50 protein-coding genes and 1 pseudogene (1 of these 51 cut by a window edge) are annotated in these 56,905 nt (G+C 72.2%); 37 read left to right on the top strand and 14 right to left on the bottom strand.

Annotated features, from left to right (window positions below; translation table 11 throughout):
• Positions 1–904: the 5' portion of a class I SAM-dependent DNA methyltransferase gene (locus I5731_RS06235; RefSeq protein WP_197310511.1), read on the bottom strand. It extends 86 nt beyond the left edge of the window; 904 of the gene's 990 nt are visible here — the first part of the coding sequence; it begins with the start codon at positions 902–904; its stop codon lies beyond the left edge, outside the window.
• A 209-nt stretch (positions 905–1,113) separates the two neighbouring features.
• Here I5731_RS06235 and I5731_RS06230 point away from each other — a divergent pair, with 209 nt between their 5' ends.
• Together I5731_RS06230 and I5731_RS06225 are read left to right on the top strand one after the other, a co-directional pair.
• Positions 1,114–1,644, top strand: a complete 531-nt coding sequence (locus tag I5731_RS06230) for a hypothetical protein (RefSeq protein ID WP_197310510.1) — start codon at positions 1,114–1,116, stop codon at positions 1,642–1,644.
• 133 nt (positions 1,645–1,777) lie between these two features.
• On the top strand, positions 1,778–2,857 hold the full coding sequence (locus I5731_RS06225) for a ligase-associated DNA damage response exonuclease (RefSeq protein WP_197310509.1): 1,080 nt from the start codon (positions 1,778–1,780) through the stop codon (positions 2,855–2,857).
• Between the two features lie 8 nt (positions 2,858–2,865).
• Here the strand turns inward: I5731_RS06225 and I5731_RS06220 are convergent, their stop codons facing one another.
• Positions 2,866–3,258, bottom strand: coding sequence for an acyl-CoA thioesterase (locus I5731_RS06220; protein WP_197310508.1), 393 nt, complete (start codon positions 3,256–3,258; stop codon positions 2,866–2,868).
• Between the two features lie 146 nt (positions 3,259–3,404).
• Here I5731_RS06220 and I5731_RS06215 point away from each other — a divergent pair, with 146 nt between their 5' ends.
• The 3 genes from I5731_RS06215 (at position 3,405) to I5731_RS06205 (ending at position 6,151) form a co-directional block, all read left to right on the top strand.
• A complete protein-coding gene (locus tag I5731_RS06215) occupies positions 3,405–5,057 on the top strand; it encodes a cisplatin damage response ATP-dependent DNA ligase (protein ID WP_197310507.1) in 1,653 nt (550 codons plus the stop codon).
• Between the two features lie 131 nt (positions 5,058–5,188).
• Positions 5,189–5,743, top strand: a complete 555-nt coding sequence (locus I5731_RS06210) for a hypothetical protein (protein ID WP_197310506.1) — start codon at positions 5,189–5,191, stop codon at positions 5,741–5,743.
• 135 nt (positions 5,744–5,878) lie between these two features.
• Positions 5,879–6,151, top strand: coding sequence for a DUF6460 domain-containing protein (locus I5731_RS06205; protein WP_197310505.1), 273 nt, complete (start codon positions 5,879–5,881; stop codon positions 6,149–6,151).
• Between the two features lie 31 nt (positions 6,152–6,182).
• Here I5731_RS06205 and I5731_RS06200 read toward each other — a convergent pair whose 3' ends face one another.
• Both I5731_RS06200 and I5731_RS06195 read right to left on the bottom strand, forming a co-directional pair.
• The gene (locus I5731_RS06200) at positions 6,183–7,085 is read right to left on the bottom strand and encodes a histone deacetylase family protein (RefSeq protein ID WP_197310504.1); all 903 of its coding nucleotides are present in this window, start codon (positions 7,083–7,085) and stop codon (positions 6,183–6,185) included.
• A gap of 96 nt (positions 7,086–7,181) precedes the next feature.
• A complete protein-coding gene (locus I5731_RS06195) occupies positions 7,182–8,048 on the bottom strand; it encodes a DUF6030 family protein (protein WP_197310503.1) in 867 nt (288 codons plus the stop codon).
• Positions 8,049–8,364: 316 nt separating this feature from the next.
• Here I5731_RS06195 and I5731_RS19985 point away from each other — a divergent pair, with 316 nt between their 5' ends.
• The 8 genes from I5731_RS19985 (at position 8,365) to I5731_RS06155 (ending at position 19,307) form a co-directional block, all read left to right on the top strand.
• A complete protein-coding gene (locus I5731_RS19985) occupies positions 8,365–9,084 on the top strand; it encodes a cold-shock protein (RefSeq protein WP_328838271.1) in 720 nt (239 codons plus the stop codon).
• 194 nt (positions 9,085–9,278) lie between these two features.
• Positions 9,279–10,304 carry a 16S rRNA (cytidine(1402)-2'-O)-methyltransferase gene (gene rsmI, locus I5731_RS06185; protein ID WP_197310502.1) on the top strand — a complete coding sequence of 342 codons (1,026 nt, stop codon included), beginning with the start codon at positions 9,279–9,281 and terminating at the stop codon, positions 10,302–10,304.
• Positions 10,305–10,427: 123 nt separating this feature from the next.
• On the top strand, positions 10,428–10,829 hold the full coding sequence (locus I5731_RS06180; protein ID WP_197310501.1) for a YraN family protein: 402 nt from the start codon (positions 10,428–10,430) through the stop codon (positions 10,827–10,829).
• 171 nt (positions 10,830–11,000) lie between these two features.
• Positions 11,001–11,942: a glutathione synthase gene (gene gshB / locus I5731_RS06175; protein ID WP_197310500.1), complete on the top strand. Its 942-nt coding sequence runs from the start codon at positions 11,001–11,003 to the stop codon at positions 11,940–11,942.
• 161 nt (positions 11,943–12,103) lie between these two features.
• Entirely contained in the window at positions 12,104–13,636 is a 1,533-nt protein-coding gene (locus tag I5731_RS06170; protein WP_197310499.1) for a YifB family Mg chelatase-like AAA ATPase, read from the top strand.
• A gap of 364 nt (positions 13,637–14,000) precedes the next feature.
• Positions 14,001–16,430 (top strand): PAS domain-containing hybrid sensor histidine kinase/response regulator, encoded by a 2,430-nt coding sequence (locus tag I5731_RS06165; RefSeq protein ID WP_197310498.1) that lies wholly within the window; start codon positions 14,001–14,003, stop codon positions 16,428–16,430.
• Positions 16,431–16,636: 206 nt separating this feature from the next.
• Entirely contained in the window at positions 16,637–17,770 is a 1,134-nt protein-coding gene (ribB, locus tag I5731_RS06160; protein WP_197310497.1) for a 3,4-dihydroxy-2-butanone-4-phosphate synthase, read from the top strand.
• Positions 17,771–18,047: 277 nt separating this feature from the next.
• Positions 18,048–19,307, top strand: a complete 1,260-nt coding sequence (locus I5731_RS06155; protein WP_197310496.1) for a penicillin-binding protein activator — start codon at positions 18,048–18,050, stop codon at positions 19,305–19,307.
• Positions 19,308–19,337: 30 nt separating this feature from the next.
• Here the strand turns inward: I5731_RS06155 and hemW are convergent, their stop codons facing one another.
• From hemW to rph, 3 genes are all read right to left on the bottom strand, one after another.
• Entirely contained in the window at positions 19,338–20,495 is a 1,158-nt protein-coding gene (hemW, locus tag I5731_RS06150) for a radical SAM family heme chaperone HemW (protein ID WP_197310589.1), read from the bottom strand.
• Positions 20,496–20,539: 44 nt separating this feature from the next.
• On the bottom strand, positions 20,540–21,208 hold the full coding sequence (locus tag I5731_RS06145) for a non-canonical purine NTP pyrophosphatase (protein ID WP_197310495.1): 669 nt from the start codon (positions 21,206–21,208) through the stop codon (positions 20,540–20,542).
• A 107-nt stretch (positions 21,209–21,315) separates the two neighbouring features.
• Positions 21,316–22,029 carry a ribonuclease PH gene (gene rph, locus I5731_RS06140; RefSeq protein WP_197310494.1) on the bottom strand — a complete coding sequence of 238 codons (714 nt, stop codon included), beginning with the start codon at positions 22,027–22,029 and terminating at the stop codon, positions 21,316–21,318.
• Between the two features lie 274 nt (positions 22,030–22,303).
• On the opposite strand from rph, the gene I5731_RS06135 reads away from it, so the two are divergent.
• Both I5731_RS06135 and I5731_RS06130 read left to right on the top strand, forming a co-directional pair.
• Positions 22,304–22,948: a S24 family peptidase gene (locus tag I5731_RS06135; RefSeq protein WP_197310493.1), complete on the top strand. Its 645-nt coding sequence runs from the start codon at positions 22,304–22,306 to the stop codon at positions 22,946–22,948.
• 38 nt (positions 22,949–22,986) lie between these two features.
• Positions 22,987–23,730: a thermonuclease family protein gene (locus I5731_RS06130; RefSeq protein ID WP_197310492.1), complete on the top strand. Its 744-nt coding sequence runs from the start codon at positions 22,987–22,989 to the stop codon at positions 23,728–23,730.
• A 19-nt stretch (positions 23,731–23,749) separates the two neighbouring features.
• On the opposite strand, the gene I5731_RS06125 is transcribed toward I5731_RS06130, so the two are convergent.
• The 4 genes from I5731_RS06125 to dnaK form a co-directional block, all read right to left on the bottom strand.
• A complete protein-coding gene (locus tag I5731_RS06125) occupies positions 23,750–24,355 on the bottom strand; it encodes a class I SAM-dependent methyltransferase (protein ID WP_197310491.1) in 606 nt (201 codons plus the stop codon).
• Positions 24,356–24,554: 199 nt separating this feature from the next.
• Entirely contained in the window at positions 24,555–25,688 is a 1,134-nt protein-coding gene (gene dnaJ / locus I5731_RS06120) for a molecular chaperone DnaJ (RefSeq protein WP_197310490.1), read from the bottom strand.
• A 215-nt stretch (positions 25,689–25,903) separates the two neighbouring features.
• Positions 25,904–27,007 carry an acyltransferase family protein gene (locus I5731_RS06115; protein WP_197310489.1) on the bottom strand — a complete coding sequence of 368 codons (1,104 nt, stop codon included), beginning with the start codon at positions 27,005–27,007 and terminating at the stop codon, positions 25,904–25,906.
• A 248-nt stretch (positions 27,008–27,255) separates the two neighbouring features.
• Positions 27,256–29,151 carry a molecular chaperone DnaK gene (gene dnaK / locus I5731_RS06110; protein ID WP_197310488.1) on the bottom strand — a complete coding sequence of 632 codons (1,896 nt, stop codon included), beginning with the start codon at positions 29,149–29,151 and terminating at the stop codon, positions 27,256–27,258.
• A 407-nt stretch (positions 29,152–29,558) separates the two neighbouring features.
• Here dnaK and I5731_RS06105 point away from each other — a divergent pair, with 407 nt between their 5' ends.
• Entirely contained in the window at positions 29,559–29,891 is a 333-nt protein-coding gene (locus I5731_RS06105; protein ID WP_197310487.1) for a hypothetical protein, read from the top strand.
• 37 nt (positions 29,892–29,928) lie between these two features.
• Here I5731_RS06105 and grpE read toward each other — a convergent pair.
• Positions 29,929–30,555, bottom strand: a pseudogene (gene grpE / locus I5731_RS06100) (nucleotide exchange factor GrpE); the annotation flags it as partial.
• A 91-nt stretch (positions 30,556–30,646) separates the two neighbouring features.
• Positions 30,647–31,693: a heat-inducible transcriptional repressor HrcA gene (gene hrcA, locus I5731_RS06095; protein ID WP_197310588.1), complete on the bottom strand. Its 1,047-nt coding sequence runs from the start codon at positions 31,691–31,693 to the stop codon at positions 30,647–30,649.
• Positions 31,694–31,934: 241 nt separating this feature from the next.
• On the opposite strand from hrcA, the gene I5731_RS06090 reads away from it, so the two are divergent.
• The 12 genes from I5731_RS06090 to I5731_RS06035 all read left to right on the top strand — a co-directional run bounded on the left by I5731_RS06090 (position 31,935) and on the right by I5731_RS06035 (position 46,638).
• Entirely contained in the window at positions 31,935–32,306 is a 372-nt protein-coding gene (locus tag I5731_RS06090; protein ID WP_197310485.1) for a DUF952 domain-containing protein, read from the top strand.
• Positions 32,303–33,394: a quinone-dependent dihydroorotate dehydrogenase gene (locus I5731_RS06085; RefSeq protein WP_197310484.1), complete on the top strand. Its 1,092-nt coding sequence runs from the start codon at positions 32,303–32,305 to the stop codon at positions 33,392–33,394. The genes I5731_RS06090 and I5731_RS06085 overlap by 4 nt, the downstream gene beginning before the upstream one ends.
• A gap of 114 nt (positions 33,395–33,508) precedes the next feature.
• Positions 33,509–34,588 carry a GlxA family transcriptional regulator gene (locus I5731_RS06080; RefSeq protein ID WP_328838263.1) on the top strand — a complete coding sequence of 360 codons (1,080 nt, stop codon included), beginning with the start codon at positions 33,509–33,511 and terminating at the stop codon, positions 34,586–34,588.
• Positions 34,589–34,754: 166 nt separating this feature from the next.
• A complete protein-coding gene (locus I5731_RS06075; RefSeq protein WP_197310483.1) occupies positions 34,755–36,020 on the top strand; it encodes an aromatic ring-hydroxylating oxygenase subunit alpha in 1,266 nt (421 codons plus the stop codon).
• A 13-nt stretch (positions 36,021–36,033) separates the two neighbouring features.
• Positions 36,034–37,170: an FAD-binding oxidoreductase gene (locus I5731_RS06070; protein WP_407941824.1), complete on the top strand. Its 1,137-nt coding sequence runs from the start codon at positions 36,034–36,036 to the stop codon at positions 37,168–37,170.
• A gap of 252 nt (positions 37,171–37,422) precedes the next feature.
• Positions 37,423–37,635, top strand: coding sequence for a hypothetical protein (locus I5731_RS06065; protein ID WP_197310481.1), 213 nt, complete (start codon positions 37,423–37,425; stop codon positions 37,633–37,635).
• A gap of 42 nt (positions 37,636–37,677) precedes the next feature.
• Positions 37,678–39,717, top strand: coding sequence for an NADH:flavin oxidoreductase (locus tag I5731_RS06060; protein WP_197310480.1), 2,040 nt, complete (start codon positions 37,678–37,680; stop codon positions 39,715–39,717).
• A gap of 257 nt (positions 39,718–39,974) precedes the next feature.
• Positions 39,975–41,933, top strand: coding sequence for a DUF3483 domain-containing protein (locus tag I5731_RS06055; protein ID WP_197310479.1), 1,959 nt, complete (start codon positions 39,975–39,977; stop codon positions 41,931–41,933).
• Entirely contained in the window at positions 41,930–43,210 is a 1,281-nt protein-coding gene (locus tag I5731_RS06050; RefSeq protein WP_197310478.1) for an electron transfer flavoprotein subunit alpha/FixB family protein, read from the top strand. The genes I5731_RS06055 and I5731_RS06050 overlap by 4 nt, the downstream gene beginning before the upstream one ends.
• The gene (locus tag I5731_RS06045; RefSeq protein WP_197310477.1) at positions 43,207–43,971 is read left to right on the top strand and encodes an adenine nucleotide alpha hydrolase family protein; all 765 of its coding nucleotides are present in this window, start codon (positions 43,207–43,209) and stop codon (positions 43,969–43,971) included. Before I5731_RS06050 ends, I5731_RS06045 begins: the two co-directional genes overlap by 4 nt.
• 1,191 nt (positions 43,972–45,162) lie before the next feature.
• A complete protein-coding gene (locus I5731_RS06040; protein ID WP_197310476.1) occupies positions 45,163–46,023 on the top strand; it encodes a DMT family transporter in 861 nt (286 codons plus the stop codon).
• Between the two features lie 78 nt (positions 46,024–46,101).
• Complete coding sequence (locus tag I5731_RS06035) at positions 46,102–46,638, top strand: DinB family protein (protein ID WP_197310475.1); 537 nt, start codon at positions 46,102–46,104, stop codon at positions 46,636–46,638.
• A 147-nt stretch (positions 46,639–46,785) separates the two neighbouring features.
• Here the strand turns inward: I5731_RS06035 and I5731_RS06030 are convergent, their stop codons facing one another.
• Positions 46,786–48,174 carry an aminotransferase-like domain-containing protein gene (locus I5731_RS06030; protein WP_197310474.1) on the bottom strand — a complete coding sequence of 463 codons (1,389 nt, stop codon included), beginning with the start codon at positions 48,172–48,174 and terminating at the stop codon, positions 46,786–46,788.
• A 395-nt stretch (positions 48,175–48,569) separates the two neighbouring features.
• On the opposite strand from I5731_RS06030, the gene I5731_RS06025 reads away from it, so the two are divergent.
• The 9 genes from I5731_RS06025 to I5731_RS05985 all read left to right on the top strand — a co-directional run bounded on the left by I5731_RS06025 (position 48,570) and on the right by I5731_RS05985 (position 56,789).
• Entirely contained in the window at positions 48,570–49,052 is a 483-nt protein-coding gene (locus tag I5731_RS06025) for an MSMEG_0572/Sll0783 family nitrogen starvation response protein (protein WP_197310473.1), read from the top strand.
• A gap of 245 nt (positions 49,053–49,297) precedes the next feature.
• On the top strand, positions 49,298–50,368 hold the full coding sequence (locus I5731_RS06020; protein ID WP_197310472.1) for a Nit6803 family nitrilase: 1,071 nt from the start codon (positions 49,298–49,300) through the stop codon (positions 50,366–50,368).
• On the top strand, positions 50,313–51,413 hold the full coding sequence (locus I5731_RS06015; protein ID WP_328838306.1) for an MSMEG_0568 family radical SAM protein: 1,101 nt from the start codon (positions 50,313–50,315) through the stop codon (positions 51,411–51,413). Before I5731_RS06020 ends, I5731_RS06015 begins: the two co-directional genes overlap by 56 nt.
• Positions 51,413–51,994, top strand: coding sequence for an MSMEG_0567/Sll0786 family nitrogen starvation N-acetyltransferase (locus tag I5731_RS06010; protein ID WP_197310471.1), 582 nt, complete (start codon positions 51,413–51,415; stop codon positions 51,992–51,994). The genes I5731_RS06015 and I5731_RS06010 overlap by 1 nt, the downstream gene beginning before the upstream one ends.
• Positions 51,991–52,977, top strand: coding sequence for a sll0787 family AIR synthase-like protein (locus I5731_RS06005; protein ID WP_197310470.1), 987 nt, complete (start codon positions 51,991–51,993; stop codon positions 52,975–52,977). Before I5731_RS06010 ends, I5731_RS06005 begins: the two co-directional genes overlap by 4 nt.
• A gap of 4 nt (positions 52,978–52,981) precedes the next feature.
• Positions 52,982–54,199 (top strand): MSMEG_0565 family glycosyltransferase, encoded by a 1,218-nt coding sequence (locus I5731_RS06000; RefSeq protein ID WP_197310469.1) that lies wholly within the window; start codon positions 52,982–52,984, stop codon positions 54,197–54,199.
• Positions 54,192–54,473: an MSMEG_0570 family nitrogen starvation response protein gene (locus I5731_RS05995; protein WP_197310468.1), complete on the top strand. Its 282-nt coding sequence runs from the start codon at positions 54,192–54,194 to the stop codon at positions 54,471–54,473. The genes I5731_RS06000 and I5731_RS05995 overlap by 8 nt, the downstream gene beginning before the upstream one ends.
• Positions 54,474–54,582: 109 nt before the next feature.
• Complete coding sequence (locus I5731_RS05990) at positions 54,583–55,866, top strand: MSMEG_0569 family flavin-dependent oxidoreductase (protein ID WP_197310467.1); 1,284 nt, start codon at positions 54,583–54,585, stop codon at positions 55,864–55,866.
• On the top strand, positions 55,863–56,789 hold the full coding sequence (locus I5731_RS05985; protein ID WP_328838254.1) for a Pnap_2097 family protein: 927 nt from the start codon (positions 55,863–55,865) through the stop codon (positions 56,787–56,789). Before I5731_RS05990 ends, I5731_RS05985 begins: the two co-directional genes overlap by 4 nt.
• The last annotated feature ends 116 nt before the right edge of the window (positions 56,790–56,905 follow it).

The following is a 56,905-nucleotide window of genomic DNA, read 5'->3' as shown; positions in this document are numbered from 1 at the left end:
GCAGCGTGGCGCGCGCCTCCGACAGCGGCCGGAACCCGTGCGCCGCGGCGAGCCCGGCGAGATATGTCCGGACATGGGCATAGCGCAGGGAGGCCCCGAGACGCCAGCCCTCGCCTGCTACATCAGCACCATCGCCGTTATCGCCGTCGTCGGCGGCCTCGGCCGTGAAGGCGAACAGGGCGCCGGGGTCGAGCCGCGCGGCGACCGCGGCGAAGACCGGCGCGAGATCGCCGATATAGACGAAGACGTCGGCGGCGACGACGAGATCGAAGGCCGGGCCGGCTCGGCCAAGATCCGCAACCACGTCGCCGACGCGAAGCTCCGCGTAGAGCGCCTTGTCGGCGGCGGTAGCGACCATCGCCGGCGAGAGGTCGACGCCCTCGATCCGCCCGCCGCCCGCGACGAGACCGGCCTCGACCAGCGCCGCCGCCATCAGCCCGGTGCCGCAACCGAGGTCGTGCACATGGCCAAAGACGTTGCCCGGCCAGGACGCCGCGATCGCCTCGGCGAGCAGGGCCGGGGCGCGGTAGCCGAGGCGGTCGACCAGGGCGGTCTCGAAGCGGTCGGCGTAGTCGTCGAAAAGCTCGCGGACATAGGCCTCGGGCGCGGCATCGGGCACGGGGGCCCGGCCGAGAGCGGCGAGGCGCAGCCGGCCGCCGTAGCGGTCGTCCGGGTCGAGCTCGGCAAGCCGGGCGAAGGCGCGCGCCGCGCCGGCCGTGTCGCCGGCATCGCCGTAGGCGGCGCCGAGCGCGAACCAGCCCGCCGCCCAGCTGGGCACGAGTTCCAGCGCCTGGGCATAGAGATCGGCGGCCGCGGCATGGTCGCCGCTTTCGGCGAGCAGGCGGCCGTATTCAAAACGGCGGTCGGCAAGCAGGTTGCCGGACGAATGGCTGTCGGGGGGCATCGGGCGCGTCGCTGCGCCGGCGGGCTGCCGGCCGGGAGAGGACATGCGGCCGCGACGGGGGTTTTGGCAAGCGAGATCGGCGCCGGACAGCGCCTGTGGAGGCGGCGCGGCGGAACATTCACCCCGCCCCCGGCGTTGCCCCCGCGTCGGACGCGTGCGCAGCGCGGCCCGACACATGTCCGAACCTCAAGAAGAACGGGAAGAACGCGATGGCCATCACGCGCAGGGAAGAAGCAAGGGCGCTGGACGCCGATGAACGCGATCTGGTCGAACGCTCGCATCACCCCGTGCTGCAGACCATCACCGACCGCGACCTCGCCGACCTCGTCAAGTTGCTGCGTGAGCGCCGCGACAAGGCCTCCACCGAGGCGAACCGGCGCCGACGCGAGATGCGCGGCAAGGGCGCGCCGAAAGGTGCCCAGCCCTCCGCCGACGACAAGGGCTCGCGCCTCAAGGTCGCCGTGCTCGCGATGGCGATGCGCCGCATCAACACCGAGACCGAGCGCCGTCGCCGCATGAACGCCAGCGCCACGCTCGCCAGCAACGCCCGCAAGGCGCTCGCCATGAAGCAGGCGGCGGACGAGGCCGGCCAGCCCGACTTCAACAGCCGCCACGCCCACAAGGGCATGAAGGTGAAGGCGAACCAGCGCGCCGAAAACCTCGTCCGGCCGATGGAACTCGGCCGCCAGCGCAAAGCGGCCTCCGTCGCCCAGGCCCGCCGCGATTCGCGGCCGGGCTGAGGCCGCCGCCGCCTTGCAACGCCCCCGCGGTCGCCGCACCGCCGGGGGCGTTTTCATGTGCAGGTCGCGGGCGGACGATACGGATTTGGCGCGGCGCTTTGCCGGCGCCCCCGTCAGGCCCTAGATGGAAGCCATGCTGCTGTCCGGCGACGCCCCTCTCTTCACCCTGACCGACGCCGGGCTCTACTGCCCGGCGGGCGACTTTCATATCGACCCGGTGCGGCCGGTGCCGCGGGCGGTGGTCACGCACGGACACTCCGACCACGCCCGCTCCGGCCACGGCGCCGTGCTGGCGACGCCCGAGACGCTGGCGATCATGGCCGTGCGCTACGGCGAGGGGTTCACCGGCCAGCGCCAGCCGGCGGCGCTCGGGGTGCGCACCAACATCCGCGACGTGACGGTGACGCTGCATCCCGCCGGCCACGTGCTCGGCTCGGCACAGGTGCTGGTCGAGCATCGCGGCCGGCGCTGGGTGGTGTCGGGCGACTACAAGCGCCAGAGCGACCCGACCGCGGCGGGCTTCGAGCCGGTCGCCTGCGACGTGTTCGTCACCGAGGCGACCTTCGCACTGCCCGTGTTCCGCCATCCCCCCGCCGAGGGCGAGATCGGCAAGCTGCTCGATTCGCTGCGGCTCTTCCCCGAGCGGCCGCACATCGTCGGCGCCTATGCCCTCGGCAAGGCGCAGCGGCTGATCGCGCTGATCCGGGCGGCCGGGCACGACGCGCCGATCCTGCTGCACGGCGCGCTGATCCGGCTGTGCGACCTCTATGGTGCCTTCGGTTTCGATCTCGGCCGGCTCGAGCCGGTGGCGGGCCGGGCGAAGAAGGACCTCGCCGGGCACATCGTGCTCTGCCCGCCCTCGGCCACCGCCGACCGCTGGGCGCAGCGCTTTCCCGACCCGGTGACGGCGTTCGCCAGCGGCTGGATGCGGGTGCGCGCCCGCGCCCGCCAGCGCGGCGCCGAACTGCCGCTGATCGTCTCCGACCACGCCGACTGGGACGACCTCTGCGCCACGATCCTCGAGACCGGCGCCGAGGAGGTCTGGGTGACGCACGGGCAGGAGGACGCGCTCTGCCACTGGTGCGGCCTCGCCGGCATCCGGGCGCAGCCGCTCAACCTCATCGGCTATGGCGACGAGGACGAGGCGGACGCGCTGACGCCCGAGGGCGCGGCGGAGACGGCGCCCGCCGCCACCGGCGAGGCCGGGGCATGAGCGCGTCGTCAGCCGAACGGCTGGTCGACCGGGCGCGGACGGCCGTCGGAATCGAGGGCGACGAAGGTGAAGTCGGCGTCGGTCACCTTGGTGATGCGGTCGCTTTCGCGCGGCCGGCGCCAGGCGGAAACGTGGAACGACATCGAGGTGCGGCCGGTCTTGACCAGTTCCGCCCAGACGGTGACCTCGTCGCCGACCCGCACCGGCGAGACGAAGGTGATCGCCTCGACCGCCACGGTGGCGCAGCGGCCGCGGGCGCGGCGCGCGGCGGCGTTGCCGGCGGCAAGGTCCATCTGCGCCATCAGCCAGCCACCGAAGATGTCGCCGGCCGGATTGGTGTCGGCCGGCATGGCGATGGTGCGGATCGCCGGTTCGATGTTCGGCGGCGTATCGTCCGGCATGCAGTGTCCCCTCGTTCGGTCCCCGGCCGGAGTTTGCGTCGGGACTGGAACAATTCCAAGGGGTTCGGCTGCATGAAGTCGGGGGAAACGCGGATACGGCCGGCTCATCCCCCGATCCCGGGTGCGGCACGCGGGGGCGCCCGCCCATGAACCGCTTCGCCGAGTTGCTCGACCGCCTCGCCTACGAACCGCGGCGCAACGCCAAGATCGCCCTCGTCGCGGACTATCTCGCCCATACGCCCGACCCGGACCGCGGCTATGCGCTGGCCGCCCTCACCGGCGCGCTGTCGTTTCGCGATGCCAAGCCCGCGATGATCCGGGCGCTGATCGCCGCGCGGGCCGACCCGGTGCTGTTCGCGCTCTCCTACGACTATGTCGGCGATCTCTCCGAGACGGTCGCGCTGATGTGGCCGGTGCCGCCGGTGGCGCCGAACCGGCCGCCGCCGCATCTTGCCGAGGTGGTCGAGACGCTCGCCGCGACCCACCGCGCGGCCGTGCCCGGGCGGATCGCCGGCTGGCTCGACGGGCTCGACGAGAACGGCCGCTTCGCCCTGCTGAAGCTCGTCACCGGTTCGCTGCGCATCGGCGTTTCGGCGCGGCTGGCGCGCACCGCGCTCGCCCGCCTCGGCGGGCTGGAGGCCGATGCGGTGGAGGAGGTCTGGCACGGGCTGGTGCCGCCCTACGAGCCGCTGTTCGCGTGGGTCGAGGGGCGCGGACCGCGCCCCGACAGCATCGACCCCGCGCCGTTCCGCCCGCCGATGCTGTCGCACGCGCTGGAAGAGCGCGACATGGAGACGCTCGACCCGGCCGATTTTCGCGCCGAATGGAAGTGGGACGGCATCCGCGTGGAGGCGGCCGGGGGCGCGGCTACGAGCCGCGACGGCGAGATCCGCCGCGTCGCGCGGCTCTATTCGCGCACCGGCGACGACATCTCCGCCGCCTTCCCCGACCTCCTTGCCGCGATCTCCTTCGACGGCGCCCTCGACGGCGAACTGCTGGTGCTGATCGAGGGCCGGGTGCAGCCGTTCTCGGTGCTGCAGCAGCGGCTCAACCGCAAAACGGTGACGGCGAAGCTGCTCGCCGAGTATCCTGCGCACATCCGCGCCTACGACCTGCTCGCCGAGGGCGACGAGGACCTGCGCGCCCTGCCCTTCACTGCGCGCCGCGCCCGGCTCGAGGCCTTTGTCGCCCGCCTCGAAGAACCGCGCATCGACCTCTCGCCGCTCGTCGCCTTCCCCGACTGGGAGACGCTGACGGCGGCCCGCGCCGAGCCCGCGACGCATGGGGCGGGCGCCGACGGCGACGCGGTCGAGGGGGTGATGATCAAGCGCGCCGCAGCGCCCTATCTGCCCGGCCGGCCGAAGGGCGAGTGGTACAAGTGGAAGCGCGATCCCTTCGCCGTCGACGCGGTGCTGATGTACGCGCAGCGCGGCCACGGCAAGCGCTCGTCGTTCTATTCCGACTACACCTTCGGGGTCTGGCGTGCCGCCGAGGCGGGCGACGAGCTGGTGCCGGTCGGCAAGGCCTATTTCGGCTTCACCGACGAGGAGCTGAAGGAGATCGACCGCTTCGTTCGCAAGCACACCGTCGGTCGCTTCGGCCCGGTGCGCGAGGTGGTGCACACCGCCGAGACCGGCCTCGTCATCGAGGTCGCCTTCGAGGGTCTGAACCGCTCCACCCGGCACAAGTCCGGCCTCGCCATGCGCTTTCCGCGCGTCGCCCGGCTGCGCTGGGACAAGCGGCCCGCCGACGCCGACCGCATCGAGGTGCTGGAAGCCCTGCTTCCCGCGGGGGCCTGACCTCGTCCGCCATGCAGAATCAAGCTTTTGCCATATCGCAGGTGCAACATGACCGGCGTCGAGGAGTTGATCTCGGATAGGCGATGTCTGCAAGGCGTGGGCGTCGTGCCAACGCCATGGAGCCGCCCGCCTTGCGACGACGCACGTCCCGCGCCTGCACCGTCCTGATCGCCCTGCTGCCGCTCTCCTGCGCGTCGCCGCGCGACTATGCGCTGCTGACCGCGGCAAAACACGACCTGATCGGGCTCAGCCAGACCGACATCGAGATGTGCGCCGGCTTTGCCAGCGCCACCCGCGAGCGCGGCTCCAGCGAGATCTGGAGCTACACCTACCGCAAGAACCAGGCGGGGCTGACCATCGGCGTGCCGGCGGTCTATGGCGCGATCAACACCGCCGTCTCGATCCCCACCGGCGGCGAGTGCAAGATGCAGGTGCGTTTCGTCGAGGGCCGCGTGGTCGAGGTCGCCTATGCGGGCAGCAACGATACCGCCCAGGGGCGCGACCTGCTGTGCGCCACCCTCGTCGACGGCTGCGTCGCCTATGCCCGCGACAACCCGCGCCGCATCGGCTCCTACGCCCGCACCACCTTCGGAGCGCCGCCGCCGGGCACGGCGCCGGGGGACGGGTCCCGGGATGGGCTTCGGGACGGGGAGCGCGACGAGGACGGCGACGAACCCGGCTCCTGAGGCGCCCCGCGCCGCGACCGGATGTGCGACGTCGGCGGCCCGTCTGGCGTTCCGCCCCCCGAGTCCCGCCATGCGGCTGGACAACCACCCCCTCCGGTCCCTATCTCATCTCCGCAACTGCCATCCGGAGCCGCCATGGCCAACGACCAGCTTTCCCGCTTTCTCGGCGACAGCCCGCTGCGCGTCCTCGTGCGCCTCGTGTTCCTGTCGTTCATCGTCGGCGTCGTGATGGCCGCGCTCGGCATCGAGCCCTACGACATCGTCGATTCGATCATCCGCTTCTTCGAGCGCTTCTACGACATGGGCTTTGCCGCCATCGACAAGGCGGTGCGCTACTTCCTGCTCGGCGTCGTCGTGGTGGTGCCGGTCTGGCTGCTGGTCCGGCTCGCCCGCTCCGGCAACCGCTGACCGGCTCCCCGGCGGCGACGCCAGGGTTCCCTCACGCCAGCGCCTTCGCCGTGCGGTGCAGGATCGCGTGGCGGCGGGCAAGGCGGTCGACGTCGGCATCATAGCCGCCGCCGATGACGCCGGCGAGCGGCAGCCGCCGGCGCCGGATCGTTTCCATCACAAGCCTTTCGCGCGCGGCAAGCCCGTCGTCGCTGAGGGCGAGGCGGCCGAGGCGGTCGTCGCGGTGCGGGTCCACCCCGGCATTATAGAAGACGAGATCGGGCGAAAAGCGCGCCAGCGCCTGCCCGAGCGCCTGCTCCAGCGCCGCGAGATAGGGGGCATCCTCCAGCCCGTCGTCGAAGCCGACGTCGAGGCTCGAGGCCACCTTGCGCACCGGATAGTTACGCTCGCCATGCAGCGACAGCGTGAACACGCTCGCGTCTCCGGCGAAGATCGCCGCCGTCCCGTCGCCCTGGTGCACGTCACAATCGACGACGAGGGCGCGGCGGATCAGGCCTTCGGCCTGCAGCACCCGGATCGCCACCGCCACATCGTTGAACACGCAGAAGCCGGCGCCGCCGCTGCCGCGGGCATGATGGCTGCCGCCGGCCGTGTTGACGGCGAGGCCGCGCTCGAGCGCGAGACGGGCGGCGAGCACCGTGCCGCCTGCGGAGGCCTGGGCGCGCCGCGCCACCGAGGCGGTCACCGGCAGGCCGATCTCGCGCTCCATCGCCGCGGGCACCGCGGCCGCCAGCGCCTGGTCGACATAGGCGCGGTCGTGCGCGAGTTCGAGCCACGCGGCCGGCGCCGGCAGCGGCACGCGGAACCCTTCAGGTCCGACGACCCCCTCCTCCGCCAGCACGGCGGCGAGGCGGCCGTATTTCTGCATCGGGAAGCGATGCCCGGGGTCGAGCTCGGCCTGGTAGTCGGGATGGTGGACGATGGCGAGTGACATCGGCGGCAGGCGGCTCCGGCGTCCCCGGGGACGGGGTCCGGCGGAAGCTAGGGCACGCGGGCGTGTTCGCCCAGAGTGCGACGTGCCCGATGGGCCTCAGCGGGCGATGCGGAAGGCGTCGGCGCGCGGGCCGTCGTCGCGGCTCGGCGGGTCTATGACGAGATTGAAGCGGGGCACGTCGCCGCGCTCGCGGCTGAAGGCGACGCGCACGCCGGAGGTGCGCCGGTCATAGCGGTCGAGGTTGTCGATGGCGCGGAAAAGGCCGTCCGGCTCCGGCCAGCCGAGGGCGGCGTAGATCGCCGCCACGGTCGCCTTGAGCTCGGTCTTCGCCTGCGCCGCGGCCGCGCGGTGCTCGATGTTGAGCTTCAGCCGGATCAGGCCGATCGTGTGGCTGTCCGGACCGTGCACGGCGACGAACAGGCTGTTCGGCCGCGGCGCCTCGGTCTCCGGCTCCGCGGCGGCGACGGCGGCCTCGGGCGCGGGGCCGAGACGGATTTCCGAGATGCAGCGCCATTCGCCGTTGCTGTAGTGGCTCGCCCGCCACGGCGACATCACGTAGCCGGTAGCTTCCAGCGCGGTGCAGAGTTGCTCCGGCCGGATGCGCGCCATGCGCAGCAGCGGCGTCGCCAGCGGGGCCGCGGGGGCATAGGCGGCCGCGCGCGACTCCGGCGCGAGGTTGGCGATCGGGTCGGCCGATTTCGGGGCGAGGGCCGCGGCGGTCGGCAACGGGGCATCCGGCGGGGCGGACGGCGCCGCCGGGCCGGCGGGCGATAGCTCCGCGGGCGGCGTTTGGGCGGCTGGTGCACCGGTGACCGCGGGCGCGGGCGCCGCCGCGGCCCCGGCGTCCGGCGCCGCGACCGGCCCCGCCGACTGCGCGTGCACGGCGAGGCGGCCGGACAGCAGCCCCGCGGCGGCGCCCGCGAGCGAAAACACCAGCGCGATGGCAACGGCGAAGCGCTTCACGGCCTCAATCCTGCCCTTCGAACGGTCTCGTGCTGCATCGTCTCGTATACATTCGCACTGATTTGCCCAAACCGTCGGCACACTCAGACCATCCGACCCGGCCATGCCGAAAAAATCCGGCTTTATGACGGCATCCTCAAAAAACGGGGCTCTTTCCGGTTTCGAGATGTGTTATTGAAGGTCCCGGAGCAGTTCTGAATGACGACGAGCCTGATCACGTTCGACGGTGCGGCACACCAAGTCCGGCAGGATGGCAGCAGACGGAAGCGCTCTTTTACACTGACGACGACGTCCGTTTCTCCGGTGGGGCGTCGGCGTGGCCTCTGGATCACGGAGACGAGACTTTAGAATGGGTAAGGGTAAGGACTTCCGTCCCCCGCGGCGCCGCGGCGGATTCGACGACGACATGCCGTCTCCTTTCGAGACGCGCAGCAACGACAGGCCGCAGCGCTCCTTCGGCAGCCCGTCGTACGACTCGGCCCCCATGGCGGGGCCGACCGTTGAGGCCACCGTTTCATGGTTCAATCCCGAAAAGGGATTCGGTTTCACCGAGCTGTCGGACGGGTCTGGCGACGCCTTCCTTCATATCGGCGCCTTGCAGGCGATCGGCCGCGACAGTGTCGCGCCGGGGGCGAAGCTGAAGGTCCAGGTGGCGCAGGGCGCTAAGGGCAAGCAGGTCGTCAAGGTCATCGACGTCGACGAGAGCTCCGCGGTCGAGCAGCGCCCGCGTTCGTTCGCGCCGCGTCCGGCCGGCGGTGGCGGTGGTGATCGCGGCGGCTTCGGCAGCCCGCGTCCGCCCCGGCGCCAGGTCGACCTGTCGTCCGCCTCCCAGCTTGACGGCACCGTCAAGTGGTTCAACCCCGACAAGGGCTTCGGCTTCGTCGCGGGCGAGGACGGCGGCAAGGACGTGTTCGTGCACATTTCGGTGCTGCAGTCGGCGGGGCTTTCGCACCTCGACGACGGCCAGCGCGTCTCGATGAAGATCGTCGAGACCCCGAAGGGCCGCGAGGCCGTCGCGATCCAGCTCGAAGACTGAGCCGGTCCGCTTCGGCGACAGTCCACGACCCCCAATCAATGCCCGCCGCCGGGGAGCTTCCCCGTCGGCGGGCATTTTCTTGGCCGCCGGGCGCCGATGTCGGCGCGGCGGCGGCGGAATCAGCCCGGCGAGCGGCCGACCGGCCGGACCCGTCCCGCATGCCGCCGGAACAACGCCCAGGACCCCATCCCGACATGAAAGACGCGACGAGCGCGGCGGACCGGCACTATGCCATCGACGGCCGCGACTTCACCGCGCGGCCGATCGAGCCGGCGCTCTATCCGGTGGCGACGCCGATCGGCAATCTCGGCGATGTCGGCCTGCGCGCGCTGGAAGTCCTCGCCGCCGCGGACGTGATCGCCTGCGAGGACACCCGTGTCACTCGCGTGCTGCTTGATCGCTACGGCATCCGCCGGCCGCTGGTCGCCTATCACGAGCACAATGCCGCGCGCGAGCGGCCGCGCCTGCTGGCGACACTGGCCGAGGGCAAGGCCGTCGCGCTGGTCAGCGACGCCGGCACGCCGCTGATCTCCGATCCCGGCTACAAGCTCGTCGAGGAGGCGCTCGACCTCGGGCACAAGGTGATCCCGATCCCCGGCCCGAGCGCGCTGCTCGCCGCCATCGTCGCGGCCGGCCTGCCGACCGACTGCTTCCTGTTCGGCGGCTTCCTGCCGCCGCGCAGCGGCCAGCGCCGCACCCGGCTCGCCGGCTTCGCCGACCTGCCGGCGACGCTGGTGTTCTATGAATCACCGCATCGCGCCGCCGAGGCGCTGGCCGACATGGCCGACGTGCTCGGGCCGGACCGGCCAGGCGCGCTGGCGCGTGAGCTCACCAAGCGCTTCGAGGAGGTGCGGCGCGGCCCGCTCGCCGCCCTCGCCACAGGCGCGACGGACGACCCGCCGCGCGGCGAGATCGTGCTGCTCGCCGGCCCGGCGCCGGAGCGCGGCACCGACGCCGACGACCTCGACGCGCTGCTGATCGACGCGCTCGGTCGCATGTCCGCCGGCCGCGCCGCGGCAGAGGTCGCCGCCACCACCGGCCAGCCGCGCCGCCTCGTCTACGCCCGCGCTCAGGCGCTGAAGCCGCTCGCCCGGCCGGGCGGGGCGGCTGCGGTCGAGGCGGCCGATTCCGATATCGCGACGCGCTCGGCCGCGGCCGACGAAACGGACAAGGACGGCGGCGGCGAGTCGGGCGATCGGTCTCGGCCGGACGGCGCCTGAGCCGCAGAGCCAGTTACAGTCGACCGCGCCGCCGAAGAGCTTCGGCAGCGCATCATCGCGGCCGGAGCCACTTCGCCGGATCGCCAGACCCGATCCCCTCGCGCGTGCGGCCGGAGGTCGCCCATGCCAGACCGCAGCCGACGCCCTTCCCCCGGAACCGGAACCGCCCGGCGACGCCGGGCCGAAGGCTGGGGCAACACAGCGGAACGGATCGTCGAACTCATTCTGCGCGCCAGGGGCTGGCGCGTGCTCGCCCGCCGCTTCGAGACGCACAGCGGCGAGATCGACCTCGTCGTCCGCCGCGGTGGCACCGTCGCCTTCGTCGAGGTGAAGGCACGCGAGGACCTCGCCGGCGCGGCCGAGGCGGTCGACGTCCGCAGCCGGCGCCGGATCGTGCGCGCGGCGATGCTGTTCATGCAGAAGCACCCGGCGCTCGCCGGCTGCGATCAGCGCTTCGACGTGGCGCTGGTGCGCCGCTGGCGCTGGCCCGTCATCATCACGGACGCCTTCCGCGCCGACGACTGATGTCGCACCCGCCCCTTCGGCTGGCCAGAACGCCTCGCATCGGGCGGCTGGCCGAAGCCCACAACCCGGAACGATGACGGGACCGGCGCGTGGCAGGTTGCGCTGCGGCCCGGCGCGGGCCCATATGACCACCGCACCGCCGAACCCTTTCCCCGCCGAGGTCCGATACCGATGTCCCTCACCGTCGCCGTCCAGATGGACCACATCGCCGGCATCAAGATCGCCGGCGATTCCACCTTCGCGCTGCTGCTCGAGGCGCAGCGGCGCGGGCACCGGCTGCTGCACTACACGCCCGAGCAGCTGTCGCTGCACGGCGGGCGCCTGACCGCGCCGCTGGAGGAGCTCGCCGTGCGCGACGTCGCCGGCGATCATTTCACGCTCGGCGCGGCGGCGGTCACCGACCTTGCCACCGTCGACGTGGTGCTGTTGCGCCAGGACCCGCCGTTCGACATGGGCTATGTGACGACGACGCACATGCTGGAAACGATCCATCCGAAGACGCTGGTGGTGAACGATCCGGCGCATGTGCGCAACGCACCGGAAAAGCTCTTCGTGATGAGCTTCCCGCAATTGATGCCGGAAACGCTGATCACCCGCGACGTCGCGGAGATCCGCGCCTTCCGCAAGACCTACGGCGATATCGTCGTGAAGCCGCTCTACGGCAACGGCGGCCAGGGCGTGTTTCGCCTCCGGCCCGAGGACGAGAACTTCGGCTCGATGATGGACCTCTTCGGCGCGATGTCGCGCGAGCCCTGGGTGGTGCAGCGCTACCTGCCGGCGGTGCGCGCGGGCGACAAGCGCATCATCCTCGTCGACGGCGTTTTTGCCGGCGCGGTCAACCGCGTGCCGGCGCCCGACGACCTGCGCTCCAACATGGTGCGCGGCGGCGCGGCCGAGACCACGGCGCTCACCGAGCGCGAGCGCGAGATCTGCGAGACGATCGGGCCGGAGCTGAAGCGCCGCGGCCTGATCTTCGTCGGCATCGACGTGATCGGCGGCAATCTTACCGAGATCAACGTGACGTCCCCGACCGGCCTGCGCGCCATCCGCCGGCTCGGCGGCCCGGACATCGCGGCGCTGATCTGGGACGCGATCGAAGCCAAACGCAGCTGACACGGCCCGGCGCAGCAAGGCGACGACCCACACCCCGATCCGGACCCGTGACGCCTCGGCGATCTGGAACATAATCCCCTCTTTTGTTCCCTTCCTGTTCTTGCACGCATCGCAGGGTTGTGCAAGAGTGAATGGCGGCTGGAACATCGGGGGGTGGGCTCATGGTTTCGCGGGTGACGACGGTTGCCTTCCAGGGCGTCGACGCGGTGCGGGTCGACGTCCAGGTGCACGTGGCGCCGGGCATGCCGGCCTTCACCATCGTCGGGCTCGCCGACAAGGCGGTGGCCGAAAGCCGGGAGCGGATCCGGGCGGCGTTGACCGCATCGGGCCTCGCCCTGCCCGCCCGCCGCATCACGGTGAACCTCGCCCCTGCCGACCTCCCCAAGGAAGGCTCGCACTACGACCTGCCGATCGCGCTCGGGCTGATGGCGGCGATCGGCGCGCTGCCGGCCGATGCCCTCGAGGAGTTCCTCGTGCTCGGTGAGCTCGCGCTCGACGGCACCATCTCGCAGGTCGCCGGCGTGCTGCCGGCGGCGATCGCCGCCAACGCGCAGGGCAAGGGCCTCGTCTGCCCGCGCGATTGCGGCAGCGAGGCCGCCTGGGCCGATGCCGAGATGGCGATCCTCGCCCCGATGAGCCTGATCGCGATCGCCAACCACTTCAAGGGCACCCAGGTGCTGTCGCGCCCTGAGCCGCGCCGCGGCGACAGCCCGGCGGACCTGCCCGACCTCGCCGACGTCAAGGGCCAGGAGATGGCGAAGCGGGCGCTGGAGATCGCCGCCGCCGGCGGGCACAATCTGCTGATGGTCGGTCCGCCCGGCTCCGGCAAATCGATGCTCGCCCGGCGACTGCCGTCGATCCTGCCGGCGCTGGCGCCGCGCGAACTGCTCGAGATCTCGATGATCGCCTCGATCGCCGGGCTGATCGCCGACGGCCGGCTGTCGGACCGGCGGCCGTTTCGCGCGCCGCACCATTCCGCCTCGATGGCGGCATTGGTCGGCGGCGGGCTGCGGGCGCGGCCGGGCGAGATTTCGCTGGCGCACAATGGCGTGCTGTTCCTCGACGAGTTGCCGGAATTCAACCCCGCGGTCCTCGACAGCCTGCGCCAGCCGCTCGAGACCGGCGACGTGGTGATCGCGCGCGCCAACCACCGCGTCACCTATCCCGCCCGCTTCCAGCTGATCGCCGCGATGAACCCGTGCCGGTGCGGTCTCGCCGGAACGCCGGGCTTCACCTGCCGCCGCGGCGACCGCTGCGCCGGCGACTACCGCGCCCGGCTGTCGGGGCCGCTGATCGACCGGATCGACCTCAACGTCGAGGTGGGGGCGGTCTCCGCGGCCGACCTGCAGCGCCCGCCGCCCGCGGAGGGCTCGGCCGTGGTCGCGGCGCGGGTCGCCGCCGCGCGGGGCGTGCAGTCGGCCCGCTTCGCCGCGCTCGGCATTCCGGAGGTGCTGACCAACGCGACCGTGCCGTCGCGGGTGATCGAGGAGATCGCCCGGCCGGATCGCTCCGCCGGCCAGTTGCTGCGCGACGCGGCCGAGGCGATGCGGCTGTCGGCGCGCGGCTATCACCGCGTGCTGCGCGTCGCGCGCACGCTCGCCGATCTCGACGGGGCGGAGACGATCAACCGTCTGCACATCGCGGAGGCGCTCGCCTATCGCCCCACCGAAGAGCGGGTCGCGAACGCGGCCTGACCGGATCCGAAGGGAGGTCGCGATGCCGCGCCTGGCCGCCACCGGGAACTTCGCCACCGCGAACGGCCGGCCTGGCCGCGCGCCGGCCGGGAAACCGATTGCCGGGCGCAAGGGAATCGCAAGGGACCGCGTGCATGCTACCGCCCGAAGCGCGGCCGGCCGGCCGCCCAAGGCGGGACCACAGGCAATGGAATCTTGGCGGACGCCGCACGCCGGCGAGCCGATGACGCGGAACGGACAGGCGCCGGGCCCCGAACCGGAAGCGACCGTGGCCGGCGGGTCGGGGCAAGCGGCGTCCGCGGTGGGCCGGCGGTCCGCTGGCGCGCCGGACGGCAGCACCGCGGCCGCGCAGCAGCCATTGCCGGTGGCGGACGCCGACCACGGGGCGGTGCGGCGGATCGGATCGATCGCCCTCGGTTCCGGGCTGCTGGTGGCGGCTGTCGTCCTGATCCTCGCCCCGTGGCTTGCCCGCAGCAGCGGCCCCGCGCCCGTGTCCGGCCTGCTCGCCGGGGCGGTGTTCTGTGCCGTCGCCGGCGCCGTGGCGGTCTGGCTGGCGGTGCGACGGCTGGCGCGGGCGCTGGTCGCCGCGCGGCAGGCGCGGGATGCGTCGCGCGAGGCGCTCGAGCGGGTGACCGACGAACTCTGGGAGGTGCGCGACCGCGAGGCCCATCTCGCCAGCGTCGTCGCGGCATCCGGCGATGCGGTGGTGCACCGGACCCGTGCCGGCGAGATCCTCGATGCCAACGGCGCCTTTGCACAACTGTTCGGCCTCGATGCGGCCGAGGTGGCCGGCCGCTCGCTGTTCACGCTGCTCGGCGGCGAACTGGCGGAAGCCGGCGACGGCGGCGAGCGCGGCGGACGCGAGGCGGCGCGGCGCAGCCTGCCGGCCCGGGACATTCCCGTCGACACGGCGCTCGGCACGCGCTGGCTGTCGTGGACCGAGACCACGGTCGACGAGCGCGACGGCGGCGTGATCCAGAGCATCGGCCGCGACGTCACCGAGCGCAAGGCGACCGAGGCGGCGCTGTCGATCGCGCGCGACCAGGCCGAGGCGGCGAGCGACGCCAAGTCGCGCTTCCTCGCGATGGTGAGCCACGAGATCCGCACGCCGCTGAACGGCATCCTCGGGATGACCAACCTTTTGCAGCAGACGGCGCTCACCTCCGAGCAGATGACCTATGCCAAGGCGATCGAGACCTCGGGCGACGCGCTGCTGCTGCTGATCGACGACCTGCTCGACTTCTCGAAGATCGAGGCGGGACGGCTCGACCTCGTGCCGGAATCGACCGACGTCGCGGCAACCGTCGAGCAGCTCTGCGAGTTGCTGGCGCCGCGCGCCTATGCCAAGGGCATCGAGCTCGCCGCCTATGTCGACCCGAAGCTCGGCGGCGCGGTCATGCTCGATCCGGTGCGGCTGCGGCAGGTGCTGTTCAATCTGATCGGCAACGGCATCAAGTTCACCGCCGAGGGCGGCGTCGCCATCGAGGTGCTGCGCCGCGACGATTCGGCCCCGAACCGGATCCGGCTGCTGTTCCAGGTGCGCGACACCGGGATCGGGGTCGACGACGCCGACGCCGAGCGGATCTTCCGCGAGTTCGAGCAGGCCGATCCCGGCCCGGCGCGGGCCTTCGGCGGCACCGGCCTCGGCCTTGCGATCGCCCGGCGGCTGGTGCGGCTGATGGGCGGCGAGATCCGGCTCGATTCGGCCGTCGGCGCCGGTGCCTGCTTCTCCTTCGAAATCGCCGCCGACGCGGATCTCGCCGCGCTGCCGGCGCCGCCGCCCGCGGTGGTCGCGGCACCACCGATCGGCGGCGCCCGCCACGCCCAGCACCTGCTCGCCCGCGCCATCGCCGAAGGGCGCCTCGACGCGCGCGGTGACGCGCCCGGCGACGGCGGCGTCGCGGCGTTCGCGGCGATGCCGGCACCGGCGCGTCCGGCGGTGCCGGCGCTGCATCCGGAGCCGCAGCTGCTCGGCGGACGGCTGGTCGCCCTCGTCTCGCATGCATTGATCGAGGGGCCGCTGGTGCTGCGCCGGCTGTTCGACCACGGCGCGGACGTGCTGCTGCTGACGCAGCAGGAGCTGGAAGCCGGGCTGGTCGGGCGGCGCGACGTCGACGTCGTGCTGGTCGATTCGGGCGCTGGCGACCCGCTGGCGCTGATCGAGCGCGTCCGTACGGTCACGGTGGCGCCGGTCGGCATCATGATCGACCCCCGCGGCCGCTCCGAACTGCCCGGCCTGATGGAGGCGGGCTATGGGGCCTATCTCGTCAAGCCGGTGCGGACCGCCTCGCTGCTGCGCGCCGTGCGCAGCCTGCTCGGCGAGACCGATTTCGAGCCGGCCGCCGACCTCGTCGCGGCGCCGGCCTCGGCCGAGCCGATGGCGGCGCGCCGGGTGTTGCTCTGCGACGACAACGAGATCAACGCCCTGCTCGGCCGCGGCCTGATCGAGAAGCTCGGCCACCAAGTGGTCGTCGCCGGCGACGGGCGCCACGCCGTGGCCGCGGTCGAGGACGCGGCGCCGGGCGGGTTCGACATCGTGTTCATGGACCTCCACATGCCCGAGGTGGACGGTTTCGAGGCGGCGCGGCGCATCCGCGCCTTCGAGGCCGGGCACATGGGCCGGCGGACGCCGATCGTCGCGCTCACCGCCGACCTGATGGCCGAGCGCCACGCCCGCGCCGAGGCCGACCTGTTCGACGCCTGGCTCGCCAAACCGCTGCAGCCCGACGCGCTGCGCGGGGCGATGCGGACGCTGACGGCCTCGCTCGGCGAGGTGGCGCCGCCGGGGAACTAGCGGGGGCGGGTCCGGCCGCGGGGGTGGCGTGCGGCCGTCGTCTGCCGCGGCAGCGCTCGCCCGCCCCCCGACTCGCGCCGCCCGGATTGATCGCCGCGTCCCCCGGGTCTAGAAGGTCTCGTACGCCCGTCTTTCCCGTCGCCCGCTCCGCCCGGCGACCACCAGCCGGCGCATGACCGCCGCTGGACAGCCTGGATTGTCTTTCGATGCAACTTGACAAGATCGAAGCCGCGATCGATGCGATCGCCCGCGGTGAACTGGTCGTCGTGGTCGACGACACCGATCGCGAGAACGAGGGCGACCTGATCATGGCCGCCTCGCGCGCCACGGCCGAGGCGATGGCCTTCATGGTGCGCCACACCAGCGGCATCATCTGCGCGCCGATGACCGGCGACCGCGCCGACCGGCTCAACCTGCCGCCGATGGTCGCGAACAACCTCGATCCGATGCGCACGGCCTTCACCGTCAGCGTCGACTACAAGATCGGCATGACGACCGGCATCTCGGCCGACGAGCGCACCAACACGGTGCGGGCGCTCGCCAACGACAATGCGCAGGCGAACGATTTCCTCCGCCCCGGCCACGTCTTCCCGCTGATCGCGCGCGGCGGCGGCGTACTGACCCGCTCGGGCCACACGGAAGCCGCCGTCGACCTCGCCCGGCTCGCCGGGCTCGAGGCGGTCGGCGTGCTGGCCGAGGTGGTCAACGACGACGGCACCGTGAAGCGGCTGCCGGAGCTGCTGGCTTTTGCGAAAGAGCACAAGCTTAAGATCATCACGATCGAGGATCTGATCGCCTACCGGATCCGGACCGAGCGCTTCGTCACCCGCGCCGCCAGCGCCGACATGGTGATCGGCGGCATGAAGGCGCGCGTGCACGCCTACCAGACGCCGTTCGATCCGCTGCAGCACGTCGTGGCGGTGTTCGGCGACGTGCGTGGCGGCGACGACATTCCCTGCCGGATCCACCGCGAACAGCCGGCGATCGACCTGTTCGGCCGCACGTCGACCCGCAAGGACTGGGTCGAGACCGCGGTCGCGGCGATCCGCGAGCGTGGCGAAGGCCGCGGCGTGCTGATGTTCCTGCGCAATCCGATCGCCGACGAGCTGCTCGAGGACCAGGCCGGCCCGACCGGCGAAAGCGGCGACGGCAAGGACGGCGAGCACCACGGCAGCGCCAAGTCGCGCATGCAGCGCTGGCGCGAGGTCGGCGTCGGCGCGCAGATCCTGCGCGATCTCGGCATCGAATCGATCGCGCTGATCACCGCGCAGGACCGGCAGTATGTCGGGCTCGGCGGCTTCGGCATCGAGATCTGCCGCACCATCCTCATCGAGGAATGAGCGGCGACGCCGCTGCCGGCCGCGGCGCGCGGCACGGCGGCGGCGGTGCGGCGGCCGCATTGCACACGCCGCTGTTGCCATCCCGCCCGAATTGACATTGATTGAACGGGGACAGGCAGATACGCGGCCGAGGCACGCCGCGCCGATCCGCCGTCCGCCGCAATTTCGTCCCGCGGCGGCCGGCCGGCGCAGCGGGACGCGGATCGGCACGACCGGCCCCGCCTTTCGCGGCGCCGGTCGGTCGTAGGACGGCAGAGCGGCGGGAGGCCGGGCGGCGATGGTGGATCTCGACAAGGCGGCGACAGCGCGCGAGGCCGCGGCGGCCGATGCGCGGCGGACCGGTGGCGGCATCGCCGGGCTGACGCGGCGCGGCGCGCTCGGCGTGATGGCCGCCGGTCTCGCGGCCTGCGTGCCCAACCGCGGCGGCTCGCTGCCGCCGCTGGCACCGCCGCCGATCACCAGCGCCCCCCTGCCCGGCCCGGTCACCGGCAGCGGCGAGACGATCGGTTCGGGCAGCGTACGGATCGGGCTGCTGATCCCGCGCTCGGCGGGCGGCAACGCCGCCTCGATCGCGACCGCCTTGCGCAATGCCGGCCAGATGGCGTTCAACGATTTTGCGGGTGCCGACGTCACCATCCTCGTCAAGGATTCGGGCGGCACCGCCGAGGGCGCCGCGGCGGCGACGCAGCAGGCGATCGCGGAAGGGGCGGAGCTGATCCTCGGCCCGTTCTTCGCGGCCGAGGTGCGCGGGGCTGCCCCCGTGGCGCTCGCCGCCAACGTGCCGGTGATCGCCTTCTCGTCCGATCCGAGCGTCGCCGGCAACGGCGTCTACATCATGGGCTTCCTGATCGGCGACGAGGTCACCCAGATGGTGGCGCAAGCGTCCGCCATGGGGCGTCGCTCCGTCGGCGCGCTGATCAGCGACAGCGCGGCCGGCACGCTGGCCGAGGCGGCGCTGCGCCAGTCGGCGGCGCGCTACAACGTGCGCATCGTACAGGTCGAGCGCTTTTCGACGCAGCCGGCCGACATGCAGGCAAAAGCGCTGGCGCTCGCCGGCAACCGCAGCCAGATGGATGCGGTGTTCATGCCGGACGGCATCGGCATCGCGCCGGGGCTCGCCTCGGCGCTCAACACCGGGGGCGGCACGCCGCTCACCCTGCTCGGGTCGGGCCAGTGGAACGACCCGGCCCTCTTCAACGTGCCGTCGCTCGCCGGCGGGCTGTTCCCGGCGCCGGAGATCGAGCGCTTCAACGCGTTCACCGCGCGCTATCGCCAGCTCTACGGCGCGGAGCCGTTTGCGAAGGCGACGCTCGGCTATGATGCGGTGCTGCTCGCCTGCGGCCTCGTGCGCCAGGCCGGGCCGCGGCGCTTCGACCGGGCGGTGATCGCCAACCCGCAGGGCTTCATCTCGTCGATCAACGGGCTGTTCCGTTTCCGGCCCGACGGCACCAACGACCGGGGCCTGGCGATCTACGAGATGACCGGCACCGCGCCGCGCCTGGTGCAGCCGGCGCCGCGGGTGTTCACAGGCGCCTGAGGGCGCGCCCCTCCGCGGAGCAGGTGCGCCTCAGGCGGCGATGTCGGCGACGACGGCGTCGAGCACGAACCAGCCGTCGCGGGTGGCGCGCAGCCGGCCGCCGGCGATCTCCTCGACCATGCCGTGCCGCTTCAGGTCGGCGATGCGGCCGGCGTCGAGACGGCGGCCGGCGAGGCGCTCGTAGCGCGCCGGGTCGATGCCCTCGGCGAGGCGCAGGCCCATCACCAGCAGCTCGTCGCCCGCCGTCTCACCCCAGATCGCCTCCTCGAAGACGACGGCGTGGCCGCCGGCCTCGACCTTGGCGAGCCAGTCCTCGGGGCTGCGTTCGGTGACGGTGCCGGTGCGGCCGTTGCCGGCGGCGAGGCGGCCGTGCGCGCCGGGGCCGATGCCGACATATTCGCCGTAGCGCCAGTAGAGCAGGTTGTGCCGGCTTTCGGCGCCGGGCACGGCGTGGTTGGAGATCTCGTAGGCCGGCAGGCCGCGCGCGTCGCAGGTCGCCTGCGTCGCGGCGTAGAGGTCGGCGGCGAGATCCGGATCGGGCACCTCGAGCTTGCCGGCGGCGTGCAGCGCGGCGAACGCCGTGCCCGGCTCGATGGTGAGCTGGTAGAGCGACAGGTGGTCGGCGGCGAGGCCGATGGCGCGGTCGAGTTCGGCCGCCCAGGCGTCCGGCGTCTGGTGCGGCCGGGCGTAGATCAGGTCGAAGGAGAGCCGCGGGAAGGTGGCGCGGGCGATCTCGATCGCCTTCAGCGCGGTTGTCGCGTCGTGCAGGCGGCCGAGCGCCTTGAGGTCGGTATCGTTCAGCGCCTGCACGCCGAGCGACAGGCGGTTGACGCCGGCGGCGCGGTAGCCGCGGAAGCGCTCCGCCTCGACGCTGGAGGGGTTCGCCTCCATCGAGACCTCGACATCGCCCGCCACCGACCATTCGCCGGCGATCGCATCGAGGATGGTGGCGACCGTCGCCGGGTCCATCAGCGACGGCGTGCCGCCGCCGAGGAAGATGCTGGTGACGGTGCGCCCCGGGGTGCGCTCGGCGAAGTGGCGGAGTTCGCGGACGAGCGCGGCGGCAAAGCGCGGCTGGTCCGGCGGCGCGTGGCGGACGTGGCTGTTGAAGTCGCAGTAGGGGCACTTCGCGGCGCAGAACGGCCAGTGCACGTAGACGCCGAAGCCGACCTCCGGCGTGCCCGGCACGAGCAGGCCGGGCGATGCGGCGGCGAGGGTCGGCGCTACGGCGGTCACGGGCGGATGCCCTCCGGGAAGGCGGCGGCGACGAGCTTCTCCACCGAGCGGGCGCGGTGCGACAGCGGGCCGGGCGCGCCCCAGATCGAGCCGTGCTTCTCCTCGGCGTTCATCTCGCCGAAGGTGCGCGTCTCGCCCTCCGGCATGAACACCGGGTCGTAGCCATAGGCGATCGGGCCGCGGCGCGGCGGCCAGACGAGGGTGCCCTCGCGCTCGCCGAGATATTCCTGGGTGTGGCCGTCCGGCCAGGCGAGGCAGAGCAGCGAGACGAACCGAGCCCGGCGCTGCTCGGGCGCCCGGGCGCCGACCTTGAACAGCTCTTCCTCGACGAGGCGCATCGCGCGGTCCCAGTCGCGGTCCGGCCCGGCCCAGTCGGCGGTGTAGACGCCGGGGGCGCCGTCCAGCGCCTCGACGCAGAGGCCGCTGTCGTCGGAGAGCGCCACCTCGCCGGCGGCGGTCGCCGCCGCCAGCGCCTTGATGCGGGCGTTCTCGACGAAGGTGGTGCCGGTTTCCGGCGGCTCGGGCAGGCCGAGCTCGCCGGCGGTGACGAGGTCCATCTTCAGGCCGCCGAGCAGGAACTCGAGTTCCCGGATCTTGCCCTTGTTGTGGCTGGCGACGAGCAGGCGCCGGCCGTCGATCCGGCGCGCTCCGTTGGTCTCGGTCATGCTGGCGTCCCTTGTTGCGCCGTCTCTATAGCGCAACGGCGCAGGAAATTCGAAGGGGAGCCGGCGTTTTTGGTGAAGGCCTGCGCCGGGTGGCGATCAGCCCCGCCTCAGGCGACGGTCAGCTTCTGCAGGTCGACGAGCTGGGCGATGCCGCCGCGGGCGAGCGCCATCAGCGCGGCGAACTCCTCCTCGGAGAACGGCGCGCCCTCGGCGGTGCCCTGGATCTCGACGATGCCGCCGGCCCCGGTCATCACGAAGTTGGCGTCGGTCTCGGCGGTGGAATCCTCGGCATAGTCGAGGTCGAGCACCGGGGTGCCCTTGTAGATGCCGCAGGAAATGGCGGCGACGTGGTCCTTCAGCACCTTGTCGCCGATCATGTTGCGCGCGCGCATCCAGGCGAGGCATTCCGACAGCGCGACGAAGCCGCCGGTGATCGCGGCGGTGCGGGTGCCGCCGTCGGCTTGGATCACGTCGCAGTCGACGGTGATCTGGCGCTCGCCGAGGGCGACGAGGTCGACCACGGCGCGCAGCGAGCGGCCGATCAGGCGCTGGATTTCCAGGCTGCGGCCGGACTGCTTGCCGGCGGCGGCCTCGCGGCGCATGCGGTCGCCGGTGGAGCGCGGCAGCATGCCGTATTCGGCGGTGACCCAGCCCTTGCCGCCGCCGCGCAGCCACGGCGGCACGCGCTCTTCGAGGCTCGCGGTGCACAGCACGTGGGTGTCGCCGAACTTGACGAGGCAGGAGCCTTCGGCGTGTTTCGAGACGCCGCGCTCCAGCGTGACGGGGCGCAGCTCGTCGAAAGCTCGGCGGGATGGACGCATGACGGGGTCTCGCTTTTCAGGTCTCTCGGATTTCGGCGCTCTTGTAGACACAGCCGGCCGGGGCCGTAAAGCGCCACGCGCCCCGGGCGCTGGTTAGCCCGGGCGTCCGGCCGGCCGCGTCAGCGTGATCCGAGCGCCGGCCCGGTTGTCGCCGCCAGCGACTGGACAGGAATAAAGCCCCGGACTAAGTCTAGGCGATCCGATTTTATTCCTCGTGCGGCCGACCGATCCGCGTCGGCGCCGCAGGCGCGGGCCTTTCGCGGGAGTGCGTTCGATGCTGTCACACGACCAGATCTGGTTCGCGTTCGACCAGCTCGCCGCCCGGGCGGGGCTCAGCCCCTCGGCGCTCGCGCGGAAGGCCGGGCTCGATCCGACCACCTTCAACAAGTCGAAACGGGTGTCGGCCGACGGGCGGCCGCGCTGGCCCTCGACCGAATCGCTCGCAAAGGTGCTGGAGGCGACGGGGGCGGGGCTCGACGAGCTCTACGGGCTGCTCGCCGGCGAGCGCAAGGGCGCCGACATGCTGCCGCAGCAGAGCGCGGTGCCGCTGATCGGCCTCGCCCAGGCCGGCGCCGGCGGATTCTTCGACAGCGGCGGCATGCCGATCGCCGGCGCGTGGGACGCCGTCGCCTTCCCCGGCGAGCGCGGCGAGGCGGTGTTCGCGCTCGAGGTGATGGGCGATTCGATGCTGCCGCTCTACCGCGACGGCGACATGATCATCGTGTCGCCGAGCGCGCAGGTGCGGCGCGGCGACCGGGTGGTGGTGCGCACCCGCGGCGGCGAGGTGATGGCGAAGATCCTGTCGCGCCGCACCTCGCGCCTGATCGAACTCGCCTCGGCCAATCCGGCGCACCCGGAGCGAACCTTCGACGTCGCCGAGGTCGAATGGATGGCGCGCATCCTCTGGGCGAGCCAGTAGCGGTGGCGCGGCAGCGCACGCAACGGGCGGAGCGGGGCGTGCTCGCCCGGCTCGGCCGGGGCATCGCCACGCTCGCCGCCGGCCTCGCACTCACCGCCGGCCTGTTCCTCTGGGTGCATTTCACGCTGGTGCCGCCGACGGCGATCCTCCCGGATCCTGCCGCGGACGCCGCCGAGGCGGCCGCCGGGCCGGCAGGGGCGGCGCCGGCGCCCGGGCGCACCGTGGTCGCGCCGCCGCCCGTCAACCGCCGCCTCGCCGTTCCGCCCCCCTATACGCCGCCGGCCGGCAGCGCGCGCGACGTGACGCCCCTCGGCCTGACGCCGGGGCCGCGGCTGTCGGGGCCGCTGGAGCGGGTCGAGGTGCCGGCTGCCGCACGCGCGCCGACGCCGCCGCCGCGCGAGCGGTTTCGCCGCGTCATCGTCGTCGACGGCAGCCGCATCCGGGCGATCCGCGACGACAAGCCGGTGGTGATCGCGATCGAGGGGGTGGCGGTGCCGGCCTTCGGCGACAGCTGCCGCGACAAGGCGGGCACGAGTTGGCGCTGCGGCGCCGAGGCGCGCGCCGACCTCGCCCGCCTGATCGGCAGCCGCGACCTGCTCTGCACCCAGGCCGAACTCGCCGACGACGAGCGCACGCTGCTGACGGCCTGCGCGGTCGGCCGCTTCGATCTCGCGACCTGGCTCGCGGCGCGCGGCTGGGCGCGGCCCGGGCCGGCCGCGGACGAGGCGATACGGGACGCGGCCGCGGCGGCCGAGGCCGAAGGGCTCGGAATCTGGCGGTGAGACCGGCTGGCGCGGCCGCTCAGCCGGCGGCGCGATAGGTCCAGACGCGGGCGGGCGGCAGGTTGCGCAGGATCCAGTCGCTGCACTCGACCGTCCAGCGGCCATCGACGGGGGGAACCGGGGGCACGAGCGCGTAGGAAAACTGGATCAGCGGCGCGCCGGGGGCGAGCAGGCGCATCGCCTGCTCCATCAGCCGGCGGCGTTCCAGCGGCGGGCGGGTGAACAGCGGCAGGCTGGAGACGATGGCCGACACCGAGCCCGGCTCCAGCGCCGGCAGCGTCGCCTCGAGCGCATAGGCGTCGCCGACGACGATCTCGATCTCGGGAAACCGCGTGTGCAGCAGCGTCGCGAAGGTCTCGTTGTATTCGATGGCGACGATGCGGCTGGCGGCGATGCCGCGGTCGGCGAGGGCGCGGGTGACGGCGCCGGTGCCGGGGCCGAGTTCGATCACCGGGCCGGTGCCGGCCGGATCGACCTTCTCGGCCATGGCGCGGGCGAGGAAGCGCCCCGAGGGGCTGACGGCTCCGGTGGTGAGCGGCTTGCCGATCCAGGTGCGAAAGAAGCGGACTTCATCGCCGACCATGGTCCGAAAGCGCGCGACGTCGCGCCGGGTCTGGTGCCGCATGTAGCCACTCCCTTGGCGCGCCGGGCAGATCGCCTGCCCGTGCCGCCGCCCCGAATGCCGCGACGCTCGCACCCCAGTGTGGCCGGACGGCGGCGCGAACCGGCCGCGACCGATTCGCAAAGTTCAATTTAGGGCCGGGAGCGCGAATGTCGACCGCACGCGTCCCGCGTTCAGTGCTCCGGCGCGGGGCCGCGCCGCATCAGGTGCCGAAGCCGTCGAAGAAATCCCGCACGCGGGCGAAGAAGCCGGTCGATTCCGGGTGGTTGTCGGAGGAGGATTCGCGCTCGAACTCCTCCAGCAGGTCGCGCTGGCGCCGGGTGAGGTTCTGCGGCGTCTCGACGACGACGGTGATGTACATGTCGCCGGTCTGGGGGGAGCGCAGCACCGGCATGCCGCGGCCCTTGAGGCGGAACTGACGCCCGGTCTGCGAGCCTTCCGCCACCTTCACCCGCGTCTTGCCGCCGTCGACGGTCGGCACCTCGAACGAGCCGCCGAGCGCCGCCGTGGTCATCGAGATCGGCACGCGGCAATAGAGGTCGGCGCCGTCGCGCTGGAAGAACTCGTGCGGCTTCAGCGACAGGAAGATGTAGAGGTCGCCGGACGGCCCGCCGCGCAGGCCCGCTTCGCCCTCGCCGGCGAGGCGGATGCGGGTGCCGTCCTCGATGCCGGCCGGGATGTTGACCGACAGCGTGCGCTCCTGCGTGGTGCGGCCGGTGCCGCCGCAGTTGCCGCAGGGGTCGGCGATGGTCTCGCCGCGGCCCTGGCAGGTCGGGCAGGTGCGCTCGACGGTGAAGAAGCCCTGGCTGGCGCGCACCTTGCCGATGCCGCCGCAGGTGCGGCAGGTCACCGGGCTGGTGCCGGGCTTGGCGCCGCTGCCCGAGCAGACGGTACAGGTGATCGAGGTCGGCACCTCGATCTCGACGGTCTTGCCGCCGAAGGCCTCCTCGAGGGTGATCTCGAGGTTGTAGCGCAGGTCCGCGCCGCGCTCGCGGCCGCCGCGACCGCCGCCGCCGCGCCGGCCACCGCCCATGAAATCGCCGAAAATGTCGTCGAAGATATCCGCCATGGACGCGCCGAAGTCGCCCGGGCCGGGGCCGCGCCCGCCGCCGTTCTCGAAGGCGGCGTGGCCGAAGCGGTCATAGGCGGCGCGCTTCTGCGGCTCTTTCAGGATCTCGTAGGCCTCGTTGAGCTCCTTGAACTTCGCTTCGGCTTCGGCATTCCCGGGATTGCGGTCGGGGTGGAACTGCATCGCGAGCTTGCGGAACGCGCTTTTCAGCTGGGCGTCCGTCGCGGTGCGTTCGACCCCGAGGATCTCGTAAAAGTCGCGCTTCATTGAATGCCTGTGCGATGTCCATGGGTCGGGCGCCGGCGGACCGGGCCATGCCGCGAGAGATGGGCGGCGGCGGCGCGCACAACAAGCCCCGCACCGGCTGTTCGGCACCGGGCGGAGTTCATGGCTGCGCCGGCCGCGACCTCGCCGCGACGGCGACCCTGCTCTACAGCATCACGCGGAAAAGTGGAAACCGGATTTGCCGGATGCGCCCGGCGTCACGCCGCAGCGGCCGCCGGCAGGCTCTTCGACGGGGCGAAGCGGTGGTTGATCAGCCGCCGCATCGGCGCCTCGACGTAGCGCAGGCTGAGGATCGCGGCGACGACGACGCCGACCGAGACGACCGCCATGTAGACGTAGATGTTGGCGAGTTCGAGCGGCCCGACCAGCCGGCGCCAGAAGCCACCCATGAAGATCGCCCCCGCCACCGGATGCAGCATGTAGATGCCGAAGGCGGCCTGGCCGAGGATCGACACCGGGCGGAAGAGCCGCGCGCAATCGGGGTTGTTGAGCTCCGCCGAAGCGGTGAGCACCGTGGCGATCGCAAAGCCGCCGAGCACCAGATAGGGCGAGGGCGCGACGAACATGCCGACGCAGGTGGCGAGGAACACGGCGATGCCCGGCACCAGCGAGCGCACCGGCAGGCGCCAGCGCTGCACGATCACCGCGGCGATGCAGCCGAGGATGAACGAGGGCAGCGCGCGATAGGCGCCGAAGGTGGTGGTGTCGATCCAGCTCGGATCCGGGATCACCCGGGTGATGCTGAGGGTTTCGAGCAGCGCGACGGCGGCGAGCAGCGCCGCGACGAGGGCGGCGAGGCCGTAGCGCCGGAAGCCGAGCGCGAGCAGCGGGAAGGCGAGATAGGCCATCCATTCGGCGCTGATCGACCAGGAGACGTAGTTGAAGGTGAGGCTCGACGTCGTGCCCCAGGCGTTGACCAGCAGGATCTGCGCCGGCAGCGAGGCGAAATCATAGCGGTCGGGGTTGCCGAGGGTGATCACCCCCGCCGCCCCGGCGACGCCGACGACGACGAAGAAGCCGAGCGTCAGAAGGTGCAGCGGATAGATCCGCGCCAGCCGGCGCACGAGGAAATGCCGGACTTCGCCGAGGCTGCGCAGCGACGTGTCGTAATTCGTCATGATGACGAGGCCGGAGAGCAGGAAGAACAGGTCGACGACCTGCTGCAATTCCAGCGCGATCTGCGGCAGCCAGCTTTCACTCGCCGGATCATAGGTCAGGAAATGATACAGCATCACCGTCATCGCGGCGAGAAACCGCCAGGCGTCGAAGGCGTAGAGATGCTGGGTGCTGCGCTTCGGCAAGGTCGAGCGACTCCGACGGCGGGATCGAGACCGCCCATCTGGGGGCAACTTCGTAAAGAAACCCTAGTCCCGATCCTTCGGATTTGCCAATCAACGCAGCGTTCCGCCCGGCCGTCCCGGCATGAATCGAAAGTTAACCTTAAGGGGCTCGTGTCTTTGAAAAGCAAAACGGCCCGGCTTTCGCCGGGCCGTCGTCGCCTGGACGGACGCGCGACCGCGCGTCCGGTTCCTACCCTGGTGCCCGAGGATCAGGCCGACTTCTTGCGGTCGTCGTCCTTGACCTCTTCGAAGTCGGCATCGACCACGTCGTCGGTCGGCTGGGCCGGCTGCGCGCCGCCCTGGCTGTCGGCGTACATCGCCTCGCCGAGCTTCATCGACGCCTGCGACAGGGTCGCGGTGCGGGTGCGGATCGCCTCGCTGTCGTCGCCGGTGAGGCTCGACTTCAGGTCCTCCAGCGCCGTTTCGATCGCCGACTTGTCGGCGGCCGAGACCTTGGCGCCGAACTCAGCCAGCGACTTCTCGGTCGAGTGCACCATGGCCTCGCCCTGGTTGCGGGCTTCGACCAGTTCGCGGCGCTTCTTGTCGGCGGCGGCGTTGGACTCGGCGTCCTTCACCATCTTCTCGATCTCGGCGTCCGACAGGCCGCCCGAGGCCTGGATGCGGATCTGCTGCTCCTTGCCGGTGCCCTTGTCGCGCGCCGAGACGTTGACGATGCCGTTGGCGTCGATGTCGAAGGCGACCTCGACCTGCGGCACGCCGCGCGGCGCCGGCGGAATACCGACGAGATCGAACTGGCCGAGCATCTTGTTGTCGGCCGCCATCTCGCGCTCGCCCTGGAACACGCGGATCGTCACCGCGGTCTGGTTGTCCTCGGCGGTCGAGAACACCTGGCCCTTCTTGGTCGGGATCGTGGTGTTGCGGTCGATCAGGCGCGTGAACACGCCGCCGAGCGTCTCGATGCCGAGCGACAGCGGGGTGACGTCGAGCAGCAGCACGTCCTTGACGTCGCCCTGCAGCACGCCGGCCTGGATCGCGGCGCCCATGGCGACGACTTCATCCGGGTTGACGCCCTTGTGCGGGTCCTTGCCGAAGAACTGCTTCACGACTTCCTGGATCTTCGGCATGCGGGTCATGCCGCCGACGAGCACCACTTCGTCGATCTGCGAGGCCGACAGGCCGGCGTCCTTGAGGGCCGCCTTGCAGGGCTCGATCGTGCGCTGCACCAGATCGTCGACCAGCGCCTCGAACTTCGCCCGGGTGAGCTTGATCGCGAGGTGCTTCGGGCCGGAGGCGTCGGCCGTGATGAACGGCAGGTTGACCTCGGTCTGCGACGACGAGGACAGCTCGATCTTCGCCTTTTCGGCGGCTTCCTTCAGGCGCTGCAGGGCGAGCTTGTCGCCGCGCAGGTCGATGCCCTGGTCCTTCTTGAACTCGTCGGCGAGGTAGCTGACGAGGCGCATGTCGAAGTCCTCGCCGCCGAGGAAGGTGTCGCCGTTGGTCGACTTCACCTCGAACACGCCGTCGCCGATCTCGAGCACCGAGATGTCGAAGGTGCCGCCGCCGAGGTCGTAGACCGCGATCGTCTTGCCGTCGTTCTTGTCGAGGCCGTAGGCGAGCGCCGCGGCGGTCGGCTCGTTGATGATGCGCAGCACCTCGAGGCCGGCGATCTTGCCGGCGTCCTTGGTGGCCTGGCGCTGGGCGTCGTTGAAGTAGGCCGGGACGGTGATGACCGCCTGATCGACCGTGGTGCCGAGGTAGGCCTCGGCGGTTTCCTTCATCTTCTGCAGCACCATCGCCGAGATCTGCGACGGAGAATACTTCTTGCCTTCGGCCGCGACCCAGGCGTCGCCGTTGTCACCCTTCACGATGTCGTAGGGGACGAGCTTCTTGTCCTTCTCGACCATCGGATCTTCGTAGCGGCGGCCGATGAGGCGCTTCACGGCGAAGATCGTGTTGGTCGGGTTGGTGACGGCCTGGCGCTTGGCCGGCTGGCCGACGAGACGCTCGGCGCCGTCGGCGAAGGCGACGATCGACGGCGTCGTGCGGGCGCCTTCGGAGTTCTCGATCACCTTGGCCGTCTTGCCGTCCATGACGGCGACGCAGGAATTGGTGGTTCCGAGGTCGATGCCGATTACCTTGCCCATATTCATCTCTCCTTTCGGCAGACCGTCCGGACCCGCCTTCACGGCATCCGGACAAGAGCCGGACGCGCCGGCGGTCCCCATGGTCCAGTGGTGTTCATGGTCGAGTGGTGTTCATGTGACGTCCGCGATCCGGCCCGGCAAGCCCCGGGCGGCAGAAACGCGGTGCCTTGCCGGCTATATAGGCGGGGGGCATGGGGGCCGCAAGACGCGGGTTCACGGCGGCGTGAAGCCCGGCGCGGCGCGGCCGTCCCCGATCGGCAGCCCCGCCGATCACGCACCCCGCGCAATCGCTGCGGCGGCCTGAACCCGATGGTAACCGTCGCGGAGGCAAGTTGCCCGCCACGGACCCTCCGGCCAGCGCCGGCGCCCCGTCCGACCCGATTCGACCGCCGAGCGGAGCACGCGCCATGACCAGCAGCCGAGACGACCGGATGGCGCGACCGGCACCGCCGAACTGGCTGCCGGCGCTGGCGGTGGCCGGCGTCGCCGCGCTCGCGGCCGTCGGCGGCGGCGGAATTTCCGACCTCTTCGGCGACGACCCCGTGGTGATCGGCTTTGCCGCGGTCGGCGCCTTCGTCATGACGCTGGCGCTCGGCATCGTCGCGATCGAGATTGCGCACCGGGCGAAGGTCCGCCGGCACGACAGTCGCGGCGGCAGCGGCGATAGCGGCGGCTTCGGCCTCTGGGGCCACGACAGCGACTGCGGGGATTCCGGCGGAGACGGCGGTGGCGGCGACTGAGCCGCCCGCCGCCCGCCGCCCCGCACTTCCGGCGCCGTCAGGCGGTCTTGTCGACCCGCGGCGCTTCGGCCGGGGCGTCGGCCGGCGCCGGCGCCGGCGCCACCTTCGGTCCGCCGCGGGCGACGCCGACCATCGCCGGCCGCAGCACGCGGTCGCCGATGACATAGCCGTCCTGCATCACCTGCATCACCGTGCCGGCGACGACGTCGGGGTTCGGCACCTCGTAGATCGCCTGGTGGAAGTTCGGGTCGAACTTCTCGCCGGCCGGCGAGATCTTGCGCACGCCGTGCTTCTCGAGGGTGGAGATCAGGCCGCGCTCGGTCATCTCGACGCCGTCGAACAGCGCCGTCACGGCCTGGTCGGCGGCAGCGCGCGAATCCGCGGGCAGCGCGTCGAGGGCGCGGCGCAGGTTGTCGCCGACCTGCAGCATGTCGCGGGCAAAGCCCGTCACGGCATACTGCCGGGCGTCCTTGATCTCGCGCTCGGTGCGGCGGCGCAGGTTTTCCATGTCGGCGAGCGTGCGCAGCAGCTGCTCGCGAAGCTCGGCCGCCTGCGCTTCCAGCGCGGCCATGGCGTCGGCCGTGGCACTCGTCGCGGCCTCGGCCGGCGCCGGCGTGTCGGTCTCGGTTTCGTCGGTCATCGCGTCCCTCGCGGATTGATCGGTTGAGCCGGCATATCAGGGTTCGGGCGCGGAAAATCAAGCGCGGCGCTCACGCGGTCGTGATGCACCGCGCCGCGGACGGGCAGCGGGCGCGTCAGCCGATCAGCCGGCCGACCACCTTGGCGGTGTAGTCGACCATCGGCACGATGCGGGCGTAGTTGAGCCGGGTCGGGCCGATCACGCCGAGCACGCCGACGACGCGCTGTTCGGCATCGCGGTAGGGCGAGAGCACCAGCGACGAGCCGGACATCGAGAACAGCTTGTTCTCCGAGCCGATGAAGATGCGCACGCCGTCGCCGGCGTCGGCGAGGCCGAGCAACTGGATCAGGTCCTTGTTGGTCTCGAGGTCCTCGAACAGCAGCCGGACGCGCTCGAGTTCGTCGAGGGCTTTGAGGTCCTCGAGCAGGTTGGCGCGGCCGCGCACGATCAGCGTTTCGGGCCGGCCGCCGCCCGCCGCCGACCAGCTCGCGAGGCCGTCCTCGACGACGGCCTGGGTCAGCGCGTCGAGCTCGGCGCGCTGCTCGGCCATGCGCCGTTCGAGTTCGCCGCGGACATCGGCGAGGGTGCGGCCGCGGATCAGGGCATTGAGATAGTTGCCGGCTTCGACGAGGGCGGCCGGTGGCAGGCCGGCGGGCAGGTCGATCAGCCGGTTCTCGACCATGCCGTTCTCGCCGACCAGCACGACGAGGCCGCGCGTCGGCTCGATGCGGACGAACTCGATGTGCTTCAGCAGCATGTCGGTCTTCGAGGTGAGCACGACGCCCGCCCCGCGCGACAGGCCGGAGAGCAGCTGGCTCGCTTCCGTCAGCACGCTCTCGATCGACTTGCCCGAGCCGGCCGCGCGCACCTGCGCCTCGATCGAGGAGCGCTCGTCGCGGGTGAGGTCGCCAACCTCGAGCAGCGCGTCGACGAAGAAGCGCAGGCCCCGGTCGGTCGGCAGCCGGCCGGCGCTGGTGTGCGGCGAGAAGATCAGGCCGGCACGCTCGAGATCCGCCATCACGTTGCGCACCGAGGCCGGCGACAGCGCCATCGGCAGGATGCGGGCGAGATTGCGCGACCCGACCGGTTCGCCGGTGTCGAGATAGCTCTCGACGATGCGCTTGAAGATTTCGCGCGAACGCTCGTCGAGGTCGCGCAGCATGGAATTCTGAACTGGGGTCGCCACGGTCTTGCCCAACAAGGCCCTCGCGTCACATCCGGCCGATCGGGGTCGGCCGGTTCGCGACTATGGGGCATCGCGGCGCACAAGGAAACGGCGTGATGCATGATCGTGCCGCGCAGACGCCGGAACAGGGCCCCGGGACGCCGATTTCCGGTTTGCGCCGCCCGGCGGATGCTCTATTGCCGGGGCGATACAGCCATTGTCGCCGACGGGGAGCCCGATGACCGCCGCGCATCCGATCATCTACAAGATCGCCGGCGCCGCCGAATGGCGCGCCGCCGAGGCCGCCGGCTCCTTCCGCGGCGCCGCGGTCGACCTCGCCGACGGCTACATCCATTTCTCCACCGCCGAGCAGGTCGCGGAGACGGCGGCGAAGCATTTTGCCGGGCGGGACGATCTTGTGCTGGTCGCGGTCGACACCGGCCGGCTCGATCCTGCGCCGGTCTGGGAGCCGTCGCGCGGCGGGGCGCTGTTCCCGCATCTCTATGCCGCCCTCGATCTCGCCGCCGTCGCCTGGGTCAAGCCGCTGCCGCTGGGGCCCGACGGGCGGCACGTGTTCCCGCCGCTCGGCGACGCGGGAGCTGCCCGATGAGCCTCTCGGGTAAGCTGCAGCGGGCGATGATGCCCTTCGTCGAGGCGGAGACGGCGCATGGGCTCGCGATCAAGGCGCTGAAGCTCGGGCTGACGCCGCCGGTCACGCCGGTGCGCGACCCGCGCCTCGCCGTGCGGCTGCTCGGCCTTGAGTTTCCCAACCCGGTCGGCATGGCGGCGGGCTTCGACAAGAACGCCGAGGTGCCCGACGCCCTGCTCCGGCTCGGCTTCGGCTTCACCGAGGTCGGCACGCTGACGCCGCGGCCGCAGGCCGGCAACCCGCGCCCGCGCATCTTCCGCCTGCCCGAGGCCGGGGCGGTGATCAACCGGCTCGGCTTCAACAACGACGGCCACGCCGCGGGTCTCGCCCGGCTCGCCGCCCGCGCCGGCCGGCCGGGCATCGTCGGCGTCAACGTCGGCGCCAACAAGGACGCCGCCGACCGCGTCGCCGACTATGTCGCCGGCATCCGCACCTTTGCCGCCCACGCCGCCTATTTCACGGTCAACATTTCGTCCCCCAACACGCCGGGCCTGCGCGACCTGCAGGCGCGCGACGCGCTCGGCGCGCTGCTCGCCGCCGTGATCGCCGAGCGCGACGCGGTGGCGGCGGGCGGCGGGCGCCGGGTGCCGGTGCTCGTCAAGATCGCCCCCGACATGGCGGACGAAGGCCTCGCCGACGTCGCCGAAGTCGCGCTCGCCGGCCGCGCCGACGGGCTGATCGCCACCAACACGACGCTGTCGCGCGGCGGCGTCTCCGGCAAGGTCGCGGCCGAGGCCGGCGGGCTTTCCGGCACGCCGCTGTTCCTGCGCTCGACCATCGTGCTCGCCCGGCTGCGCCGCCTCGTCGGCCCGGAGCTGCCGATCATCGGCGTCGGCGGCGTCCGCACCGGCGCCGACGCGTTCGCAAAACTCGCCGCGGGGGCGAACCTCGTGCAGCTCTACACCGGCTTCGTCTACGAGGGCCCCGGCATCGCCGCCGCCATCTGCCGCGACCTCGCCGTCCTGATCGCCCGCGCCGGCGCGTCCGGCCCGGCCGAGATCACCGGGCGCGACACGGAGGCGTGGGCGGCGCGGCCGCTGCCGGGCTGAGCCGGCTTCACACGATCGCCCAAAATGGCCCGCAAATTGCGGTGATCCGTAGTACCATGGACCCTTCTCGGTGGCGCGGCGGCGCCGCGCGGCCCTGGCGTTCGGAGTAGCGGCATGCGGATCATGGAGCGGACCGAGGCGGCACGCGCGGTCGGAACGGCGGGCAAGGCGCCGGCGGCGAGCGCCGGACCGACCCTCGACGTCGGCTTCCTGCTCGCCAACCATTTCACCCTGTCGGCCTTCTCGCTGTTCATCGACCACCTGCGCCTCGCCGCCGACGACGGCGACCGTTCGCGGCCGATCCGGGCGCGCTGGCAGGTGATGTCGAGCCGGCAGGACCCGATCCGGGCGAGCTGCGGTATCGGCATCACCCCGACCGCCGGGCTCGGCGATCCGGCGAGCTTCGATTACATCGTCGTCGTCGGCGGGCTGCTGCACACCGGCGCGCCGTTCGACGAGGAGACGCTCGCCTGGCTGAAGAAGGCGGCGGCGCTCGGCGTGCCGCTGGTCGGGCTCTGCACGGGCAGTTTTGTCCTGGCCCGGGCTGGGCTGATGACCGGGCGGCGCTGCTGCGTGTCCTGGTACCACTACCAGGACTTCCGCACCGAATTTCCGCATCACGCCCCGGTCGCCGACCGGCTCTACGTCATCGACGGCAACCGCATCACCTGCGCCGGCGGCGGCGGCGTCGCCGATCTCGCCACCGCGCTGATCGAAAAGCACATCGGCCGCGCCGTCGCCCAGAAGAGCCGGCACGTGCTGCTGCTCGACCGGGCGCGTTCGGCCTCGGAGGCGCAGCCGCATCCGCCCGTCGCCGAGGGCGTCGCCGACGACCGGGTGCGCCGGGCGCTGCTCCTCATGGAGCAGAACATCGCCGTACCGCTGCCGATCGCCGACATCGCGCGCCGGGTGCGCGTCTCGACGCGCCAGCTCGAGCGGCTGTTCCATGCCGTGCTCGGCCAGCGGCCGGCGGAGTTCTATCGCCAGCTCCGGCTGCGCTACGCCCGCTTCCTGCTCGACACCACCGACCGCTCGGTGACCGCGATCGCGCTCGACGCCGGCTTTTCCGACTGCGCCCACTTTTCGCGGCAATTCAAGGCGATGCACGGGTTCACACCGTCGGATTCGCGCAGCGCCGGCCCCGCGCTCGATGCCTCGATGCCGAGTCTCGCCGGGAGCCGGGTGTTCGAGTAGGATTCGGTCTGCGAACGGCAAGAGGGCCCCGGCGCCGGATGTCGCATCGGGCGGGGGCCATGTCGCTTTCAGCAAAGTCGCGCAGCGGCCTTCGTCCCCACATTCGCTGCAGTTCGACGCCGGATAAAACCAAAAGGGGACCCGGTCGTTCGGGATGGAGATCGTCATGCTGGACAGGACCCAGACGCCGCTCGAGGCACTGATCCGCCGCCGCCGCCCCGGCTATTCGCTCGAGGCGCCGTTCTACCTCTCGCCGGAGATCTTCGCCGCCGACATGGAGGCGATCTTCCACCGGCACTGGATCTTCGTCGGCGTCGAGCCCGACGTCGCCGAGCCGGGCGACGCCATGGTGGTCGACATCGGCACCACCTCGGTGGTGATCGTGCGCGACGACGACATGAGCGTCACCGCCTTCCACAACGTCTGCCGTCACCGCGGCGCGCGGCTGGTGCACGACTACAAGACCAGCGTCGGCAACCTCGTCTGCCGCTACCACGCCTGGACCTACGGCCTCGACGGCAAGCTGCTCTATGCCGAGCACATGGGCCCCGAGTTCGACGCCGGCTGCCACGGGCTGAAGCCGGTGCACGTCCGCTCGCTCGAAGGGCTGCTGTTCGTCTGCCTCTCCGACGATCCCCCGGCCGACTTCGACGTGATGGCGGCGCAGATGGCGCCGTATCTCGCGCCGCACGAGCTGCGCAACACCAAGGTCGCGTTCGAGATGGACATCGTCGAGCCGGGAAACTGGAAGCTGACGATGGAGAACAACCGCGAGTGCTATCACTGCGCGGGCAACCATCCCGAACTCACCGTGCCGCTGTTCGCCGAGGGCTTCGGCTTCGCGCCCGAGCAGCTCGACGAGGCCGGCCGCGCCCAGGCCGAGCGCTACGCCTGCCTCGTCACCGACAACCATGGCGCCTGGGAGGCCTCGGGCTTTCCCTCGCGCTGCATCGAGCATCTCGACGACATGGTGACCGGCTTCCGCACCGAGCGCCTGCCGCTCGACGGCGACGCGGAATCGCACACGCTCGACACCAAGTCGGCCTGCCGCAAGCTGCTCGGCCGCTTCAACGACCCGAAGTCGGGCGCGCTGCACTTCTGGACGCAGCCGAACTCCTGGCACCATTTCATGGCCGACCACGCCGTGACCTTCTCGGTGCTGCCGCTCGATGCCGAGCACTCGCTGCTGCGCACCAAGTGGCTGGTGCACAAGGATGCGGTCGAGGGCGTCGACTACACGGTCGAGAACCTGAAGGCGGTCTGGGAAGCGACCAACGACCAGGATTCCACCCTCGTCGGCTATTGCCACAGCGGCGCGCGCAGCCCGGCCTACGAGCCCGGCCCCTACTCGCCGCACACCGAGGTGCTCGTCGACCGCTTCTGCAACTGGTACGTCGGCCGGATGGCGGACTACGTCGGCATCGGCCGCTGAGATGGCGGATGCCGTGACCGCGGGGACCGGCGAGGCGATCGCCGGCTTCCTCGACCCCGCGCTGCCGCTGTGGAACCCGGAGGAGGACGACGTGCTCGTCGTCCGCCAGGTCCGCCCCGAAACCCACGACGTGAAGACCTTCGTGCTGGCGCCGAAGACGCCGCGCCGCTTCGCCTACCAGCCGGGCCAGTTCCTCACCCTCGAGCTCGAGGTCGGCGGCGAGAAGCTGAACCGCTGCTACACGATCGCCTCCGCACCGACGCGGCCGGGCACGATCGCGATCACCGTGAAGCGGGTGCCGGGCGGGCCGGTGTCGAACTTCCTGCACGACACGCTGGTCGCCGGCTCCGAGATCCGCGCCGTCGGGCCGATGGGCGATTTCACCTGCCTCGCGCATCCGGCGCCGAAATACCTGTTCCTGTCGGGCGGCAGCGGCATCACCCCGCTGATGTCGATGGCGCGCAGCTTCCACGACCTCGCCGAGGCGCGCGACATCGTCTTCGTGCACGCGGCGCGCACGCCGGCCGACATCGTGTTCCGCGACGAGCTCGGCCTGATGGCGCGCAACCAGCCGTCGTTCCGCTTCGCGCCGATCTGCGAAGGCGACGCGCCGTTCGAACGCTGGTCCGGCTTCCGCGGCCGGCTGACGCCGGCGCTGCTCAAAGAGATCGCGCCCGATTTCATGCAGCGCGAGGTGTTCGTCTGCGGCCCGTCGCCGTTCATGGCGGCGGCGCGGACGATCCTGAAGGACGCCGGCTTCGACATGGCGCGGCACCACGAGGAGAGCTTCAACTTCGCCGAGCTCGCCGCCGCCGAACCCGAGGTCGCCGCCGAGGTGATCGCCGCGGAGGCGGCGATCGAGGCGGGCCCGGCGGTGGCGACGGTGCCGGTCTACAAGGTCGAGTTCGCGAAATCGAAGCGGGTGGTCGAGGTGCCCGCCGACGTCTTCGTGCTGGAGGCGGCGCGCCGGGCCGGCATGCGGCTGCCGTCGTCCTGCACCAAGGGCATGTGCGGCACCTGCAAGTCGAAGCTCGTCTCCGGCACCGTGGAGATGAAGCACGCCGGCGGCATCCGCCAGCGCGAGATCGACGCGGGGCTGGTGCTGATCTGCTGCGCGAAGCCGACGAGTGATCTGGTGATCGAGAAGTAGGGGCTGGGGCTCGGGCTTTGCCGTGGGGCTTCCCCCCTCCCTGTCCCTCCCCCGCTTCGCAGGAGAGGGGACGATGGGCGATGGGGCCTTCGGACAACGCCGGTCGCGTCGAACCGAAGCGCAGGTGAGGAAGACGCCCTCTCCTCCTGCGTCCCCTCTCCTGCGAAGCGGGGGAGGGACAGGGAGGGGGCAGCAGCCTCGCAACACGGCAGAGCCTGTCGACACCCGCAATCTGAACCCAGGACCACCGCCATGCACCCGATCACCGCCCTCCTCCTCGCCCTCACCCTCGCCGGCTGCGCCGTCGGCGGCGGGGTCGGCACGGCGACGGTGTCGTCCGCCCCGGACGGCAGTGTCGACGTGCGCAGCTCGGGCTACCGCTGCGGCGTCACGCTGCCCGGCCCGCCGCGGGCCGCCGGCTGCGCGCCGTCGGCCGGAAGCACCCTGATCCGTCCCGCGGACTGACCCGAGACCATCCGAGCAACGCCGAAAACCCCTGGGCTCCCCATGATCGCCAACGCCGACGCCCTCCTGAAACCGCTGACGATCCGCGGCCTCACCATCCGCAACCGCGTGATGTCGACGAGCCATGCGCCGGGCTACGGCAAGGACGGCAAGCCGCAGGAGCGCTACCAGCTCTACCACGAGGAAAAGGCCCGGGGCGGCATCGGGCTGACCATGTTCGGCGGCTCGTCGTCGGTCGCCGTCGACAGCCCGGCGGCGCCGTGGAACCAGATCTCCGTCGCCGACGACAGCGTGATCCCCTACTTCCAGCAGTTTGCCGACCGGGTGCACCGGCACGGCGCCAAGCTGATGATCCAGCTCACCCACATGGGCCGGCGCACCAAGTGGGACACCGAGCACTGGCTGCCGACGGTCTCCGCCTCGCCGCGGCGCGAGCCGGCCTCGCGCACCGTGCCGAAGGAACTGGAGCAGGAGGACATCGACCGCATCGTCGCGGGCTTTGCCAGCGCCGCGCGGCGTTGCCGGGAGGGCGGGCTCGACGGCTGCGAAATTTCCGCCGCGCACGGCCATCTCGTCGACCAGTTCTGGTCGCCGTCGGTGAACCGGCGCAGCGACAAGTACGGCGGCAGCCTCGAGAACCGCATGCGCTTCGGCATCGAGGTGCTCAGCGCGATGCGCGAGGCGGCCGGCGACGACTTCGTCATCGGCATCCGCATGTCGGGCGACGAGATGATCCCCGACGGGCTGCCCGCCGAGGACTGCCTGCGGATCGCCACCGAATACGCCCGGCGCGGCCTCGTCGACTTCCTCAACATCGTCGGCGGCCAGGCGCGCGACCACATCGCCCACGCGATCTCGCTGCCGAACATGTCGTTTCCGGTGGCGCCTTTCCTGTACCTGCCGAGCGCGATCAAGCGCGAGGTCGACGTCGCCGTGTTCCACGCCCAGCGCGTGACGGACCTCGCCACCGGCGCCCGCGCGGTCGCCGAGGGCCACGTCGACATGATCGCGATGACCCGCGCCCACATCGCCGACCCGCACCTCGTCAAGAAACTCTCCGAGGGCCGCGCCGACGACATCCGGCAATGCGTCGGCGCCGGCTACTGCATCGACCGCATCTACGTCGGCGGCGACGCGCTCTGCATCCAGAACGCCGCCACGGGGCGTGAGGCGACGATGCCGCACGTGATCGCCAAGGCGGAGACGGCGCGCAAGATCGTCGTGGTCGGCGCCGGGCCGGCCGGGCTGGAGGCCGCCCGCGTCGCCGCCGAGCGCGGCCACAAGGTGGTGCTGTTCGAAAAGGAAAAAACCGTCGGCGGCCAGGTCAACGTCGCCGCCAAGGCGACGTGGCGCGAGGCGCTGTCGGGCATTCCGCGCTGGCTGCACGGCCAGGTGCTGAAAAAGGGCGTCGACCTCCGCCTCGGCACCGCGGCGACGCCGGCGCTGGTTGCGGCCGAGGCGCCCGACGTGGTGATCATCGCCACCGGCGGCACCGCCTCGAAGGGCCATCTCGCCGGCACCGAGCACGTCGCGACCACGCACGACGTGCTGACCGGGGCGGTCGAGCCGACCGGCACCGTGCTCGTCTACGACGAGATCGGCGGCCACAACGCCTCGTCCACGGCCGAAGCGCTGGCAAAACGCGGCTGCCTCGTCGAGGTCGCGACGCACGACCGCATGGTGGCCGAAGAGGTCGGCACCACCAACCAGCCGATCCACCTGCGCGAGCTCTACAAGCTCGGCGTGGTGATGACGCCGAACATGGAGCTGATGGAGGTCTACCCGGAAGGCAACCGGCTGATCGCCGTGCTGCGCAACACGATGACCGACGCCGAGGAAGAGCGCGTCGTCGACCGCGTCGTGATCGACGCCGGCACGCTGCCGGTCGATGCGCTGTTCTTCGAGCTCAAAGCCGGCGCGGTCAACCGCGGTGTCACCGACTTCGACGCCATGATCGCCGGCCGGCCGCAGCCGTGGCCGGCGGGCGCGGGCTACCAGCTCTACCGCATCGGCGACGCGGTGGCGGGACGGAACATCCACGCGGCGATCTTCGATGCGCTGCGGCTGGTGAAGGACATGTGAGGGATGACGGTCGGAGGCCTTGCCGTGCGGGAACTCCCCCCCTCCCTGTCCCTCCCCCTCGAGGGGGGAGGGGACCCATGCGGCCGGCGCTCTGCTGACTGGCTACCTTCTGTCACGCGGCCTGCTCAAGCCACCCTCGCCCAGCCGGCAACCTTCGTAGTTGCCGTCCCCTCCCCCCTCGAGGGGGAGGGACAGGGAGGGGGGGACTCACCCCGCGGCCGGCGCTTGCCGCATACGCCAGACGCGATGCCGACGCCATGACCCCCGCCCCCACCCTCGCCCTCCTCGTCCTCATCCTCGCCGCCCTCGCGGTCGCGCAGGCGCTCCGCCGGGCCCGCCTCTGGCGCCGCGGCCGCCCGGCTCATGTCGACTGGCTCGCCGGTCTGAAAGCCCTCCCCCGCCGCTACCTGCACGACGTGCACGACGTCGTCGCCCGCGACCCCTATGCCGCCCGCATGCATGCGATCGCCGCCGGTGGGCTGATCACGGCGAGCGTGCTCGGCGTGTTCGGCCTCGTGCCGGCCCTCGGCCACTCCCCCGTTTACGGCGCCCTGCTCGCGCTCGCCTTCGCAGCCGCGCTCGCCGGCGGCGTGATGGTCGGGCGGCGGCGGTCGCCGGTGAAGCCGGCGCGGCTCTCGGGCGGGCGGTTCAGGCTGGTGCCGCCGGCGCTCACCGCCTATGCCGGCGGCGGGCTGCTGGTCGGGATTGCGATCCTCGCCGGCCCCGGCTTCGCCGCCCTCGGCTGGCTCGGCGTCGCGCTGGCCGCAGCGGGTGCCGCCGTGCTTGTCTATCTCCTCGGCGACGGGCCGATGCGGCATGTGTTCGCCGGCGCGCTGCATCTCGCCGCCCATCCGCGCAGCGACCGCTTCGAGGGCGGCCGCGAGACGGCGCTGCACCCGGTCGATCTCGCCGCCCCCCAAAAACTCGGCGCCGAGACGCCAGCGGATTTTGCCTGGAACCGGCTGCTCGGCTTCGACGCCTGCATCCAGTGCGGTCGCTGCGAGGTCGCTTGCCCGGCCTTTGCCGCCGGCCAGCCGCTGAACCCGAAGAAGCTGATCCAGGATCTCGTCGGCAGCCTCGCGCCCGGCGGCGCACCCTATGCGGGCAGCCCCTATCCGAACGCCCGGCCGGTTGCCGGCGTCGGCGGGCCGGAGCTGCCGATCGTCGGGCTCGGCGCGATGGTGCACCCGGACACGATCTGGTCGTGCACCACCTGCCGCGCCTGCGTCGAGGAATGCCCGATGATGATCGAGCACGTCGACGCCATCGTCGACCTCCGCCGGTTCCAGACCATGGAGCTCGGCGCAGTCCCTGAAAAGGCCGTGCAGCCGCTGCTCGATCTCCGCCAGGCCGAGGAGCCCGGCGGGCGGGCGCTCGCCGCGCGCGGCGATTTCGCCGCCGGCCTCGCGCTGCCGAAGATCCAGGACCGGCCGGCGGAGGCCAGGCCGGCCGAGGTGCTGCTCTGGCTCGGCGAGGGCGCCTACGACCTGCGCTACGGCCGCACGCTGCGCGCGCTGGTGCGGCTGCTCGGCGCGGCGCAGGTCGATTTCGCGGTGCTCGGCGCCGAGGAGCGCGACTGCGGCGACCTCGCCCGCCGGCTCGGCGACGAGGCGACGTTCCAGGATCTCGCCCGCGCCAACATCGCCACCCTGTCGCGCCACCGCTTCGGCCGCATCCTCACCGCCGACCCGCACGCGCTGCACGTGATCCGCAATGAGTACCCGGCCTTCGGCGGGCACTTGGAGGTCGTGCACCATTCGAGCTTCCTCGACGAGCTCGTCGCCGGCGGGCGGCTCGCCGTCGGCGACCTCGGCGCCGCGCTGCCGGGCGCGGTGACCTATCACGATCCCTGCTACCTCGGCCGCTACAACGGCGAGACCGAAGCGCCGCGGCGGCTGCTCGACCGGCTCGGCCTCGAGCGGCGCGAGATGGCGCGGTCCGGCAAGCGGTCGATGTGCTGCGGCGGCGGCGGTGGCGCGCCGGTCGCCGATATCGAGGGCGAGCGCCGCATCCCGGACCTCCGCATGGGCCAGGCGTCCGAGACCGGCGCCGCCATCGTCGCCGTCGCCTGCCCGACCTGCACCGCGATGCTCGAAGGCGTCACCGGCGCGCGGCCGGAGGTGCGCGACATCGCCGAACTGCTGCTCGCCGCCGTCGAGGCAGCTCCACCGGCAGCGGCTCCAGCACGGCAACGCCAGCCGGAGCCGGTGGCATGAGCGCCCCGCGACGCCTGCGGCGCGATCCGCGCGGCGAGAAAGCCGCCACGGCGGTCACTGGCGGCCGGCGGCCGCGCTTCGACCTCGGGGCCGAGGCGAGGGGCGCGGCGGCGACCGGCCCGAGCGGCCGGCCGCGGCGCGACCCGCGCGGCGAGGCCGACCGGCAGCGCATCCCGGGCGGCGCCCGGCTACGCATGGATCGCGCCCATCGCGGCGGCGCATCTGGCCCCGGCCAGGTCGTCGCCGAGGCGAGCGCGCCGGCACAGCGGCTGCGCACCATCGCCGCCCCCGCCTTCCTCGTCGGCGCCGTGATCGAGACCAGCGCCGGCCGGCCGACGCCGCACGCGCGCCAGGTGCTCGGCGCCGCGCGGCTGCTCGCCGACGGCCATCCGGAACTCGGTGAAGGCGCCGTGGTCGCGTTCACCGTCGCGGATGCCGGCGACCTCGGGCCCGTCGGCGCCGACCGGGTGCTGCCGCTCGGCGACCTCATCACCGGCGACTACGACCCCGAGGGCCTCGCGGCAGTTCTCGCGACCGCCGCGGAAACCCTCGGCCTGCGCCACCTCGTCTTCGCCGAGACCGCCGACGGCGGCGACCTCGCCCGCCGCGTCGCCGCGCGGCTCGGCGAGGGGCTGTTCGCCGGCGCCGAGAGCCTGACCGCGACCACCGTGACCCGCGCCGCCCGCGCCCGCCGCACCGAGCGCCGCGCCGCGCCGCCGCGGCTGCTGACGCTCGCCGCCGACGCCGTCGCGCCCCATGCCGGCCCGCTGCACGAGGCGCGGAGCCTCGCCGCCGCCGACGCCGGGCTTGGGCACGCGCCGGAGGTGACGCGCGGCATCCGCGCCGCCCGCCGCATCGCCGCCGACCCGGCCGCGGTGTCGCTGGCGGAGGCCGAATTCGTGGTCTCGGCCGGCAACGGCATCAGCGATTTTGCCGCGTTCCGCGACCTCGTCGCGGCGCTCGGCGCGACGCCGGGCGCGAGCCGCGTCGTCTGCGACGCCGGGCTGATGCCGCGGTCGGCGCAGGTCGGCGCATCGGGCACGGTGCTGGACGCCGCCTGCTATTTCGCGCTCGGCATCGCCGGCGCCCCGCAGCACCTGCAGGGCGTCGCCGGCTGCGAGCACGTCGTCGCCGTGAATACCGACCTGCATGCCGCGATGATCGAGCGGGCGGGGCTCGCCATCGTTGCGGACGCGCAGGCCGTGATGCCCGCGCTGCTCGCGGCGCTCGCCGCCGAACAGGCGGCGGCGGGCCGGGACCGGGAGGCCGCCGAATGAAGGTGCTGGTGCTGCTCTCCGCCGGGCGCCACCCGGCTTCGGGACGTGCCGGCCCGGTGCCGGTGGAACTCGCCGCCGTCCGGCTCGGCGCCTCGCTCGGTGGCGCGGACCTCGCCGGGCTGCACGCCGGGCCGGACGCCGACGCCGTCGCCGACGCGCTCGGCCACGGCCTCGCCCGCCTGCACCTGCAGCCGCTGGCGCCGGACGCCGATCCGCTCGGCGCGCTCGAGGCCGCCGTGCGGCGGCTCGCCCCCGACCTCGTGCTCGCCGGCAACCGCGGCCAGGGCGGCGAGGACGCCGGCCTGCTGCCCTATGCGCTGGCCGCACGGCTCGGCCGGCCGATCGTCGCCGATGCCGTCGCTCTCGCCTCGGATGGCGACGGGCTGGTCGCCGAGCAGGCGCTCGGCCGCGGCGCGCGCCGGCGCGTCGAACTCGCGCTGCCGGCGGTGGTGACGGTGCACCCCTCCGCCCCGCCGCCGCTGCCGTTCGCCTTCGGCCGCCGGCGCAGCGGCACGATCGAGCGGCTGCCGGCGTTCGCCGCCGACGCGCCCGCGCCGGCGGCGCCGTTCGAGGAGCGGCCCTACCGCAAGCGCCCGAAGCTGATCGCCAAAGCCGCCGCCGGCGCCAGCGCCGCCGACCGGCTGAAGGCCGCCACCGAAGCGGCGAGCGGCGGCGGCCGCGTGCTGGTCGCCCCCGACCCCGCCGAGGCGGCGGCGGAGATCCTCGCGCACCTGCGGGCGATCGGCGTGCTGAAGCGGTAGCGGGGCGGGCGCGGGGTCGGCGCAAGGGGAGATCGGCGCGAGGGGAGAGGCGGGCGTATGGGGAGCTCGGCGCACCACCCTGTTCCCCGGGCACCACCCCTCCCCCGCGCGCGGTCGGCGCCCCCACTGTTCTCCGGGCACCAACCCTCCCCCCGTCATTGCCGGGCTCGACCCGGCAACCCAATCCCCTCCTCGCCCACGTTAGGCTATCGTGATGATTCGTCGACGGTTTCCAGATCGTGCCTCTGTCCCGCGCTGAGAGGCGAGTGGGTCACCGGGTCAAGCCCGGTGATGACGATGGAAAGGCAATCGGTTTTTGGGAGCGCGGTCGGCGCCCCAACTGTTCACCGGCACCACCCCTCCCCCCCCCCGGGGGCACCGGGTCACGCCCGGTGATGACGATGGACAGGCACTCGATTTTTGAGAGCGCGGTCGGCGCCCCACCCTGTTCGCCGGGCACCACCCCTCCCCCGTCATTGCCGGGCTCGACCCGGCAACCCAATCCTCTGGCCGCTCACGCCGGGCTATCGTGATGATTCGTCGGCGATTTTCGATTGCGTCCCTGTTCTGCGCCGCGAGGCGAGTGGGTCACCGGGTCAAGCCCGGTGATGACGATAGAAAGGCAATCGGGTGTGGGGAGCGCGGCCGGCGCACCACCCTGTTCGCCGGGCACCACCCATCAGCGCTTCCCCCCACCCCTTCTCAGTCGTCATCCCCGCGAAAGCGGGGATCCAACCCTCCGCGAGGGCGGAGAGGCGGTAGGGCACAGCCAGCGCCGCGCGATGCACTCCGCGACACCACACCGTTCCGAGAGTTCTCCCCCGGCCGAAAGTTGGATCCCCGCTTTCGCGGGGATGACGACCGCGGAGGGGAAGGGGTGCCCTTGATGGTCCTCCCCCTGCCGAAAGTCGGATCCCCGCTTTCGCGGGATGACGACCGCGGAGGGGAAGGGGTGCCCTCGGTGGTCCTCCCCCGGCTGAAAGTCGGATCCCCGCCTTCGCGGGGATGACGCCCCCGGAGGGGACGGAGTTTCCTCGATGCCCCACCCCGGGGCCTACAGTTCCCTCCCCGCGTCGCGCATCCCGGCGGGCAGCCCTGCGTCGGGCCATCTTTGCAGCCCCTGCCCCGACGTGGTCTACAGACGCTCCGCCGCTTCGCCGGCGTCATCCATGACCCGGCGGCGGACCGTTCATGCTTCCCTTCGTCTTCGTGCTGATCTGGTCGACCGGCTTCGTCGCGGCGCGGCTGGTGGCCGATCATGCCGATCCGGCGCTGTTCCTCACCGTCCGCTTCGTGCTGGCCGCCGCGCTGTTCGCGGTGCTCGCCCGGCGGGCGGCGTGGCCGCGGGGGCCGGCGCTCGTCAAGCATCTCGTCGCGGGCGGGCTGATGACCGGCGTCTATCTCGGCGCTAGCTGGTGGGCGGTGGCGCACGGGCTCGCCGCCGGGGTGATGGCGCTGATCGGCGCGCTGCAGCCGCTGCTCACCGCGATCGCCGCGGCCGCGCTGTTCGGCCGGCGGATCGGGCCGGTGACGGCGGTCGGCCTCGCGATCGGTCTCGCCGGGGTCGCGCTGGTGCTGGCACCGCGGCTTGCCGCCGCCGAGCTGTCGCTGGTGCCGGTGCTCGCCGGGCTCGGCAGCATCGCGGCGCTGACCGCCGGCACAATGGTGCAGAAATCCTCGCTCGCCGGCGACGACCTCTTCACCGCCGGCGCCATCCAGCACCTCGGCGCGGCGCTGGTCACCTCGACCATGCTCGGCATCGGCCTCGCGGCCGGCGGCACGCCGCACTGGGACGGCTCGGCGGCGCTGTGGCTGGCGCTCGCCTGGGCGGTCGGCGTGCTGTCGCTCGGCGGCACCGGGCTGCTGATCCTGCTGGTCCGGCGCGGCGACGCGACGCGGACGACGGCGCTGATGCTGCTCGTGCCGCCGGTCGCCGCGCTGCTCGCCTTCATTCTGTTCGGCGAAGCGCTGACGCCGATCCAGTTCGCCGGCTTCGCGCTGGCGCTCGCCGGCGTGGGGCTCGTGCAGGGCCTCGGCGTCCGGCGGCGCTGATTCCCCGATTTCCGCGCGAAACGGCTTGACAGCCGGCGGGAGAGAGTCCAGCCTGACTGGAACGTAAGAAGAACAGATATGCCCCTTTGCACCCACTTCGTGGATATGGCCCGCAACAACGCGTGGTCCAACGAACGCCTGCTCACCGCTTGCCTCGGGCTTGACGAGGCGGAGTTCGCGGCGACGCGGACGAGTTTCTTTCCGTCGCTGCAGCGGACGCTCAACCACCTGCTCGCGGTCGACCGCTATTATCTCGATGCGCTCGAGGGGCACTCGGTCTTTCCGGACGGCGCGGAGGACGAGATCCTGCACGCCTCGGTCGCCGAATTGCACACGGCGCAGCGGGCGGAGGATGCGCGCCTGCTCGGCTTCTGCCGCGGCCTGTCCGACGACCGGCTCAGTGCCATCGTGGTGATCGACCGCGGCCCGGCCGGCCTCTTCCACGAAGCGGTCGGCGCGACGCTGGCGCACCTCTTCGTGCACCAGATCCACCACCGCGGCCAGGCGCACGCGATGCTCGCCGGCACCCGGGTGCCGCCGCCGCAGCTCGACGAATTCTTCCTCGCCGGCGACGCCCCGCGGCGCGCCGGGGAACTCGCCGCGCTCAGGATCTGAGCGGACGCGGACGGGCGCGGGGCCAGGGCGCCACCCGAGACCTTCGCGTCGGGTTCGGCGGCGGTAGTCGGCCTCGGATGGCACCGCATGGAACCGGCGTTCGACCGGCCGGCGCGGCCGCAGGTATCCCCTCCGCGAACGATCGCCTCAAAGAAACGCCGACGCACGCGCCGGGGCTTCGGCGAGGCCGTGCGCCATGTATTCGAGCGCCCGGCGCACCGTCGCGCGGTCGGCGGCGCCGCCGAGGCAGACGCGCACCGCTTCGGGCGGCCCCTCGAAGGTGGCGAAGGCGTCGCTCGGCACGAGGCCGATGCCGGTGCCGCCGAGGTGCGCGGCGAAGGTCGAGCGGCTCCACGCCGGTGGCAGTTCCACCCAGAGATGGAAGCCCTCGGGGTCGGCGCGGTAGCTGCCGGGCGGCAGCACTTCGGCGGCGATCTGCTGGCGCGCGACGGATTCGCTGCGGATGAAGCCGAGGATGTCGTCGGCGGTGCCGTCGTCGATCCAGCGCGTCGCGAGCGCCGTGGTGATCGGCGAGGCCATCACCGTCGCGGTGCGCAGCGCTGCCGACAGCGGCCACAGGCTGCGCGCGTCGGGGGCGACGAGATAGGCGAGGCGCAGCCCGGCGCCCATGCATTTGGCGAGCCCCGAGATGTGCGTGGTGATGTCGGGCGCGAGGGTCGCGAAGGCGGGGGGACCTGCGACCGGGACGAGGCCATAGGCGTCGTCCTCGACGATCGGCAGCCTGAAGCGGCGCGCGACGGCGATGATCGCGAGGCGGCGCCGCTCGGAGATCGTCACCGTGGTCGGGTTCAGCATGGTCGGATTGAGGTAAAGCGCCCTTGGGCCGTGCGCGGCGCAGGCCTCGGCGAGGGCGTCGGCGTCGATGCCCTCGGCGTCCATCGGCAAGCCGACGATCTTGAGGCCGAGCTGGGCGGCGAGTGAGCGGGCGCCGGGGTAGGTCAGCGCCTCGGTGCAGATCACGTCGCCGGGGCGGGTCAGCACCGAGAAGGCGGCGAGCAGCCCGGCGTGGGCGCCGGGGGTGACGAGGATGCGCTCCGTGGAGGCGTCCAGCCCGCGGCGGGCGAGCCAGCGCCGCGCCGCGTCCTTGTCCTCGGCCGAGCCGCCGAAGCCCTGGTAGCGCAGCAGCGGCAACAGCACCGGCCCGAGCTCGGCGAGGCCCTGCGCCATGCGGGCGAGCAGCGCCGGATCGGTCGGCTCGGGGGGCAGGTTCATCGAGAGGTCGACGCTGTCGCGGCGGCGCGCCAGCGCCGGGGCGAGCCGGGCCGGGGCGCCGGCGCGCACGAAGGTGCCCTGGCCGACCCGCGCCTCGATCAACCCGCGCCGCTGCGCCTCGACATAGCCGCGGGCGACCGTGGTGAAGTTGATGGCGAGCCGGTCGGCGAGCTGGCGCTGCGGCGGCAGCCGGGCGGCCGGCGGCAGCCGGCCGGTGCGGATGTCCTCGGCGATCGCATCGGCGATCGCGAGGTAGTGCGGCTTGCCGCTCGCTTCGAGGTCCGGCGTCCAGGCATCCGACACGGGTTGATCCCCTCCTCAGGTCCATGCATCGCGGTGCGCCGGCGAGTTCCGGCCGCGTCCGCAAAATTGAATGCATGCAATTTGGTGGCCAGTGGCGAAAAGCCAGCGTTGAACGGTCGCCCAGTCCACGGTCCTTGCGTAGTTGCACAGATGTCCGGCAAAGGCCGGCCCAGCAAATCGGCATCTGCATCCGATCGCGCACCGTCGATTTCGGCAGCGCGCGCCCGATTGACTACATTATTGAATGGATATTGCGTCTTTTGATGATGGATTGTGCAGATCCGGGCTTGGCACAGGGCTTGCGATGAAGTGTTGCGAGCGGTTCGGCAACCATTCGGCCGATCCGCAGCCACGACGGTGCCCAGAGGCGCCGCGCCTTCCAAGGAGACGCGTTCATGCCGGAAGTAACGAAGCCCGCGAACCAGAAGGGTGATTTCCTCGTCGACTACGAGGAGAAGGTGTTCGAGGACGTCAAGGCCGCGCCGGGAGAGAAGGCGCTGATCACCTTCCATACCGTTGCTTTCGAAGGCTCGATCGGCCTCGTCAACCTGCTGCAGGCGCTGCGCCTGCTGCGCAAGGGTTTCGAGACCTCGGTGCTGCTCTACGGCCCCGGCGTCACGCTCGGCGTGCAGCGCGGCTTCCCGACGCTCGGCGACGAAGCGTTCCCCGGCCACCAGAACTTCAACAACCAGCTGACCAAGTTCATGGCCGAGGGCGGCAAGGTCTACGCCTGCCGCTTCGCCCTGCAGGCGCTGTACGGCCATGGCGAAGGCGCGCTGATCCCCGGCATCAAGCCGATCCATCCGCTCGACGTGCTCGACGTGGTGCTGCTGCACCGCCGCGACAACGCCTTCATCCTCGACACCTGGACGCTGTGAGGCGGCGGCTCCGCGGCGCGGCTTAGGCCCGTCGCGGGGCCTTCCCCCCTCCCTGTCCCTCCCCCGCTTCGCAGGAGAGGGGACGATGGGAGCGCCGGCTTTCGCATCACGAAGGTCGCGCCGGATCGAAACGCTGATTGTGCAGTCGCCCCCACCTCCTGCGTCCCCTCTCCTGCGAAGCGGGGGAGGGACAGGGAGGGGGGAGGCAGCACGGCAAGACGCCTGACAACCAGAGGACCCGTCCGATGCCCGAGAAGATCATCGTCCGCGCCGCCGCCGTGCAGATCGCGCCGGACCTCACCGACGGGGCCGGGACGCTGGTGCGCGTGCTGAACGCGCTCGCCGAGGCGGCGGGCAAGGGCGCGCAGCTGGTGGTGTTTCCCGAGACCTTCGTGCCCTGGTACCCCTATTTCTCCTTCGTGCTGCCGCCGGTGCTGACGGGGGCCGAGCACGCCCGGCTCTACGAGCACGCCGTCGTGGTGCCGGGGCCGGTGACGGAGGCGGTGGCCGCCGCCGCGCGGCGGCTCGGCGTCGTCGTGGTGCTCGGCGTCAACGAGCGCGACCACGGCTCGCTCTACAACACCCAGCTCGTGTTCGACGCCGACGGAACCTTGAAGCTGAAGCGGCGCAAGATCACGCCGACCTTCCACGAGCGCATGATCTGGGGCCAGGGCGACGGCGCCGGCCTGAAGGTCGTCGAGACCGCCGTCGGCCGGGTCGGTGCGCTCGCCTGCTGGGAGCACTACAACCCGCTCGCCCGCTACGCGCTGATGGCGCAGCACGAGGAAATCCACGTCGCGCAGTTCCCGGGCTCGATGGTCGGCCAGATCTTCGCCGACCAGATGGAGGTGACGATCCGGCATCACGCGCTGGAATCCGGCTGCTTCGTGGTGAATGCCACCGGCTGGCTGACCGAGGAGCAGATCGCCTCGGTGACGCCGGACGAGAAGCTGCAGCGGGCGCTGCGCGGCGGCTGCTGCACGGCGATCATCTCGCCGGAGGGCGCGCACCTCGTGCCGCCGCTGAAAGAGGGCGAGGGCGTCCTCGTCGCCGACCTCGACATGAGCCTGATCGTGAAGCGCAAGCGGATGATGGATTCGGTCGGCCACTACGCCCGGCCGGAGCTGCTCTCGCTCAATCTCGACACCCGGCCGGCCGTGCCCATGCACCTCGCCGCCGCCTTCCCTGCCGCCGACCAGAACCCGCTCGACCACCTCCCGCTCGAAAGGATCCGCGATGAAGCCGCAGATGCCGACGCCGATGGCGACCGGACGCCTGATCAACGAGTTGCAGTCCTACGGGGTCCGGCTCGTTGATCCGAAGGCCGGGGCGGACAGCCGCCGCGGCGGCGCGGGTCCCTCCGACCACAAGGCGATGACCGTCGACGGCATGACGGTGATGGTGCCGGTGCACACCGCGCCCGCCTTCGAGAGCCCGTATCTCGTCGAGAAGCCCGACGCCTTCGGCCGCAGCCGCGTCTCGCGCGACGGCGTCAGCCTCGGCGAGGTGACCTTCCCGCTGCAGCCGAAGTTCTACGGGCTCAGCACCGCGGACGGCATTCCCTATTCGAAGATCGCCGTGCTGCACGGGCGCGACGTGCTGGCGACGACGGTGCTGCAGAGCTGCATCCGCTACCAGAGCCGCACCAAGACCTGCCAGTTCTGCGCCATCGGCCAGAGCCTCGCGGCAGGGCGCACCATCGAGCGCAAGACGCCGGCGCAGCTCGCCGAGGTCGCCAAGGCCGCCGTCGAGCTCGACGGGGTCAAGCACATGGTGATGACCACCGGCACGCCGCCCGGCCGCGACCGCGGCTGCGAAATCCTCGCCGAGAGCGCCGCCGCCGTGAAGGCCGCCGTCGACCTGCCGATCCAGGTGCAGTCCGAGCCGCCGGACGACGACGCGTGGTTCCAGCGCCTGAAGGACGCCGGCGCCGACGCGCTCGGCATGCACCTAGAGGCGGTGACGCCGGAGGTGCGTAGCCGGATCATGCCCGGCAAGGCGCAGGTCTCGGTCGAGCGCTACCTCGCGGCGTTCGCCGCCGCGGTGCCGGTGTTCGGCCGCGGCCAGGTCTCGACCTACATCCTCGCCGGGCTCGGCGACACGGCGGAGGCGATCCTCGCCATGTCGGAAAAGCTCGTCGCGCTCGGGGTCTATCCCTTCGTAGTGCCGTTCGTGCCGATCTCCGGCACGCCGCTCGAAAGCCACCCGACGCCGTCGCCGGCGTTCATGCACGAGATCCTCGGGCCGCTTTCGAAAATGGTGCGCGCCGGCGGGCTTTCCGCCACCGACATCAAGGCCGGCTGCGGCCGCTGCGGCGCCTGCTCGGCGCTGTCGGCCTACGAAAAGGGGGTGGCGCCGTGATGTTCGAACCGGTCCGCCCCTATCTCGCATGCGCCTATCAGGTGAAGTTCGCCACCAGCCCGTGGGAGCGCCGCGGCGCGGCGGAGCTGCGCCGCCGCGTGTTCTGCGAGGAGCAGGGCCTTTTCGGCGGCGACGACCGCGACGCGATCGACGCGGTGTCGATCCCGATCGTGGCGCTCGCCTCCCTCTCGATCGTCGACGACGAGGTCGCCGGCACGGTGCGGATCCACGAGCCGGAGCCCGGGCTCTGGTGGGGCTCGCGGCTCGCCGTCGCCCCGGCCTATCGCCGCGTCGGCGCGCTGGGCGCGGCGCTGATCCGCCTCGCCGTCTCCTCGGCGCACGCCCGCGGCTGTCACACCTTCCTCGCCCATGTGCAGGCGCAGAATGCGCCGCTGTTTCACCGGGTGCACTGGGAAACCCTGGAGGTGGTCGACCTGCACGGCCGGCCGCATCACCGGATGCGGGCGGACCTTGCGCATTACCCGCCGATCGACGACGCGGAAACAGGCTTCCTGTCGCTGCAGAGCGTGCCCGGGCGGCGGCAGCCGGCGCGGGCGCGCGGCGCGGCGGTTGCCGCATGAGCGCGCTCAGGCCCGTCATCGCCCTCGAGGCGCTGGCCGCGACGCTGAAGGCCAGCGCCGGGCTGGCCGCCAAGGCCGACATCGGCGCGGTGGCGCGCCGGCTCGGCCTCTCGGGCGCCTCGGCGATCCCGGTCGGTGACGACTGTGCCGCGATTCCGGACGGCGACGGCTTCCTGCTGCTCGCGGTCGAAGGCTTCATGAACGGCTTCGTCGCGCAGGACCCGTGGTTCGCCGGCTGGTGCGGCGTCATGGTCAACCTCTCCGACGTCGCGGCCATGGGCGGCCGGCCGATCGCGGTGGTCGATGCGATCTGGTCCGACGGCGAGGCGGGCGCAGCTCCCGTGCTCGACGGGCTCGCCGCCGCCTCCGCCCGCTTCGGCGTGCCGATCGTCGGCGGCCACGCCAACAGCCGCACCGACCGCGGCCAGCTCGCGGTCGCCGTGCTCGGCCGGGCGCAGCGGCTGCTCACTTCGTTCGACGCCCGCCCCGGCCACCGGCTGGTGGCTGCGATCGACCTGCGCGGCCGCTACCGCGAGCCGTTCGCCAACTTCGAGGCGGCGACCGATGCGCCGGCGGCGCGACTGCGCGCCGATCTCGAGCTGCTGCCGCTGATCGCCGAGGCTGGCCTCGCGCCGGCGGCGAAAGACATCAGCCAGGGCGGCATCGTCGGCACCGCCGCGATGCTGGCAGAGGCCTCCGGCGTCGGCGTCGCGATCGACGTCGCCAAGGTACCGCGCCCGGCCGGCGTGCCGCTGGAACGCTGGCTGCAGACCTTTCCGAGCTTCGGCTACATCTTCGCCGCGCCGCCCGAAAACGTCGCCGCGATCACCGCGCGCTTTGCCGCGCGCGGCATCGTCGCCGCCGATGTCGGCGCGGTCACAGCCGAGCCGCTGGTGACGATCCGCGACGGCGACGCCGTGGAGACGATCTGGGATTTTTCCCGCGCGAGCCTGATTGGCTGCGCGCCCGGCGGGAGGGCCTGACCCCGTGCCGCGCCCGCTGAAGATCGCGCTCCTCGCCCATTCCACCAACCCGCGCGGCGGGGTGGTGCACGCGCTCGAACTCGGCGACGCGCTCGCCGGGCTCGGCCACATGGTGACGGTGCACGCGCCGGACCCCGCCGGGCGCGGCTTCTTCCGCGAGACGCGCTGCCGGACCCGCTCGGTCGCCGCCACCACGCTGGCACCGGGCGCGAGCGTCACCGAGATGGTGCGCCGGCGGGCGGGCGACTATGTCGCCCACTTTGAGGACGCGGCGAACCGCGGCTTCGACGTCTACCACGCGCAGGACGGCATCTCGGCGAATGCGCTGGCGACGCTGAAGGAGCGCGGTGTGATTCCGGCCTTCGCCCGCACCGTGCACCATGTCGACGCCTTCGCCGACCCCGCCCTGCAACGTCTGCAGCTCCGGGCGATCACCGCGGCCGATGAACTCTTCGTCGTCTCCGACACCTGGCGCGACCTGCTCGCGCGCGACTTCGGCCGTGCGGCGGACAACGTCGGCAACGGCGTCGACCGGGCGCGGTTCTCAGCCCGGCCCGACGAGAGCGATCGGCCGCTGCGGGACCGGCTCGGTCTTGCCGGCGCCGCGGGTCCGGTGCTGCTCGCGATCGGCGGCATCGAGGCGCGCAAGAACACGCTGCAGATCCTCGAGGCCTTCCTGCTGGTGCGGGCCCGGCGGCCGGAGGCCCGGCTCGTCATCGCCGGCGGCGCCTCGCTGCTCGACCACGACGCCTACCGCGCTGCGTTTCTGGAGCGCCTCGCCGCCACCGGGCTGCCGGAGGGCACGGTGATCGTCACCGGGCCGCTGCGCCAGGGCGAGATGCCGGCGCTCTACCGGCTCGCCGACGTGCTGCTGTTCCCGTCCGTTAAGGAAGGCTTCGGGCTCGTCGTGCTGGAGGCGATGGCCGCCGGCGTGCCGGTGGTGACGTCGGCGATCCCGCCGTTCACCGAATATCTCGGCGAGCGCGACGTCGCCTGGTGCGACCCCGCCTGCTCCGCCTCGATCGCCGCCGCCACCATGTCGGCGCTCGCCCCCGAGATCCGCCGGGTGCTGGTCGCCGGCGGCGACGGCGTCGCCGCGCAGCACGGCTGGTGGCGCACCGCCCGCGCCCATCTCGGCGCCTATCACCGGCTCGCCGGCCTTGCGCCCTGTCCGCCGCATATCCCGCGCCTCGGCGCCGAACCGGAGCACCTCGATGCCTGAGATGCTGTTCCACGTCCGCTGGCCCGACGGCCGCCGCGAGGCCTGTTATTCGCCCTCGCTGGTGGTGAAGGAGCATCTGCAGCCCGGCGCGTCCTATCCGCTGGACGATTTCCTCGCCCGCAGCCGCACCGCGCTCACCATCGCCAGCGACCGGGTGCAGGCGAAATACGGCTTTGCCTGCTCGCGCGCTCTTGGCCAGCTCGCCCGGATCGAGGCGGCGGCCGCGGGTTTTGCGCCCGAGGCGGCAGTCGCAGTCGAGAGGTTCGAGGAATGACCCGTTCGCGCCGCGCCCTGCCCCCCTGTCCGACACCCGTCGCCCTGATGCCCGGCCTCCGCGCCGGCCCGGCCGCGGCCCCTTCCGTTTCGCCTGCGAGGATCGCGCCATGACGACAGCCCCGGCACCCCATTTCCCCGTGGTCGTCGTCGGCGGCGGCCAGGCCGGGCTCGCGATGAGCCGCGAGCTTTCGGTGCGCGGTATCGCGCATGTGGTGTTCGAGAAGCACCGCGTCGGGCATGCCTGGCGGACGCAGCGCTGGGACAGTTTCTGCCTCGTCACGCCGAACTGGCAGTGCCTGCTGCCGGGCTTTGCCTATGCCGGCGCCGACCCGCACGGCTTCATGCCGCGCGACGAGATCGTCGCCTATGTGGAAAGCTATGCCCGCCACATCGAGGCGCCGGTGCGCGAGGGCGTCGCCGTCACCCGCATCGCGCCGGCGCCCGGCGGCTTCGCGCTCGAGACCTCGGAGGGCGCCGTGACGGCCGATGCAGTGGTGCTCGCCGTTGGCGGCTATCACCGGCCGAACATCCCGCGCAGCGCCGAACGGCTGCCGACCGGGATCCTGCAGGTGCACTCCTCCGCCTATCGCAACGCGGAGAGCCTGCCCGAGGGCGCCGTCGTGGTGGTCGGGTCGGGGCAGTCCGGCTGCCAGATCGCCGAGGACCTGCACCTCGCCGGGCGTGCCGTGCACCTCGTCACCGGCTCGGCGCCGCGCTGCCCGCGCGTCTACCGCGGCCGCGACGCCGTCGACTGGCTCGCCGACCTCGGCCAGTACGAACTGCCCGTCGAGCGGCATCCGCTCGGCGCCGGCGTGCGCCGCAAGGCGAACCACTATCTCACCGGCCGCGGCGGCGGCCGCGACATCGATCTGCGCCGCTTCGCCGCCGAAGGCATGCGGCTCTACGGCCGGCTCGACGGCGTCGATCCGGGCGGCGCAATGCGCTTCCGCGCCGATCTCGCCGCCAACCTCGACGGCGCCGACGCGGTCTACAACGGCATCTGCGAGCTGATCGACCGCCACATCGCCGAGGCCGGCATCGATGCCCCGCCCGGCGGGCGCTACGCTCCCGTCTGGCAGCCCGCGGCCGACCAGCCGCAAGACCTCGACGTCGCGGCGTCGGGCGTCTCGGCGGTGGTCTGGGCGACCGGCTTCATTTCGGACTGGTCGTTCGTCGACCTGCCGCTGTTCGACGGCTCGGGCTATCCTCGGCACCAGCGCGGCGTCACCGCGGTGCCCGGGGTCTACGTGCTCGGCCTGCCGTGGCTGCACACCTGGGGCTCGGGCCGCTTCGTCGGCGTCGGGCGCGATGCCGACTATCTCGGCGACGCGGTCGCCGCCCATCTCGCCGCCCAACTCGGCACGGACGAGCCGGTGCGGAGGAGCGCGTGACGCGCCCGCTCGGCGCTCCCGAGACGCGGCGCCTGCTCGACGGGCTGCGCGCGGGGGCCGCCGGCCAGCGCCTGTCGGCGCTGCTCCGGCCGCGCGGCGGCGCATTGAGTGCGGCCGAGGCGCCGGAGACGATCCTGCTCGGCATGCCGCAGCTGGCGCTCGGCGGGCTGTCGGAAAACTGGCTGTTGAAGGACTGCGGCCACCGCCACTGGCTGCTGCTCGCCCGCGCCGCCGGCCGCCCGGTGCCGGACTTCCGCGACGGCGACGATCGCCCGGTCTATGCCGCCTTCAACGCGGTCTCGGTCGAGGGCGACCTCGGCCGGGCGCGCGAGAACGACGTGCTGACGGTGCGGGCGGAGCTCGTGCGTGTGTCGCGCACGCAGTTCATGAGCCGGCAAAGCTTTTGTCGTGACAGCGAGACGATCGCAACGGTTACGATGGTCTCGGTGTTCGTGCACCGCACCGAGGACGGCCGAAACCGCTCGATCGCGCGGCTCGAACTGCCGGGCTTTTCAGAGCCGGTCGCCGACGCCACCGGCCTCGTCCGCCGGGCGGCGGCGATCCGGTCGGGCGGGTTCGGCACGCACATGGGCTTTGCCGCCGTGGAGGCCGGCGAGATTGCGCGGCTCGGCGTCGACCCGTGCCCGTCGCTCGATTTCAACGGCGCGGATTTTCTCTATTTCGCGAGTTTCCAGGCCTTCGCCGACCGCGCCGAATGGCAACAATTCCGCGAACCGACGCGTCGGCTTGCGACGCGGCGGCGCGACCTGGTGTTCCGCGGCAACATCGAGCCGGGCGAGACCCTGCAGGTGGTGATCGCGGCCGCGCGCGAGACGGCCGCAGGGATCGCGCACTGGTGCCGGGTGTACCGGGCCGGGGAAACCGTGCCGATCGCGGAGATCTTTACGGAGAAGGTGGGGTGAGGGTTGTGTGGTGCCGTGGGGCTCCCCCCTCCCTGTCCCTTGTAAGTTACCTCTGCCGTCCTCTGGTACAGTGCCAGGTGCGGCGTCGGATGCGCGACCGCCGGTCCCTGGGTCGT

This window comes from Methylobrevis albus (genome assembly GCF_015904235.1).
Lineage (GTDB): Bacteria > Pseudomonadota > Alphaproteobacteria > Rhizobiales > Pleomorphomonadaceae > Methylobrevis_A > Methylobrevis_A albus.
This window is presented reverse-complemented; position numbering and strand designations above follow the sequence as displayed.

Excerpts from the sequence above, each read along its gene's own strand:
- I5731_RS06155 (WP_197310496.1), top strand. The coding sequence starts at position 18,048 with ATGGTGGATCTCGACAAGGCGGCGACAGCGCGCGAGGCCGCGGCGGCC.
- dnaJ (WP_197310490.1), bottom strand. The coding sequence starts at position 25,688 with ATGAAGCGCGACTTTTACGAGATCCTCGGGGTCGAACGCACCGCGACG.
- hrcA (WP_197310588.1), bottom strand. The coding sequence starts at position 31,693 with ATGCTGCGCGACCTCGACGAGCGTTCGCGCGAAATCTTCAAGCGCATC.
- I5731_RS06080 (WP_328838263.1), top strand. The coding sequence starts at position 33,509 with ATGCGGATCATGGAGCGGACCGAGGCGGCACGCGCGGTCGGAACGGCG.
- I5731_RS06105 (WP_197310487.1), top strand. The coding sequence starts at position 29,559 with ATGACCAGCAGCCGAGACGACCGGATGGCGCGACCGGCACCGCCGAAC.
- I5731_RS06050 (WP_197310478.1), top strand. The coding sequence starts at position 41,930 with ATGAGCGCCCCGCGACGCCTGCGGCGCGATCCGCGCGGCGAGAAAGCC.
- rsmI (WP_197310502.1), top strand. The coding sequence starts at position 9,279 with ATGAAAGACGCGACGAGCGCGGCGGACCGGCACTATGCCATCGACGGC.
- I5731_RS06200 (WP_197310504.1), bottom strand. The coding sequence starts at position 7,085 with ATGTCACTCGCCATCGTCCACCATCCCGACTACCAGGCCGAGCTCGAC.
- ribB (WP_197310497.1), top strand. The coding sequence starts at position 16,637 with ATGCAACTTGACAAGATCGAAGCCGCGATCGATGCGATCGCCCGCGGT.
- I5731_RS06020 (WP_197310472.1), top strand. The coding sequence starts at position 49,298 with ATGCCCGAGAAGATCATCGTCCGCGCCGCCGCCGTGCAGATCGCGCCG.
- I5731_RS06180 (WP_197310501.1), top strand. The coding sequence starts at position 10,428 with ATGCCAGACCGCAGCCGACGCCCTTCCCCCGGAACCGGAACCGCCCGG.
- gshB (WP_197310500.1), top strand. The coding sequence starts at position 11,001 with ATGTCCCTCACCGTCGCCGTCCAGATGGACCACATCGCCGGCATCAAG.
- I5731_RS06005 (WP_197310470.1), top strand. The coding sequence starts at position 51,991 with ATGAGCGCGCTCAGGCCCGTCATCGCCCTCGAGGCGCTGGCCGCGACG.
- I5731_RS06040 (WP_197310476.1), top strand. The coding sequence starts at position 45,163 with ATGCTTCCCTTCGTCTTCGTGCTGATCTGGTCGACCGGCTTCGTCGCG.
- I5731_RS06135 (WP_197310493.1), top strand. The coding sequence starts at position 22,304 with ATGCTGTCACACGACCAGATCTGGTTCGCGTTCGACCAGCTCGCCGCC.
- I5731_RS06225 (WP_197310509.1), top strand. The coding sequence starts at position 1,778 with ATGCTGCTGTCCGGCGACGCCCCTCTCTTCACCCTGACCGACGCCGGG.
- I5731_RS06075 (WP_197310483.1), top strand. The coding sequence starts at position 34,755 with ATGCTGGACAGGACCCAGACGCCGCTCGAGGCACTGATCCGCCGCCGC.
- I5731_RS06215 (WP_197310507.1), top strand. The coding sequence starts at position 3,405 with ATGAACCGCTTCGCCGAGTTGCTCGACCGCCTCGCCTACGAACCGCGG.
- I5731_RS05990 (WP_197310467.1), top strand. The coding sequence starts at position 54,583 with ATGACGACAGCCCCGGCACCCCATTTCCCCGTGGTCGTCGTCGGCGGC.
- I5731_RS06085 (WP_197310484.1), top strand. The coding sequence starts at position 32,303 with ATGAGCCTCTCGGGTAAGCTGCAGCGGGCGATGATGCCCTTCGTCGAG.
- I5731_RS06145 (WP_197310495.1), bottom strand. The coding sequence starts at position 21,208 with ATGACCGAGACCAACGGAGCGCGCCGGATCGACGGCCGGCGCCTGCTC.
- I5731_RS06125 (WP_197310491.1), bottom strand. The coding sequence starts at position 24,355 with ATGCGGCACCAGACCCGGCGCGACGTCGCGCGCTTTCGGACCATGGTC.
- I5731_RS06220 (WP_197310508.1), bottom strand. The coding sequence starts at position 3,258 with ATGCCGGACGATACGCCGCCGAACATCGAACCGGCGATCCGCACCATC.
- I5731_RS06065 (WP_197310481.1), top strand. The coding sequence starts at position 37,423 with ATGCACCCGATCACCGCCCTCCTCCTCGCCCTCACCCTCGCCGGCTGC.
- dnaK (WP_197310488.1), bottom strand. The coding sequence starts at position 29,151 with ATGGGCAAGGTAATCGGCATCGACCTCGGAACCACCAATTCCTGCGTC.
- I5731_RS06055 (WP_197310479.1), top strand. The coding sequence starts at position 39,975 with ATGACCCCCGCCCCCACCCTCGCCCTCCTCGTCCTCATCCTCGCCGCC.
- I5731_RS06015 (WP_328838306.1), top strand. The coding sequence starts at position 50,313 with ATGGCGACCGGACGCCTGATCAACGAGTTGCAGTCCTACGGGGTCCGG.
- I5731_RS06035 (WP_197310475.1), top strand. The coding sequence starts at position 46,102 with ATGCCCCTTTGCACCCACTTCGTGGATATGGCCCGCAACAACGCGTGG.
- I5731_RS06010 (WP_197310471.1), top strand. The coding sequence starts at position 51,413 with ATGTTCGAACCGGTCCGCCCCTATCTCGCATGCGCCTATCAGGTGAAG.
- I5731_RS06025 (WP_197310473.1), top strand. The coding sequence starts at position 48,570 with ATGCCGGAAGTAACGAAGCCCGCGAACCAGAAGGGTGATTTCCTCGTC.
- I5731_RS06230 (WP_197310510.1), top strand. The coding sequence starts at position 1,114 with ATGGCCATCACGCGCAGGGAAGAAGCAAGGGCGCTGGACGCCGATGAA.
- I5731_RS06170 (WP_197310499.1), top strand. The coding sequence starts at position 12,104 with ATGGTTTCGCGGGTGACGACGGTTGCCTTCCAGGGCGTCGACGCGGTG.
- I5731_RS06205 (WP_197310505.1), top strand. The coding sequence starts at position 5,879 with ATGGCCAACGACCAGCTTTCCCGCTTTCTCGGCGACAGCCCGCTGCGC.
- I5731_RS06045 (WP_197310477.1), top strand. The coding sequence starts at position 43,207 with ATGAAGGTGCTGGTGCTGCTCTCCGCCGGGCGCCACCCGGCTTCGGGA.
- I5731_RS06060 (WP_197310480.1), top strand. The coding sequence starts at position 37,678 with ATGATCGCCAACGCCGACGCCCTCCTGAAACCGCTGACGATCCGCGGC.
- I5731_RS05995 (WP_197310468.1), top strand. The coding sequence starts at position 54,192 with ATGCCTGAGATGCTGTTCCACGTCCGCTGGCCCGACGGCCGCCGCGAG.
- rph (WP_197310494.1), bottom strand. The coding sequence starts at position 22,029 with ATGCGTCCATCCCGCCGAGCTTTCGACGAGCTGCGCCCCGTCACGCTG.
- I5731_RS06090 (WP_197310485.1), top strand. The coding sequence starts at position 31,935 with ATGACCGCCGCGCATCCGATCATCTACAAGATCGCCGGCGCCGCCGAA.